The following is a 57671-nucleotide window of genomic DNA, read 5'->3' as shown; positions in this document are numbered from 1 at the left end:
CGCCGAGCGGGATCGGGAAACGGCGCGACGCGTCTGCCAGAGCCACCGCGACCGGGTCCGTGTCGTCCTCGGCGACGGCGCCTTCGCGGATGCGACCGAGGAGTTCGCGGGTCGCCTCGAGACGCGTCTGCTTGACCTCCGGGGCGAGTTCGCCGTCCCCGATGTCGTCGACGCGCCGCGAGAAGGCGTACAGCGCGGACATGGCCAGGCGCTTGTCGGTCGGCAGCAGCCTGATGCCGTACGCGAAGTTGCGGGCCTGCTGCCCGGTCACGGCCTCGCAGTAGGTGTATGCGGCCATTACGGCCCCGGACACCGGCGTTTGTCCCTCCACGGTCCCGCTCACCCCTCTCTACGCGTTCCTCGCAAGACGGCTCCCACTTCGCGCAGCAGTCCGAGCTTGGTTGGCTTGGGCGGTCCGGGGAGTACGTCGAACCCGGCGGCGGCGACCGCCTTGAGGGCGGCACTTCCACCGGCCACGAACCCGGCGAGCAGCAGCTTGAGTCTGCCGTGGACGCTACCCACCAGGGGGGTGCCTTCATTCAGCAGATCGCGGGCGCGTTCGGCTTCGTACGCGACCAGCGCGCGCACCGACGCGCCCGCGGTCGGCGCGGCCAGATCCGCTTCCCGGACATGGAACCGCGACATGTCCTGAGCCGGGAGGTAAATACGGTCGCGGCCGAGGTCCTCGGTGACGTCCTGGAGGTGCTCGACGATCTGCAGCGCGGTGCAGATGGCATCCGAGCGCCTGATCCGCTCGGGGCTCGCGGCGCCGGTGAGCTGGAGCACCAGGCGGCCCACCGGGTTGGCGGAGAGTTCGCAGTAGGCGAGCAGGTCCTCGTAGGTTTCGTACCGCCTGACCTTCTGGTCCTGGCGGTTGGCCTCGATGAGTCCGAGGAACGGCTCGGGGGTGAGTGCGCAGCGGCGGACGGACGGCTGCAGCGCGCGCAGGATGGGGTGGCGCGGCCCCCCGTCGGGTCCCGTCGGGTCCGCGGCGTTTCCGAAGACCCGGTGCAGATCGGCCTCGAAAGCGTCGAGCATCGCGAGGCGGTCGTCCGCCTGTTCCGGGGCCAGGCCCAGGAGCCGGGCATCCGTGGAGCCGGCGGCGAGATCGCCGTCCCCGATGTCGTCGACGAGGCGGGCATAGCCGTACACGGCCATCAGGTCCTCGCGCCAGGCCCGGGGCAGGAAGAAGGGGGCCACCGGGAAGTTCTCGTCGGTGGCCTTGTCGAGCGTCGTGCGCGCATGGAGATCGGTGCCCGCGTCGCCGCCCCCCGTCATCGCATATGTCCAGGCGCGGGAACGGCGGAAGCGTCTCGGAGCTGGGACACGTCCGTTGCCATTGCCGTCACATCTCCCGTTCTACACTGCCAACTCAATGCATCCCTTTTCGGACACGCCGCACGGACCTTCGAGCAGGGCGCCGCCGGTTGGGCGTCGCAGGACTGTCGCCCCGCTCGCCGATCATCAGCACCGGTACAGCTTACGTTGTACAACTACCGACTCGTCGGCGGGGTGTAGCGCGCATTACGAGAACAATGCAATCAGCGCCAACCTTCCCCACTCGGACCTTACTTGACGATCACTTGACTCTTTCGGACCAGCGTGCCGGGATCGGCACCTGTCCCCGGTGCCCAGCCGGCCCCCGGTCAAAACGCGTCGGCCGAAACGCAGCAGCCAAAGGCGGCAGTCAAAGGCGGCAGCCGAAACGCGGCAGCCCCGCCGGACGACTCCGGCGGGGCCACTGCGGTGTGACGCGGCTACTTGCCGGTCTCCTTCTCGTACGCCTTGATGACCTCGTCGGTCGGGCCGTCCATCAGCAGCTCGCCCTTCTCCAGCCACAGAACACGGTCGCAGGTGTCCCTGATCGACTTGTTGCTGTGGCTGACCAGGAAGACCGTGCCCGCCTCCTTGCGGAGCTCCCGGATACGCTGCTCGGAACGGATCTGGAACTTCCGGTCACCGGTGGCCAGCGCCTCGTCGATCATGAGTACGTCGTGGTTCTTGGCCGCCGCGATGGAGAACCGGAGCCTGGCCGCCATGCCGGACGAGTAGGTCCGCATCGGCAGCGTGATGAAATCGCCCTTCTCGTTGATGCCCGAGAAGTCGACGATGCCCTGATAACGCTCGCGGATCTCCTCGCGCGACATGCCCATCGCCAGGCCGCCGAGTATGACATTGCGCTCGCCCGTGAGGTCGTTCATCAGCGCCGCGTTCACGCCGAGCAGCGAGGGCTGGCCGTCGGTGTAGACCTTGCCGCTCTCCGTCGGCAGCAGTCCGGCGATGGCGCGCAGCAGGGTCGACTTGCCCGATCCGTTGGAGCCGATCAGGCCGATGGCCTCGCCCCGGTACGCGGTGAACGTCACACCGCGTACGGCATGGACCTTGCGGACGCCGCGCGAAGCGCTCTTGTCCTTGCCGACGATCCGGCTGAGCGCCGCTGTGGCGCCGCCCTTGCCACCGCCACCGGCGTTGACGCGGTACACGATGTGCACCTCGTCTGCGATGACCGTGGGGACGCGCGCCTGGTTGTTTTCCTCAGCCACGGCCGTACCGCTCCTCAGCCTTCCAGAAGTACACAAAGCCCGCGATGCCCATGAAGACCGCCCAGAACAGTGCGGCGACCCAGACGTGCGGGGGCAGGTTCGACGAACCGTACCCGTCGATCAGGGCGTACCGGATGAGATCCATGTAGATGGCAGCCGGGTTGTACTGCAGGGTCTGCCCGATCCAGGGCGGCTTCCCGGCCAGCATCACCTTGATGCTGAACATGACACCGGACGCGTACATCCAGGTCCGCATGATGAACGGCATCAGTTGGGCCAGGTCCGGGGTCTTGCTGCCCAGCCGCGCCATGACCAGGGCGATCCCGGTGTTGAACAGGAACTGGAGGACCAGCGCGGGGATCACCAGCACCCAGCGGAGCGAGGGGTAGCTGCCGAAGCCCACCGCCACGATCAGCAGCACGATCATGGAGAACAGCAGTTGCTGCAGCTGTTGCATCGCGAACGAGATGGGCAGCGAGGCGCGGGGGAAGTGCAGCGCCCGGACCAGCCCGAGGTTCCCCGAGATCGCCCGGACGCCGGCCATCACCGAACTCTGCGTGAAGGTGAAGACGAAGACGCCGGTGACCAGGAAGGGAATGAAGACGGAATGGGACATCCCCCGGCCGGAATGCAGGATCAGGCCGAAGATCAGGTAGTAGACCGCCGCGTTCAGCAGCGGGGTCGCCACCTGCCACACCTGGCCGAGCTTGGCCTGGCTGTACTGCGCCATCAGCTTGGCCTGGGAGAAGGCCAGGATGAAGTGGCGTCTTCCCCAGAGTTGCCGGGCATAGGCGAGGAGGCCGGGCCGGGCACCGCTCACCGACAGGCCGTACTTGCCGGCCAGCTCGGCCGGGGACAGACCGTCGTCGGGAGACGGGCGGTCGCTCAGCGCGACCGCACCGTCATGGGTTGTGTCACTCACAAGTTGAAACTTTCGTGTTCAAGATGCGCTGTCGGATCGGGGCGCAGGCGGCCGGGGTCAGGAGTACGCCCGATGCTCTCAGACTCGAGCCTCCCGGACCACAGGAGGTCGGTTCGGACGGGTCGGCTCAGATCACCGGCGGCCGGCCCAGCCGGGTCAGCCGCCAGACGGTACGCCATTTCATCGGGCTGCGGCGACCGCACGGCGTCGTCCAGCCTTCCTTGAAGCCGCCGAACCAGGCCTTCAGCGCCGGACCCGAGGGGCGGCGGAGCAGGGTGAGCAGCACCCACACGCCGAGATAGACCGGCACCAGCGGCGCAGGAAGGTTACGGCGCGCGAGCCATACCCGGTTACGGGCGACCATCCGGTGGTAGACCGCGTGCCTGGACGGTGCCGTCGCCGGGTGGTGCAGGACCATGTCGGCCCGGTAGTCGATCATCCAGCCGCCGTCGAGGGCCCGCCAGGCCAGGTCGGTCTCCTCGTGAGCGTAGAAGAACTCGCCGGGGAGCGCGCCGACCTCGGCGATGACCCGGGACCGTACGGCGTTGGCGCCGCCGAGGAAGGTCGTCACCCGCGAGGAGTGCATCGGGTCGGAGGCCCGCAGCCGCGGGACGTGACGGCGCTGGGTGACCCCGGTGTCCGGATCGGCGATCCGGAAGCTGATGATGCCCAGCTCCGGGTCGGCTGCGAAGGCTTGCCGGCAGAGCTCAGCGGTGTCGGTGTTGGGCAGCAGCCCGTCGTCGTCGAGGAAGAGCAGCACATCCACGTCGGTGCCGGAAGGGCCGAAGGCCTCGATACCGACGTTGCGGCCGCCGGGGATGCCGAGATTCTCGGGCAGCTCGACGGTGCGTACGCCCGCCGGTACGTCCGGTACCGGGGCTCCGTTGCCGACCACGACCACCTCGACCGGTGCGCCGTCCTGCTTGGCGACCGAGTCGAGCAGGGCCCGCAGCTCGTCGGGGCGGTTCCCCATGGTGATGATCACCGCGCCGACCTTCAGGGGGGCACTCATTTGAGCCTGCTCGAGGCCAGGATGGACACCAGGTGCAGCAGAGTCTGCAGGAGGGCGATACCGGCCAGCACGGCGACGCCGAGCCGGGAGAAGAACAGGTCGCCCCTGACCGAGTCCACGATCGCCAGGACCAGGATCAGCAGAGACGCCTCGATCCCCAGGACGAGCCGGTGGAACTTCAGCGCCGCGGCCGCCCTGCGGGCCAGCGCCACGCCGGACGAGCGCGGCTCCGACGCGGCCTCCTTGACCGGCGGCAGGCCCTGCTGGTGGCGGGCGACACCGACCAGGTCGGTCTCCGCCTTGATCAGGATGGCGCCGAGGGCGGCGAGAGTGCCGAGGAAGGCCCACAGCCAGTCGATCCGCCCGGAGCCCCACAGATCGGCGGCGCGCAGACCGAAGCCGACCAGCACCGCGGCGTCGCACAGGTAGGCGGCGACGCGGTCCAGGTACACGCCGGCCATCGAGTACTGCTTCTTCCAGCGGGCGAGCTCGCCGTCGACGCAGTCGAAGAGCAGGTAGAGCTGGACCATCACCACGCCGAGTACCGCGCCGGTGATCCCGGGAACCAGGAGGGCGGGGGCGGCGAGGGCGCCGGCGACCGTCATCACGTAGGTCACCTGATTGGGGGTGACCCGCGTGTTCACCAGGTGCCGGTCCATGCGCAGCGAGAGCTCGCGCATGTAGAGGCGGCCTCCCCAGTGCTCGCCGCTCCGCCGGTCCTTGACGCCCGGAGGATGAACGACCGGGCGGAGTTCAGCTACCGATGGCTTTTGCATAGTCGGCGTAAGCGTCCTTGATCTGGTCTGCGGACAGGTTGAGGTGCTCCAGGACGGTGAAGCGTCCCGGGCGGGTCTGCGGGGCATAGGCGACGGCCCGGACGAACTCGTCCACGCTGAAGCCGATCTCTTCCGGCAGTACCGGAAGCGCGTGCCGGCGCAGCACCTCGGCGAAGAGCCCGGACTCCTCCACCGCCCCGCGCAGATGCATCGCGAAGGCAGCGCCGAGTCCCACCTGCTCCCCGTGGCTTGCGGCGCGCTGCGGGAAGAGCAGGTCGAAGGCGTGGCTGATCTCGTGGCAGGCGCCGGACGAGGGCCGGGTGTCCCCGCTGATGGAGATCGCGATGCCGGAGAGCACGAGCCCCTCGGAGAGGACCATCAGGAACTCGTCGTCGCCCACCCCACCGGGGTGTCGCAGCACCGCTTCCCCCGCGGTACGGGCCATCGCGGCGGCCAGTCCGTCGATCTCCTCGCCGTTGACCCGATGGGAGAGTTCCCAGTCGGCGATGGCCGAGAGGTTGGAGATCGCGTCACCGATGCCGGAGCGGATGAAGCGGGCCGGGGCCGCGCGGATCACATCGAGGTCGATGACGATCGCTATCGGCGTGGGGACTCCGTAGGACCCCCGGCCGTTGTCGTTGTCCAGTGTGGACACCGGCGAGCAGATGCCGTCGTGCGAGAGATTGGTCGCGACAGCGACCATCGGCAGGCCCACCCGCGCCGCCGCGTACTTGGCCACGTCGATGATCTTGCCGCCGCCCAGGCCGACCACGGCGTCGTACCGCTTGCCCTTGATGCCGTCGGCCAGGATGACCGCCGAGTCGATGGTGCCGTCGGCGACCGCGTACCAGTCGGCGCCGGGCAGCAGCGGGGCCAGCTTCTCGCGCAGGACCTGGCCCGAGCCGCCGCTGACCGCGAACGCGAGTTTGCCCGACGCGGAGATCCGCTGGTCGGCGAGGAGACCGGCCAGATCATCCAGGGCGCCGCCCCTGATGTCCACGACGACCGGGGAGGGGATGAGCCTCGTCAGTACTGGCACGCGATCTCACGGCCCTTCGCCAGGTCGTCGTGGTTGTCGATCTCGACCCACTTCAGGTCGCCGATCGGGGCCACGTCGACGCGGAAGCCGCGGTTGACCAGTTCCTGGTAGCCGTCCTCGTAGTACAGGTCGGGGTCGCGCTCGAAGGTGGCCCGCAGGGCGTCGGCGAGTTCTTCGGCCGCTTCCGGCTCGATGAGGGTGACCCCGATGTACTCGCCGGTGGCCGACGCCGGGTCCATCAGCTTGGTGATCGTACGGACGGCGTTGGCGTCGTCCGTGATGACCTTCATCTCCTCGTCGGCGAGGTGCTTCACCGTGTCGAGGGCGAGGATGATCCGCTGGCCCTGGCCGCGGACGGCGAGCAGCGTCTTCTCGACGGAGACCGGGTGCACCGTGTCGCCGTTGGCCAGGATGACGCCCTGCTTGATGACATCACGGGCGCACCACAGGGAGTAGGCGTTGTTCCACTCCTCGGCCTTGTCGTTGTCGATCAGCGTGAGCTTGACGCCGTACTTCGCTTCGAGCTCGGCCCGGCGCGCGTACACGGCCTCCTTGCGGTAGCCGACCACGACCGCCACCTCGGTGAGCCCGACCTCGGCGAAGTTGCCCAGCGCGATGTCGAGGACGGTGCGCTCACCGTCCACGGGCACCAGGGCCTTCGGCAGGGTGTCCGTGTAGGGACGCAGACGCCGGCCGGCGCCGGCGGCCAGTACGAGGCCGATCATGCGGTTTCTCCTTCGTCATGTACAGCGGGTGCTCCGGAAGACACCCAGAAGCGGATGCTTTCCGCGACCACCACAAGAGCCACGGCCACGGCGAGCACCGTGAGCGCGACAGTGAAACCCGGGGTGTCGGTGGACTGTGCCGTCAGCAGTGCGGCGAGTACGGCCACCACCAGCGTCCGGCCCTCGTGCCCGCCGACCGTCCGCACCAGCCACCGGGGCGGCGCGCCGGTGCCACCGCGAATGCGGTACACCGTGTCGTAGTGATGGTAGGCGACCGCGGACACCAGTCCGAAAGCCGCGGGCACCGCCTCGTGCCCGTCGGAGCGGGCTGCCAGCACGAGGATCGTGAGGTACTCGGCGGCCCGGAAAACGGGCGGTACCAGCCAGTCGAGCGGGCCCTTGAGCGGGCGGGACACTGCCGTCCCGGCGCAGACGGCGTACACGGCGGCGGCCACCGCCGGCCACCAGCTGCCCACCGGCGCGAGGAGCGAGGTGGTGACCACTGCGGCACCGCCGAGGAAGGCGATCACCGGAAGCGCGCCGCGCGGTCCGCGGACGAGACGGCCGGCGATCCGGGCGATCGGACCCGAGTCGGCGAGGTCCGCCAGTGCCTGGGCCGCCCGGTCGGTACGGGTGGCGCGGCGGGTCAGGGAGCGCAGCACCCGTCCTGCCGTGGTGTAGCAGGCGGCGAGCGCGCAGCCTATGAGCAGCGCGTAGAAGACGATCCGGGGGGTGGTCACCGCGGTCAGTACCGCGATCATCGCCCATCGCTCGCCGATCGGCAGCACGATCATCCGGCGTACCCAGACCGTCCAGCCGACGCTGTCGAGCTTGTCGGAGAGTGCGGCTGTGGGGCTGGTGTTCGACGTCGCGTCGTGGTTGGCCTCGCTGAACGAGAAGTCCACGACATGGCGCCCGGTCTGCAGCACCAGCGCGCCGAGTGCGAGTACCCAGACGTCGTCGCCGCTGCGGGCCGCGCCCAGCGCGAGTCCCGCGTAGTACGCGTACTCCTTGGCCCGGTCGAAGGTCGCGTCGAGCCAGGCGCCGAGCGTCGAGTACTGCAGTGAGTAGCGGGCGAGCTGCCCGTCCGTGCAGTCCAGGACGAAGGAGCACAGCAGCAGCACACCGGCGGCGACATAACCCGCCCGGGTCCCGGTCGCCGCACAGCCGGCCGCGATGAGCGCGGTGAGCAGCGAGGCGGTGGTGACCTGGTTGGGGGTGAGTCCCCGGCGGGCGCACCAGCGCGCGATGTACCGCGAGTAGGGGCTGATGCAGTACGTCGTGAAGAAGCCGTCGCGGGACTTGACCGCAGTACGCAACCGCACCGCCTCGTCGTCGACCGCGGCGACGGCGGCCCTGGCCTCGTGCCTGCTCTGCGGGTCGAAGGGGACTGCGGCGATCAGGCTGCCCAGTTCGGGCCGCTGCACCGCGGTGCCTTCCCGGTCCAGCGCGGCGGCGAGGGCGTCGGGGCCCGGGTCGCTGACGGCCAGTACCCGGTTGAGCGCGGGGCGCGCCTCGGGCTGGACGGCGAGTGCGCCGGGGACCGCGGCGGCGGAGAAGCGGGGGTCGGTCAGCGCGAGCCTGAGCGAGTGCAGGTGTCCGACGAAGCGGGTGTCGACGACGGCGACGCGCTCGTCGGCCGGGGCCGCGACGAGCAGCTTGGTGGTCTCTTCGGCCTCGGCTGCAGTGCATACGTCAAAGCCCAGCGACCGGAGATCGCTTTCGAGCGACGATCCGGGTACCGGCGCACCGGTGAGGATGGCGGTCGACAGACGAACTCACTCCTTGGAGCCGGCGTGGCACACGCTGAGACGGCCCGTCCCAGGCAGGGGCGGGCGACGTGTCGGCAGAGGCTATCGGATGGATGGAAGCTGGAGTTCACGGGCCGTTTACGTCCCGACCACGCCGGGCCCGGCTGTGCTCCACCTGCCGCGGACATCATGATCGATCGATCCCCCGGGCGACAAACCGCGGGACTCGCGCACATCGGCGCTCTATAGGGTGGCCGGTATGACATGGCTGATCACAGGTGGTGCGGGATACATCGGGTCGCACGTGGTGCGGGCGATGGCGGCGGCCGGTGAACGGGTGGTCGTCCTCGATGACCTTTCCAGCGGGGCGGCCGAGCGGCTGCCGGACACCACCGTGCTGGTCCGCGGATCCGTCCTGGACCGCGAGCTGCTCGACGAGACCCTTGCCCGGTACGAGGTCGGCGGTGTGGTGCATCTCGCGGCCCAGAAGCAGGTCGGGGAGTCGGTGGAGCAGCCACTGCGCTACTACCGGGACAATGTCCACGGCCTGACGGTGCTGCTGGAAGCGGTGGTCGCAGCGGGGGTGCGGCGCTTCCTCTTCTCCTCGTCCGCCGCCGTGTACGGCGTTCCCGATGTGGAGTTGATCACCGAGTCGACCCCCTGCCTGCCGATCAACCCGTACGGCGAGACGAAGCTGGCCGGCGAGTGGCTGGTGCGTGCCGCGGGCCGGGCGCACGGGCTCTCCACGGCTTGTCTGCGCTACTTCAATGTGGCGGGCGCGGGGACGCCCGCGTTGGCGGACACCGGGGTGTACAACGTCGTCCCGATGTTCTTCGACCGGCTGACCCGTGGTGAGGCCCCCCGGATCTTCGGTGACGACTACCCCACACCCGACGGCACCTGCATCCGCGACTACATCCATGTCGCCGACCTCGCCGACGCCCATCTCGCGGTCGCCCGCAAGCTCTCCGGCGAGCGGGCTGCCGGTGATCTCACCATCAACATCGGCCGCGGTCAGGGCGTATCGGTGCGGGAACTGGCCGATCTGGTGGGCGAGATCTCCGGACTCCCCCTGCCGCCGGTGATCGAGCCACGCCGGCCCGGAGACGCGGCGAAGGCGGTCGCCTCTGCGGAGCTGATAACCCGGGAACTCGGCTGGAAGGCATCGCGCGGGGTGCGCGAGATGATCGATTCGGCGTGGCAGGGATGGTGCGCGCAACACCCCGAGGCCGGCCGGGACTGACCTCGACACCGCGCCGACCTGCGATCATTTCCGCAGGTCAGCGCAGCTGACAACGGTGTTCAGTCTCGTGTTGCCCGGTACCCCTGCACCGTAGTTAGCTGGCTTCCCGACAGACCTGCTCGCGAACCGGAAGGTGGCCTTCATGGGGGCTGGGCACGATCACGGACATGCGCACGGCGGGCCGCCGCCGACCGGCACCGCTGCGGCGGCCCATCGGGGGCGGCTGCGGATCGCGCTCTGCATCACCCTGAGCGTGATGGTCGTGGAGATCGTCGGCGGTCTGGTCGCGGATTCCCTGGCGCTGATCGCGGACGCCGCGCACATGGCGACGGACGGGCTCGGGCTCGCCATGGCGCTGCTGGCCATCCATTTCGCCAACCGGCCGGCCAGCGGGAACCGCACCTTCGGCTTCGCCAGGGCGGAGATCCTGGCGGCGCTCGCCAACTGTCTGCTGCTGCTGGGCGTGGGTGGCTACGTCCTTTACGAGGCGATCCAGCGGTTCATCAGTCCGGCCGACACCGCGGGCGGCCTCACCATCGTCTTCGGTCTGGTCGGCCTGGTCGCCAACATGATCTCGCTCGCCATTCTGGTGCGGGGGCAGCAGGACAGCATCAACGTCCGCGGCGCCTATCTGGAGGTGCTGGCCGACGCACTCGGCTCGGTCGCCGTGCTGGTCTCTGCCGGGCTGATCCTCGCGACCGGCTGGCAGGTCGCGGACCCCGTCGCGTCCTTGGTGATCGGCCTGATGATCGTTCCTCGTACCGTCAAGCTGCTCCGCGAGACGCTCAATGTGCTGCTGGAGGCGGCACCGAAAAACATCGACATGGGAGACGTACGGGCCCATATCCTGGGCCTGCCCGGTGTGGCGGACGTACACGACCTGCACGCCTGGACCATCACCTCCGGCCTGCCGGTGCTCTCCGCGCATGTGGTGGTGAGCCCCGGCGTCCTCGACTCGGGCGGGCACGAGAAGATACTGCACGACCTGCAGGGCTGCCTCGGGCACCACTTCGATGTGGAGCACTGCACGTTCCAACTCGAGCCCGGGGGCCACGCGGAGCACGAGGCGAAGCTCTGCCACTGACTGCCGGCCGTCGCCGGACACAAGGACGCACCCGCAACACCGGTATGGGTGAACTTCCCCACGCCGACGGGTCGTTCGGACGGGGGCGCCGTGGCCGCCGGGTACCGCGTACTCGGCGTGTACGGGCAGCCGGAGAGCGACTGGGAACTCGCCATGCGGCGTGATCACGGCGGGGAATACGGTTATGCCGGATACGCCTTGCACCCCGAGCACCCGGCCGGTGTCACAGCGGCCGGAGAATTCTGATATTCCGGTCGGTGCCCCCACCACGCAGTGTGCTGGGGGCACCGACACGTCCCGCGCTCCGAAGTGCGGACAAGCCGCTTTTGTACGGCAGACTGAGGAGCCGGTGATGCCCGATGCTAAGGATGGTTATGTCGAACGGCGCAGCAGAAGCGATCATGCTCGAACTGGTCGATGAGAGCGGCACGACCATCGGGACGGCGGAGAAGCTCTCCGCACATCAGGCCCCCGGTCAACTGCACAGGGCCTTCTCGGTGTTTCTCTTCGACGAGTCGGGACGGCTGCTGATCCAGCGTCGGGCGCTCGGCAAGTACCACTCCCCCGGTGTGTGGTCCAACACCTGCTGCGGGCATCCGTATCCGGGCGAATCCCCGTTCGCCGCCGCGGCCCGGCGCACCTACGAGGAGCTGGGCGTCTCCCCCACCCTGCTCGCCGAGGCGGGCACGGTCCGCTACAACCACCCGGACCCCGAATCGGGCCTGGTCGAGCAGGAGTTCAACCATCTCTTCGTGGGGCTGGTGCGGCTGCCCCTGCACCCCGACGCCGAGGAGGTGGACGACACAGCATTCGTCACCGCGGCCGAACTGGCCGAGCGTCACGCATCGGCTCCGTTCTCCGCCTGGTTCATGACGGTGCTCGACGCGGCGCGACCCGCGGTCAAAGAGCTGACGGGGCCACGCGGCGGCTGGTGAGCGCCGGAGCGAGCGGCAGCGCGGCCCAGATGACCTTGCCGCCGCTCGCGGTCTGTTCCACCCCGCAGGTGCCGCCCGCATCGGCGGTCATCTCGCGGACCAGCATCAGCCCGCGGCCGCCGGTCTGCCCGTGGTCGGCCTCCAGCGCCTTGGGCCGGTACGGATGGTTGTCCTCGACGGACACCCGGATCCACGCTGCTCCCACCGCGACCTCGACGGCCACTTCGGGGGAGAGCAGGGCGGCGTGCCGTACCGCGTTGGTGACCAGTTCGGAGACGATCAGCAGCAGGCACTGCACCGTTTCGTCGACCACCGGGACCTGCTGGCGTCTCAACAGATCCCGGACGGCGTGCCGTGCCTGCGGCACCGAGACGTCGACCGCGGGAGCGGTGAACCGCCACACGCCTTCGTACGACGGGGGACGGACCGAAGCCGGCTCGGGCGGGCTGTTGCTCCCGCGGCTCTCCATATCCCGGCCCCCGCCCTCGCGCTCGGTTGTCACCACACGACGAGTGTTGGGAATGAACAGGACGGTACCGGTCAACTGAACAGAAGTCAGCGCCTATCGACGTAATTCGATCGTCAAGGTTCGACTATGCCTCTTCTGCGACCGATTCCGATCTCTTACTCATGCTTTTGCATTCACATTTCCTGCTTACCGGCTCCGCTAGCATCCGAGGCATGGAGCCGCAGCTCGACCACACCATCGCGGACGGAATCGCCACCGTCGTCATCAACCACCCCGCCAAGCGCAACGCGATGACGGCCGGTATGTGGCGGTCGTTCCCGGCACTCCTCGACCGGCTGGCGGGCGACCCCGCCGTGCGTGTCCTGGTGCTCACCGGTGCGGGCAGTACTTTCTGCGCCGGCGCCGACATCTCCACCCTGCACGAGCCCGGCGAGCAGGCACAGGGGCTCGCGGTCCGGGCGGAGGAAGCGCTCGCCGCCTTCGCCAAGCCGACGCTGGCGGCCGTACGCGGCTACTGCGTGGGCGGCGGCTGCCAGCTGGCGGTAGCGTGCGACCTCCGCTTCGCCGAGGAGGGCGCCTCCTTCGGCGTGACGCCGGCGAAGCTCGGCATCGTCTATCCCGCGTCCGCCACGCGCAGGCTGGTGGGCCTGGTGGGTCCGGCCACTGCCAAGTACCTGCTGTTCTCCGCCGAGTTGATCGGCACGGAGCGCGCGCTGCGCTCCGGCCTGGTCGATGAGGTGCTGGCCGCCGGAGAACTGGACAAGCGGGTAGCCGAGTTCAGCCGGATCCTGGTGTCGCGGTCGCAGCTGACGCAGGCCGCAGCCAAGGAGTTCGCCGGGGGCCACCACGACCGCGATGCGTACTGGAGGGACCAGGCCCATGGGGCGGGCGACACCGCAGAGGGGGTCACCGCCTTCCTGGAACGGCGCGAGCCGCGCTTCACCTGGAGCCCTGCTCCGCCGGCTGCGGGCGTCGCCGATACGGGATGACCAGGGGGAGGGCTCCGTCTTCGGTGCGGTCACACAGCCCTTCCCTGACGTACCGACCAGTCGGTAACATGTCCGTCATGACCTCCCTCCCGCCGCGCGCCGGCCGTCGCTGCCACAACTCCGTCAACCCGCTGCACTCGACGCTGTACTTCTCCCCCGATTTCGCCAAGGAGCTCGCGGCGGTGGGCATCGACGATCCGGGAGCGGCCTACTTCGCCGGGCGGGGCGCCGCGATGGGAGCGGTGGGCGCTGGTGCCATCGCCGCCACGTTCTACAACTTCAATCCCGAGCTGATCGCCCGGCACGTGCCCGCCGTCTGGCAGACGGCCTCTCCCGAGGTCGTGCTCGACGCGCGGCTGCGGGCCGTCGATGCCACGCTGCGCCGCCTGCTCGGCGAGGAAAACGTCACCTCTGCCGAGATGGCGGAGGCCGCGGGGCTCGCGCTGCACGCGGCGGAGGGCTGCTCGCGGCACGCCCGGCCGCTGTACTCGGCCCACGCCGATCTGCCGGTGCCCGAGCAGCCGCATCTGGCGCTCTGGCACGCGGCGACGCTGCTGCGCGAGCACCGGGGCGACGGGCACCTCGCGGCGCTGCTCACCGCCGGGCTCGGCCCGCTGGAGGCGCTGGTCAGCCACACCGCGACCGGCAAGGGCATGGCCCCGCGCTGGATCCTCGCCACCCGCGGCTGGCGCCGGGCGGACTGGGACGCGGCCGCGCAGCGACTGCGGGGCCGCGGGCTGCTGGACGACGAGGGCGGACTGACCGAGGCGGGAAAGCAGCTCCGCGAGGACATCGAGACGGACACCGACCGGCTCGACCTCGCACCGTACGAGCACCTGGGCGCGGAGGGGGTGGAGCGGCTCACCGAACTGGGCCGCGGCTTCCTGGCCACCGCAGCGAGCGCGGGGGCGTTCCCGGCGGATCTGGCCGGCTGATTACCACCGTCTGCGGGTTTATCCACGGCAGAGACGGCAACGCGGACTGTACAAGGTTCGCATCGGACGGCAAGTCCGGAGCGCACCGGAGTACACCCGATGCGAGAAGGGAGCCAACGTGTTGCGTGCCATCGCAGATGTGCTGCGCCAGATCGGTGGCGCCATCGCCACCGTCGTCACCCTGCCTTTCCGGGCCCTGGCCCGGCTCTTCGGCGGAGCCTCGAGTTCCGCACGGGGTCGCGGGGTGTGATCCGTCGACTGTCCGTGCCGCCTGCCACAATGCTGGTTCAAGCTCAGCGAGAAGGCGGTACCGGATCGTGACCACGACGACCACTCCAGCTTCCATCGAAGGCAGGATCGCAGAGGAACTCGGCGTCCGGGAGCGGCAGGTGAAGGCCGCCGTCGAGCTGCTCGACGGCGGCTCGACCGTGCCGTTCATCGCGCGCTACCGCAAGGAAGCGACCGAGATGCTCGACGACGCGCAGCTGCGCACGCTCGAGGAGCGGCTGCGTTATCTGCGGGAGCTGGAGGAGCGGCGGACCGCCGTTCTGGAGTCCGTGCGGGAGCAGGGCAAACTCGATGCCGCCCTGGAGGCGCAGATCCGGGCGGCGGAGACCAAGGCGCGACTGGAGGACATCTACCTCCCGTTCAAACCGAAGCGTCGGACCAAGGCACAGATCGCCCGCGAGGCCGGTCTCGAACCCCTTGCCAACGGTCTGCTGGCCGACCCTTCGGCGGAGCCGCTCGCGGCCGCCGCGGCGTTCGCCGACCCGCAGAAGGGCGTCGCCGATCCCGCGGCCGCGCTGGAGGGCGCGCGTTCCATCCTCGCCGAACGGTTCGGCGAGGACGCCGACCTGATCGGTGAGCTGCGCGAGCGCATGTGGTCGCGCGGCCGGCTCACCGCGAAGGTGCGGGACGGCAAAGAGGAGGCGGGCGCCAAGTTCGCCGACTACTTCGACTTCGCCGAGGCGTTCACCGCCCTGCCCTCGCACCGGGTGCTGGCCATGCTCCGGGGCGAGAAGGAGGACGTGCTCGAGCTCGTTCTCGAGCCGGAGGAGCCGTCGGACGCCCCCGGCCCCTCGACGTACGAGAACATGATCGCCCGGCGTTTCGGGGTCGCCGACCGCGGCAGGCCGGGCGACCCGTGGTTGGCCGAGACGGTCCGCTGGTCGTGGCGGACCCGGATCCTGGTGCATCTGGGCATCGATCTGCGGTTGCGGCTGCGCACCGCCGCGGAGGACGAGGCCGTCAAGGTCTTCGCGTCCAATCTGCGTGACCTGCTGCTGGCGGCGCCCGCCGGGACACGCGCCACGCTCGGCCTGGACCCGGGATTTCGTACCGGCGTGAAGGTCGCCGTGGTGGACGCCACCGGCAAGGTGGTGGCGACCGACGTGATCCATCCGCATGTCCCCGCCAACCGCTGGGACGAGGCGCTGGCCAAGCTGGCCCGCCTGGCGAAGGAGCATGCCGTCGATCTGATCGCCATCGGCAACGGCACCGCGTCCCGGGAGACCGACAAACTCGCCGGTGAGCTGTGCGCCCGGCATCCGGAGCTGAAGCTCACCAAGGTGATGGTCTCCGAGGCGGGCGCCTCGGTGTATTCGGCGTCCGCTTTCGCCTCGCAGGAACTGCCCGACATGGACGTCACGCTGCGCGGCGCCGTGTCCATCGCCCGCCGACTGCAGGACCCGCTCGCCGAACTGGTCAAGATCGACCCCAAGTCGATCGGGGTGGGCCAGTATCAGCACGACCTCTCCGAGGTGAAGCTCTCCCGTTCACTCGACGCGGTGGTCGAGGACTGTGTGAACGGTGTCGGCGTGGACGTCAACACGGCTTCGGCACCGCTGCTGTCGCGGGTCTCCGGCATCGGCTCAGGACTCGCCGAGAACATCGTGGCCCACCGGGACGCCAACGGCCCCTTCCGTTCCCGCAAGGCACTCAAGGACGTGGCACGGCTCGGCCCGAAGGCGTACGAACAGTGTGCGGGCTTTCTGCGGATCAGGGACGGCGACGACCCGCTGGACGCGTCGAGCGTGCACCCGGAGGCGTACCCCGTGGTGCGGGCGATGGCGAAGTCGGCGGGCGGCGGTTCGCTGGTCGGCAACGCCCCCCTGCTGCGCTCGCTGAATCCGGCCGACTTCGTCAACGACACCTTCGGGCTGCCCACGGTGACGGACATCCTGCGGGAGCTGGAGAAGCCCGGACGCGACCCGCGGCCCGCCTTCAAGACGGCCACCTTCAAGGAGGGTGTGGAGAAGCTCGGCGATCTGACGCCCGGGATGATCCTGGAGGGCGTGGTCACCAACGTCGCGGCTTTCGGCGCGTTCGTCGACATCGGCGTCCACCAGGACGGGCTCGTTCATGTGTCGGCGCTGTCCAGGACCTTCGTGAAGGATCCGCGCGATGTGGTGAAGTCCGGTGACATCGTCAAGGTGAAGGTCATGGACGTCGACATCCCGCGCAAGCGGATTTCGCTGACGCTGCGGCTGGACGACGAGGCGGCGCCGAAGTCGGCCGGCGGCGGGGAGCGGCCGGAGCGCTCCCGTGGCAGGCAGGGCGGCCAGGGCGGTCGGCCTCCGCAACAGCGGCAGAGCGACGGCCGGGAGCGGCGCAGCGGTGGCGGCAGGCAGTCCTCGGCGCCGGCCCCGGCGAACAGCGCGATGGCGGACGCCCTGCGGCGGGCCGGCCTGACCGACCCGAAATCGGGTGGTGGCCGGCGCGGCTGACCGGGTTGCCGTTGTCCCGGACCGCCGCGAGCGGTCCGGGACAACGGCAGCGTGTCAGAGTTCCGTCACCTTGCCGTCCGCCACCTCGATGCGGCGGGTGGTACGGACCGCGTCCAGCATCCGGCGGTCGTGGGTGACCAGCAGCAGGGTGCCCTCGTAGGAGTCGAGCGCCGACTCCAGCTGCTCGATGGCCTCCAGATCCAGATGGTTGGTGGGCTCGTCCAGAACCAGCAGATTGACACCTCTGCCCTGCAGCAGGGCGAGCGCCGCGCGGGTGCGTTCGCCCGGTGACAGAGTCGTCGCCGGGCGGGTGACATGGGCTGCTTTCAGACCGAACTTCGCCAGCAGTGTGCGGACCTCGGCGGGTTCCGTCTCGGGGACAGCGGCGCAGAAGGCGGCCAGCAGGGTGTCGTCTCCGTAGAAGAGACCGCGCGCCTGGTCGACCTCGCCGACCACCACCCCCGCGCCGAGCGCCGCGTGCCCGGTGTCGAGCGGGACCCGGCCGAGCAGCGCACCCAGCAGGGTCGACTTGCCCGCGCCGTTGGCACCCGTGATGGCGACCCGGTCCGCCCAGTCGATCTGGAGGTGCGCGGGTCCGAAGGTGAAGCCGCCGCGATCGACGGTCGCATCGCGCAGCGTGGCGACGACCGCTCCGGAACGGGCCGCCCTGGCGATCTCCATCCGGAGCTCCCACTCCTTGCGGGGCTCATCCACCACGTCGAGACGCTCGATCATGCGCTGGGTCTGGCGGGCCTTCGCGGCCTGCTTCTCGCTCGCCTCGCTGCGGAATTTGCGGCCGACCTTGTCGTTGTCGGTCGCCTTGCGGCGGGCGTTCTTCACGCCCTTGTCCATCCAGCCCCGCTGCATCTGTGCCCGGCCCTCGAGTGCGGACCGCTTGTCGGCGTACTCCTCGAAGTCCTCCCGGGCGTGCCTGCGGGCCGTTTCGCGTTCCTCCAGATAGGCCGCGTAGCCACCGCCGTAGAGCGTGATCTGCTGCTGGGCGAGGTCGAGTTCCAGGACCTTGGTGACCGTCCGGGTCAGGAACTCCCGGTCGTGGCTGATCACGACGGTGCCCGCGCGCAGCCCGCTGACGAAGCGCTCCAGCCGCTCCAGGCCGTCCAGGTCGAGGTCGTTGGTCGGCTCGTCGAGCAGGAAGACGTCGTAGCGCGAGAGCAGGAGCGAGGCGAGGCCGGCCCGGGCCGCCTGGCCGCCGGAGAGCGAGGTCATCGGTTGATCGAGGCCCACCGTCAGGCCGAGGGATCCGGCCACCTCGTCGGCCCGCTCGTCCAGGTCGGCCCCGCCGAGATCCAGCCACCGCTCCAGGGTGGTGGCATAGGCGTCGTCGGCGCCCGGGGTTCCGTCGACCAGGCCCTGGGTGGCCGCGTCCATCGCGGCCTGCGCGGCGTCCACCCCCGTACGCCGGGCGAGGAAGTCGCGAACCGTCTCACCCTCGCGCCGTTCGGGTTCCTGCGGGAGGTGGCCGACGGTCGCGGTGGGCGGCGACAGTCTCAGCTCGCCCTCCTCGGGACTGTCCAGGCCGGCGAGGAGGCGCAGCAGAGTGGATTTACCCGCGCCGTTGACGCCGACGAGACCGATCACGTCACCCGGCGCGACGACGAGATCGAGGCCGGAGAAGAGCGAACGGTCGCCGTGGCCTGCGGCGAGATCTTTGGCGACGAGGGTTGCAGTCATGAGGGGACTGATTCTAAGCAGTCGGCGGAGGGCCGGCCCGCCGTCAGCGGGTAACCGGCGCGCGCGTCCAGCAGCAGCGGTACGAGCGCCCGCTCCGGCTGGCGCAGGGGCACGAAGGCGCCCCCGGGCGTGCGGTGCACCGTGATCCCGTGCAGATCGAGCCGGGCCCGCACGGCCGTGTACTGCGCCGTGGTGAGCCGGTATCCGCAGGGCGGGTCCGCGAGGGTCTGCGCCGGAGTGGCCGGATCGTTGTCCGCCCCGCCGAGGTAGATCGGCCCGCGGTCCGCCGGCCCTGCCGCGCGGGCGGCCCGGGTGGCCGCTACGAGCCGGCCGCGCCGCCGTTCGACGTAGCTGAACGCGCCCTCGAGCGCCGCGAGTTGTGTGGCGACCCGACGTCTGTACCCGAGCGCGGGATGCGCCTTCTCGGTGTCGCCGATCGGGTCGGCCCTGGATTCCACCAGCAGCCCCACGGCGTTCTTGATGCCTGCCATATTGCGCAGAATGCGCTCCTGGCCGTCGCCCGCGACCTGCCGGAGGGGACGTCCGGTCACCTGGTCGGTCCAGATGCCGTAGTGGCCGCTGCCGAAACCGGCGGCCGCCGCGGCAGGTCTGACGTAGTCGTCGGAGAGGAGGCGTGCCTCCCGGTGGACAGCGGCGAAGGTGTTGGGGTTGCGCGGCCAGAGCGTCATCAGGTCGTCGTCGTAGCCGGGCACCGTGGCGTCGTATTCGTGCATGTCGTAGATGACATCGGGGTGCCGGTCGCGGATCACCGCGGCCATGGCGCCGGCCTCGGCGGACCGCAGCGCGAGATGGTCACGGTTAATGTCCGTCCCTTCGGAATTCGTACGGGTGTCGGCGGCCCGTCCGTCCGGGTTGGCGGTCGGGATGACGAGGACCGTGGTGTGCACCAGGAGGGCCCGGGTCGCCCGGGACTCGTCCCGGGCGAGAGCGCGGATGGTGAGCAGACAGGCTTCGCGGGGGGCCGGCTCGTTGCCGTGCTGGCCGCAGACCAGCAGGATGACGTCGGTTCCGTGGTGCGCCCCGATCCGTACGAGTTGCAAGGGACGGCCGCGCGCGGTCGAGCCGATCCTGCGGACCTCCATCCGGTCACTCGAGCGGTCCACCGCGGCCAGGAAGCGCTGCTCGTCCGGTGCGGAGGTCCAGTGCGCGCCGCGGCTGGTCTCGAACCCGGTGCGCGGCACGTCCGCCGTGGCGCGGGCGGGCGCGGTGACCAGCGGCAGGGTGAGAGCCACCGCGACGACACCCACGACGAACGGGCGGACACGAGGCGGCATCGGGCATCTCCAGGGATGGGGGCAGGCTCGGTCGAGACCCTGCGTGTCGTCGTCAGGCGGAAGTTACCCCGGGCTTCATCGCGGCAACAGGGGTCGGCGGGCTCCATGTTGGCGCCCGGCCAGGGCACGGGCGGCGGAGCGCATGACGGCCGGATGACGGTGGTGTGACAGCAGTGACCGTGGACATGACCAACGGATCGTGCGCTGAATAGGGTCGAAGAGATCCATGACCCCCACGACTTGGAGCTTCCGTGCACCGCAGACTCATCGTCCCGGGCGTGCTCGCGGCCTCGCTCATGCTGGCGATCCCGGCATCGGCAGCCGACTTCACTCCCGGGGCCCCGGGCATCGGCGACCCCTACTATCCGGCCTACGGCAACGGCGGATATGACGTCTCGCACTACGACCTCAAGATCGGGTACGAGCCGTCCACCGACCTCCTGAAGGGCACGGCGACGATCCTCGCCACCACCACGCAGGACCTCTCGCGCTTCGATCTGGACTTTCTGCTCGATGTGAGCGACGTACGGGTCAACGGTGCCGAGGCGTCCTTCGCCACATCGGGACAGCACGAGCTGCAGATCACCCCGGCCGTTCCGCTGGCCAAAGGCGCGCCCGTCACCGTGGTCGTCCGGTACAGCGGTGTTCCGTCGAGCAAGTCGGCGTACGGGTTCTCCACCTGGCACCGGACCCCGGACGGGGCGGTCGCCGCGGACGAGCCCGAGTCCGCCTGGTGGTGGTACCCGAGCAACGACCACCCGCTGGACAAGGCCACCTACGACGTCTCGGTGAGCGTGCCCGACGGCACCCAGGCGCTCAGCAACGGTGTTCTGCAGTCGCAGAGTTCGAAGCTCGGCCGGACCACCTTCAACTGGCGGGAGAACAAGCCGCAGGCGACCTATCTGACCACGCTCGCGGTCGGCAGATTCGACATCACCACCGCAACCACCGCCGCCGGTGTGCCCATCGTCAACGCGTACAGCAAGGACCTGGCTGACAACTACGGCGCCGCGCGCGCGAGCGTGGAGCGCACCGGCGAGGTCGCCGACTGGCTCAGTGGATACTTCGGCAGATATCCCTTCAGCGCACTCGGCGGCTACGTGCCGAACACCACCACCGGCTACGCGCTGGAGACCCAGACCCGGCCGTTCTACAGCCCGAAACAGTTTGCGAACGGGTCCAACGTATCGGTGATCGTCCACGAACTGGCGCACCAGTGGTACGGCGACAGTGTGTCCGTCAAGGGCTGGAAGGACATCTGGCTCAACGAGGGCTTCGCCAGCTACGCCCAGTGGCTCTGGTCGGACAGCGAGGGCGACGGCAGCACCCAGCAGCTGGCGGACTACGTGTACGCGTCGCACCCGGCCGACGACGCCTTCTGGACGGTGAAGCCGGGCGACCCCGGGCCGGACCATCAGTTCGACGACGCCGTCTACGACCGGGGCGCGCTCGCCCTGCAGGCGCTGCGGAACAAGATCGGTGACACGGCCTTCTTCAGGATCCTCAAGGGTTGGCCGGCCGCACACGCCTACGGCAATGCGGCGGTCTCCGACTTCGAGAAGTACGCGGAGCAGGTCTCGGGGACACCGCTGGCCGCGTTCTTCGACACCTGGCTGTTCACGGCTGCCAAGCCGGCCACCCCGGCAGCGGCACAGCTGCGGATCGCCGCAGCCGGCGGCGCGAAGCACGCGCGGCCTGCCCGGCCCCGGTCCTGGGCGCAGATCGAGCAGACCCACACAGTCCACAAGCACACCGTCCACAAGCACACCATCCACAAGCACACCGTCCACGGGCACTGACCGACAGCCGCGCCGCCCCGTCCGGGTGCGGCGCGGCTTTCCGCGTGGAGGGCTGCTGGTTACGCTGGCCCGGGGCCGCAACGGCTCCGCAGACCGGTGACGACCAGCGGACCGGCAGCCACGCGGACGAGGAGCCTCCGTTGCCCGTTTCGATACCCGGCTCGCGGCCCACCCTGGAGGCCGTGGCGGCTCGTGCGGGCGTGTCCCGCGCGACGGCTTCGCGGGTGGTCAACGGTGGCGACGGCGTGCGCCGGCCACTGGTCGAGCGGGTCCGGCAGGCCGTCGATGAACTCGGATACGTGCCGAACCATGCGGCCAGGACGCTGGTCACCCGGCGCAACGGCGCGGTCGCCGTGATCATCGCCGAACCGGAGATCCGGATCTTCTCGGATCCGTTCTTCTCCCTGCAGCTCCGTGGGATCAGCCGGGAACTGACCGCCCACGACTCGCAGCTGGTGCTGCTTCTGGTGGAGGGCAGCGGGGACTACGACCGGATCGCGCGGTACCTGGCCGGTGGCCACGTGGACGGGGCCCTGGCGTTCTCGCTGCACACCGAGGACCCGCTGCCCGCTGTCACCCACAAGGTCGGCATCCCGACCGTCTTCGGCGGCCGCCCGGTGTGGGCGGGACCGGAGTCCGGCCTGGCCGTGCCCTATGTGGACTGCGACAACCGGGGCGGAGCCAGGGAAGCCGTTCAGCACCTGGTGTCGCTGGGCCGCCAGCACATCGCTCATATCGCCGGCCCGCAGGACCAGACCTCGGCCATCGACCGGCTCGACGGTTACCGGGACGTGCTGCTCGACGCCGATCCGGGCCTGACCGTGCAGGGGGACTTCACGGCCGGGAGCGGGGCCGTGGCGATGACCGGACTGCTGGCGCGCCACCCGGAGGTGGACGGTGTGTTCGCCGCCAACGATCTGATGGCGTCCGGCGCGCTGGCGGTACTGCGCGAGCACGGCAGGCGGGTGCCCGATGACGTGGCGGTGGTCGGCTTCGACAATATGGTCAATGTCGCGGAATCCACCGACCCTCCGCTCACCACGGTCAGTCAGGACATCGAAGGCATGGGCCGACTGATGGTTCAGGTACTGGTCCGGGGCCTCGACCGGGACGGTGTCACCCCGCCGGGCTCCGTGGTCACGCCGACCGAGCTGGTGCGGCGGGTCAGCGCCTGAGGCCCGACCGCGCCGCACCGGTCCGCGCCGCACGCGCCCGCGCCTCGCGGGCCAGGGGCAGATAGCGCAGCCGCCCGGGCAGCACGGGAACCACGGCGCGGACGACCAGCCCGAAGCGGCGCAGTGCCCGCTCCTGGGACGGCGTCCACGGCAGACCTAGCGCCTCCCGTGCGTCCGGCGGCATCAGGCCGATGGTGACGAACCGGCGGAAACGTGCCAGGGGCGGCAGCAGTACCGGCCACAACGCCCGCAGCAGCAGCCGGACCGGCCGCGGGCCACGGTCCGGCGGCGGCACCGGCGTGTGGACGCCGACCAACTCCCTGACCACGGTGGTGGCCTCGATCTCGTCGGCCAGCATCTTCCGGTAGTACGGCCAGAACTCCTCGATGGTCTGCGGCATGTCCCGGTCGTTGATGCCGAGGATCCGCCCGACCTGGAGCCATTCCGCGTACAGCTGACGTTCCTGCGCCTCGGTGTAGGGGCGGCCGAGATACCTCCGGCCGTGCACGAACACCGGGAAACCGGTGGCATGCACCCATGCGTAGGTCGGGCCGGCCAGGGCGTGGTAGTGGCGGCCGCGGGTGTCGGTGCCCTGTATGGTCCGGTGCAGCCGCCGCAGTCGGCGCCCCTCTTCGGCTGCTGCCTCGCCGCCGTACACCCACAGCTGCACCGAACGCAGCGAGCGTTCGCCGCGGCCCCAGGGATCCGTGCGGAAGACCGAGTACTGGTCGACGCCCGCACCGACGGCCGGGTGCGCCACCTGCATGGTCAGTGCGGCAGGCAGCGTGAGCAGCATCCGGATGTCGCCGGCCTCGCTCCACAGCACCCCGCCGGGCGGCGGCGGGGCGGGCGGGGTGCCGTGGCTGCTCATGCGGGTGCTCCCAGTGGGTTACGGGCGTCCGGCAAGGATCTGTCTCGTATGTGACCCAGTATGCGACTGCCGCATTCTGATCACCGATCCTTTTCACACTGCTGGTGAGACAGCAATACTGTTGCACCGGACCGACCGGGGCCGTACACCGGTAGCGCACACCGCCGAACACGGAACGAGGCACCGCCATGGCGACGGAGACCGAGGAGACGGCCTTCACGGTCGACGAACTGGCCGCGCGCGCCGGGGTCACCGTGCGCACCGTCCGCTTCTACAGCTCCCGCGGTCTGCTGCATCCGCCGGTGATCGGTCCGCGGCGGGTCGGCCTCTACGGGGCGGCGCACCTGTCCCGGCTGGCCCTCATCGAGGAGTTGCAGCACCACGGGATGACGCTGGCCGCGATCGAGCGCTATCTGCAGCAGCTGCCGGAGGATCTCAGCGCACACGATCTGGCGATCCACCGCGCGGTGGTGGCCTCCTGGGCGCCCGAGGGTGCCGATGAGGTGAGCCGTGCCGAGCTGGAGCGGCGGGCGGGCCGTGCGCTGTCCGACGGGGACATCGACCGGCTGGCCGCGATGAACGTACTGGAGCGGGCGGGCGGCGATCTCGACGTCTTCCGGCTGGACACCGGGCTGCTCGCGCTCGGCGTTCAGTTGCTGGACGTACCCATCGCGCACGAGACCATCCTGGCTGCCCGCACCGTGGTGCTCGAACACACCCGGGCCGCGGCGAAGGAGCTGACCAGGCTCTTCCAGGACCAGGTGTGGGGGCCGTACCGCGAGCGTGAGCACGACCCCGAGGCGGTGGAGGCGATGAAGTCGCTCTCCGCCCATATGCAGCCGATGGTGGTACAGGCTCTGGTGACCGCCTTCCAGCGGTCGCTGAAGGAGGAGCTGCGCGCCCGGTACACCGACGGATGAACCGCCGGGCCACGCAGCTCCGTCCCTGCCCGCGACGGGCTCAGCCGAACTGCTCGCCGTCCGCCGCCTTCTCCAGCAGCAGCGCGGGCGGCTCGAAGCGCGAGCCGTAGCGTGCGGCCAGCTCCTGGGCGCGGGACACGAATCCGGCAGGCCCGCCCCGGTAGCCGTTGATGTACTGGATCACCCCACCCGTCCAGCCGGGGAAGCCGATACCGAGGATGGAGCCGATGTTGGCGTCGGCGACCGAGGTGAGGACGCCTTCCTCCAGGCAGCGGACGCTGTCCAGTGCCTCGGAGAAGAGCATCCGCTCCTGCATGTCGGCGAACGGGACGTCCGCGCCCGTCCGGGTGAAGTGCTCGCGCAGCCCCGGCCAGAGACCGGCCCGCTTGCCGTCCACGTACTCGTAGAAGCCCGCTCCCCCGCTGCGCCCGGTGCGGCCGAACTCGTCGACCATCCGGTCGATGACCGCGTCGGACGGGTGCCCGGCCCAGGTGCCGCCGGCCTCCTCGACCGCGCGCTTGGCCTCGTTGCGGATCTTGCGGGGCAGGGTGAGCGTCAGTTCGTCCATCAGGGAGAGCACCTTGGCCGGGTACCCGGCCTGCGCTGCCGCCTGTTCGACCGACGCGGGGTCGACGCCCTCGCCGATCATCGCGACGCCCTCGTTGATGAACTGGCCGATGACCCGGGAGGTGAAGAAGCCCCGCGAGTCGTTGACGACGATCGGCGTCTTCTTGATCTGCCGCACCAGGTCGAAGGCGCGCGCCAGGGCCTCGTCGCCGGTCCGATCGCCCTTGATGATCTCGACCAGCGGCATCTTGTCGACGGGTGAGAAGAAGTGCAGCCCGATGAAGTCGGCCTGCCGTGAGACACCTTCGGAAAGCAGCGTGATGGGCAGCGTGGAGGTGTTGGAGCAGAGCAGCGCGTCGGGCTCGACGACGCCTTCGATCTCCTGGAACACCTTGTGCTTGAGGGCCGCGTCCTCGAAGACCGCCTCGATCACCGCGTCGCAGCCGGCCAGATCCGCCGGATCACCGGTCGGGGTGATGAGGGCGAGCAGCGCGTCGCGCTTCGCCTCGGTGGTACGGCCGCGGGAGAGCGCCCTGGCCAGCAGCTTCTCCGAGTACGCCTTGCCCTTCTGCGCGGCCTCCGCCGAGACGTCCTTGAGCACCACCTCGATGCCCGCGCGAGCACAGGAGTACGCGATGCCCGCGCCCATCATCCCGGCGCCGAGCACCGCGACCTTGCGGACCGGGCGCGGCTCGATGCCCTGCGGGCGGCTGGCTCCGGAGTTGACGGCCTGCAGGTCGAAGAAGAACGCCTGGATCATGTTCTTCGCGGTCTGTCCGGTGACCAGCTCGGTGAAGTACCGCGCCTCGATGGTCTGTGCCGTCTCGAAGTCGACCTGTGAGCCCTCGACGGCCGCCGCGAGGATGTTGCGCGGCGCCGGGTAGGGGGCGCCCTGCAGCTGCTTCCTCAGGTTGGCGGGGAAGGCCGGCAGGTTCGCCGCGAACCGGGGGTTCGACGGGGTGCCGCCCGGGATCTTGTAGCCCTTGACGTCCCAGGGCTGCTGCGAATCGGGGTGGGCTTCGATGAAGGCGCGCGCCTTGGCGAGCATCTCCTCGCGGGTGGCGGCGACCTCGTGGACCAGCCCGTTCTCCAGCGCACGCTGCGGGGTGTACTGGGTGCCCTGCAGGAGCACCTTGAGCAGCGCGTCGGCGATGCCCATCAGCCGTACGGTCCGGGTGACGCCGCCGCCGGCGGGCAGCAGGCCGAGGGTGACCTCGGGCAGGCCGATCCTGGAGCCGGGCGCGTCGAGGGCGACGCGGTGGTGGCTGGCGAGCGCGATCTCGTAACCGCCGCCGAGCGCGGCGCCGTTGATGGCGGCGACGACCGGCTTGCCCAGGGTCTCGATGCGGCGCAGGGAGTTCTTGATGGCCATGCCGGTGTCGAAGGCCTGCTGGGCCTCGCGCGGCCCGATCTTGATCATTTCCTTGAGGTCGCCGCCTGCGAAGAAGGTCTTCTTGGCGGAGGTGTAGATGATGCCGCGGATGCTGTCCTGCTCGGCCACGGCGCGGTCGGCGACGGCCGCGATCGAGTCCTTGAAGGCCTGGTTCATGGTGTTGGCGGACTGGTTGGGGTCGTCGAGTACCAGGGTGACCACGCCGGTCTCGTCCTGTTCCCAGCGGATGGTGGTGTTCTCGCTCATGGTGTGGCAGCTCCGTGCGGGCCGTAAGGGAAGGGACATGGTCAGAGACGCTCGATGACGGTGGCGACGCCCATGCCGCCGCCGACGCAGAGCGTGACCAGGCCGTAGCGCTGGTCGCGGCGCTCCAGTTCGTCGATGAGGGTGCCGAGGATCATCGCGCCGGTGGCGCCGAGCGGGTGGCCGAGGGCGATGGCACCGCCGTTGACGTTGATCTTGTCGAGCGGGACCTCCATGTCCCTGGCGAAGCGCAGCACCACGCCCGCGAAGGCCTCGTTCATCTCGATCAGGTCGATGTCGCCGATGGTCAGACCGGCCTTCGCGAGCGCCTTGCGGGTGGCGGGCGCGGGACCGGTGAGCATGATGGTCGGCTCGGATCCGGAGACGGCCGCCGAGACGATCCGGGCCCGGGGGACGAGGCCGTAGCGCTCGCCGACCTGGCCGGAGCCGATGGCGACGAGCGACGCGCCGTCCACGATGCCGGAGGAGTTGCCCGCGTGGTGGACGTGGTCGATCTTCTCGACCCAGTGGTACTTCTGCAGCGCCACCGCGTCGAAGCCGCCCATCTCGCCGATGGTGGCGAAGGAGGGCTTCAGAGCCGCGAGTGACTCCGCCGTGGTGCCGGGGCGCATGTGCTCGTCGTGGTCGAGGACGACGAGGCCGTTGCGGTCGATGACGGGCACGACGGAACGCTTGAAGCGACCGTCCTTCCACGCCTCGGCCGCCCGCTCCTGGGACAGCGCGGCGTAGGAGTCGACATCGTGACGGGTGAAGCCCTCGATGGTGGCGATCAGGTCGGCGCCGACGCCCTGGGGCGCGAAGCCGGTGTCCCAGTTGGTCATCGGGTCCATGGCCCAGGCGCCGCCGTCGGAGCCCATCGCGACCCGGGACATCGACTCGACGCCACCGGCCAGGATCAGGTCCTCCCAGCCCGAACGGATCTTCGCGGCCGCCAGGTTGACGGCTTCCAGTCCGGAGGCGCAGAACCTGTTCTCCTGCACGCCGGCGACGCTGTCCGGCAGCCCGGCGGCGATGGCCGCCGTACGGGCGATGTCGGAGCCCTGGTCGCCCACCGGGCTGACCACGCCGAGCACGATGTCGTCGATGGCGGCCGGATCCAGGCCGGGGAATCGGCGGCGCATCTCCCGGATCAGCCCGACGACCAGGTCGATCGGCTTGGTGCCGTGCAGGGCGCCATTGGCCTTGCCGCGCCCGCGCGGGGTGCGGATCGCGTCGTAGACAAACGCTTCGGTACTCAAGACAACAGCCTTTCGGATGACGGAACGGAGGGGCGGGTGACGGGCGGGGCGCGTGTCGGCTAGCCGAGGAGCGAACGGCCGATGATCTCCTTCATGATCTCGGTGGTGCCGCCGTAGATGGTCTGGATACGGCCGTCGGTGAATGCCTTGGCGACCCGGTACTCGGTCATGTACCCATAGCCGCCGTGCAGTTGCAGGCAGCGGTCGGCGACCCGTTTCTGCAGCTCGGTGGCCCACCACTTGGCCATCGAAGCGTGTACGGCGTCGAGCTCCCCGTCCGAGTGGTCCACGATGCAGCGGTCGAGGAAGCTGCGGGTGACGGCGCACTCGGTGGCCATCTCGGCTATCTCGAAGCGGATGTGCTGCAGTTTCGACAGCGGACGCCCGAAGGCTTCGCGCTCCTTGACGTACTCCATGGTGATCTCGAGCAGGTGCTCGGCCGCCGCGATGCCGGCGACGGCGATCCCCATCCGCTCCTGGGCGAGGTTGGTCATCAGGTGGATGAAGGCACCGTTGAGTTCGCCGAGCAGGTTCTCCTTGGGCACGCGTACGTCGTTGAAGAACAGCTCTGCGGTGTCCTGGGACTTCTGGCCGATCTTGTCGAGGTTGCGGCCACGCTCGAAGCCGGCCGTGCCACGCTCGACGACCACCAGTGACAGCCCCTTCGCACCGCCGTCGGGCGAGGTCCTGGCGACCACGATCACCAGATCGGCGAGGATCCCGTTGGAGATGAAGGTCTTGGAACCGTTGAGGAGCCAGTGATCGCCGCGGTCCTCGGCGTTCGTACGGATTCCCTGGAGGTCGGAGCCCGCGCCCGGTTCGGTCATCGCTATCGCGGTGATGGTCTCGCCGCTGCAGAAGCCGGGGAGCCAGCGCCGCTTCTGCTCGTCGGTGGCGAGGCCGGTCAGATACGGGCCGATGATGTCGTTGTGCAGGCCGAGCGCCAGTCCGGCCACGCCGGCTCGGGTGAACTCCTCGGCGATGACCACGCTGTAGCGGAAGTCGGTGTTCCCTCCTCCGCCGTACTCCTCGGGCACCGCGAGTCCGAGCAGGCCCTGTCGGCCGGCCGCCCGCCAGGCTTCCCGGGAGACGATGCCGTCCCGCTCCCACTGTTCGTAGTGCGGCAGGACCTCCTTGGCGAGGAAGGTGCGGACGGTCTCGCGGAACGCGTCGTGGTCGGCGGTGAAGATCTGGCGCTTCAACGGTTCTCCTTCTCCGGCTTCTCCGGCGCTGCGACGATGCCGGGCACGTCCCAGTCCCGGGCCACTTCGGCGGTGTCCGCGCCGGGCCCGGCCGGGCCCCGGCGGATGGAACCCGGCGTCGCGGAGAAGCGTGGCGCGGGTGCGGGTTGCGTCATTCCGCTGTGTTCGACGAAGGTTCCGCGGGCAGCGATGTGCGGATGCTCCGGGGCCTCGCGCAGCGAGAGCACCGGCGCCACACAGGCGTCGGAGCCCTGGAACACCGTGGTCCACTCCGCACGCGTCCTGGTCGCGAAACGGTCGGCGACGACGGTACGAAGCTCTGCCCAGCGCGCCGGGTCGTTGCGGGCCGGCACGTCACCGGTGACCCCGAGCAGACCGGTGAACTCGTCGTAGAACTGCTCCTCCAGGGCGCCGACCGCCATGTAGGCGCCGTCCGACGTCCGGTACGTGCCGTAGAAGGGGCAACCGCCATCGAGCAGGTTCGCCCCACGTCTGTCCTGCCAGACGCCGGCCGCCAGCATGCCGTGGATCATCGTGCCCAGATGTGCCGCCCCGTCCACGATCGCGGCGTCCACCACCTGCCCGTTGCCGCCGTCCGCGCGCGCGTGCTGCAGTGCGGCGAGCACACCGACGACCAGGTAGAGCGAACCTCCCGCGTAGTCCCCGAGCAGGTTGGCCGGGATCGCGGGCGGTCCTTCAGCGCTGCCGATCATGCCGAGGGTGCCAGTGACGGCGATGTACGCGATGTCGTGCCCGGCCCGATCGGCGAGCGGCCCCTGCTGCCCCCAGCCCGTCATCCGTCCGTACACGAGTTTCGGGTTACGGGCGTGGCAGGGCGCCGGTCCCACGCCGAGCCGCTCGGCCACGCCCGGCCGGTACCCCTCGATCAGGATGTCGGCGCGGTCCACCAGCTCGAGCACCCGGGCCGCGCCGTCCGCCGCCTTGAGGTCGATGACGACCGAGCGCTTGTTGCGGTTGGTGAGATCGCATGCCGGGTCGATGGCGAGCCCGGCGCCGCCGGGCCGGTCGATCCGGACGACATCGGCGCCGAGGTCCGCGAGGAGCATCGCGGCGAACGGGCCCGGCCCGATACCCGCGAGCTCGACCACGCGCACCCCGGCCAGTGGACCGCTTGCTGTCGCTGCCATCAAGCCCCCAGCGCTGTGACACAACTGATGTGACACCGAAGATGTTAAGAACTGATATTAAGAACGTGTTTCACTTCGCACAAGCCTTTTGACTGAGCGATTGCTTAGCAGTCGTCCGTGGGCCCGCTGTCGTCCGGCCGCGCCGGTCAGCAGCTCTCACGCTAACCTCGGCCCCGTCCACCCGCCCGCAGGCGGCCGTGCCGACCTTCCGGGTGGCGCACAGTTCGCAGGAGGCCGCGCATCCCCGGCAGGGCTACGGGCATAGGCTCATCGACGATATGAAGAACAACCTCACGCCGCTCGGGCCCAAGGCCGACAAGGACACCGTTCGGCGGCACAACCTCAGCCTGGTGCTGCGCGCCGTCCGTGACGCGGGCGAGGCGACCCGGGCCGGCGTCGCGGGGCGGGTGGGACTGACCAGGGCGGCCGTCTCCTCGCTGGTCGAGCAGCTACTGGAGAGCGGCTTCCTCGCCGAGTCGGGCAAGACGTTCAGCGGACACGCGGGCCGCCCCGGCACCGTACTGAAACCTGCCCGTACCGGGCCGGCCGGCATCGGCGTCGAGATCAACATCGACTACGTGTCGGTGTGTGTGGTCGACCTGGCGGGCACCGACCGGGTCAGACTCACCGAGCACCTCGACAACCGCGGCGCGCCGCCGGCCGACGTACTGGCCCGTGCCGCCCGGGTCGCGGCACGGGCTCTGGAGTCCGCCCGCGAGCAGGAGCTGCGCCCCGTCGGCGTGCAGTTGGCACTGCCCGGCCTGGTGGCCGGAGGCACGGTCCGCCAGGCGCCCAACCTCGGCTGGAACCGGGTCGCGGCCGAGGGGATCTTCGCCCAGGCGCTGTCGATCGTCCGCCCGGCCCACCGCGCGCTGCCGGTGAGCTCGGAGAACGAGGCCAACCTCGCCGCACTGGCCGAGCTGTGGTTCGGCGACCTCGGCAAGGTCCGCAGCTTCCTCTATCTGTCGGGCGAGATCGGCGTCGGCGGCGCACTGGTGCTCGACGGTGAACTGCTGCGCGGCGCCCACGGCTTCGCCGGCGAGATCGGCCATGTGATGGTGGACGCGGCGGGCCCCGCGTGCCGCTGCGGCTCACGCGGCTGCCTCGAGCAGTACGCGGGACAGTCCGCGCTGCTACGGGCCGCAGGGATCGACGAGACCGCCGGGGTCACCGGCGTCTCGGAACTCGAGCGGCGGGCGCAGAGCGGCGACGGGCGGGCGGTGGCCGCCGTCGAGGAGGCCGGCCTGATGCTCGGGCGGGTGCTGTCCGGTGCGGTGAACCTCTTCGATCCCGACGCGGTGGTGCTCGGCGGCATCTACCGCTGCCTGATGCCCTGGCTGTCGCCCAGCGCCGACCGGGAGCTCACCGGGCGGGTCGTCTCCGGGCTCTGGCCGCGCGACAGCGGCCGGCTCCGCGCCTCGTCCGTGGCGGGCGACGCGGCCCGCGGTGCTGCGGCGCTGATCGTCCAGGAAGTGCTGGCCGATCCGGTGGCCCACACGGAGCGCCCGGCGGGCTGACGCTGTCCACGCACCCACCGCGGGGACCGGGCGGGGACCCGCCCGCGCGAAAGGCCGTCAGCGCCCGCTCCACATCCCGCTGCCCGGCGTACAGTTCCTGTCCAGCCGCTTCGTAGGAACGGCGGGCGTCGTACACACCGTCGTTCCCGGTGTAGTCGGCGACGGTGAACAGCGCCGGCTTCGAGGCATCCGACTGGATCAGGGGGTTGGCAATGATCCCGGCGAGCTGCTCCGCCAGGTCCTTCTCCCGTCCGTTGAACGGGCCGAGCAGCAGCCGGTCGTTTCCACCTGCTCGCGTGCTACCCGCCCACAATGCAGCTTTCCAAGCTGGTCAACTCCCTCAAGGACGCCATCTCACATACGCTCCGCCTGGGAGCACCTCCCGGCCGAAGGCTGGGGGAAGTACGACACCCACGTCCGCCGACACCTGTGCGGCATCGAAAACCAGCAGCGTCCCGTCTGACCGTCACGCCGCAGGCGTAGAGCACTCCGGCGCTCCGCGCCTCCGGGCCAAGGATGGCCTTCGCTCCGCCTGAAGGCCAGAGCACTGGCCAAGGTCCGAGGCAGAAACGCGCACGGGGAGCGCCGCTCACCGGAACGCCGGAGCTCACACGGGGCACGAAAGCCTATCGAAGCGCTTCGACATCGCGTAATTTGTTTTGCGCACATCCGGTTCTGCGCACATCCAGGAGTGCGGGGGAAGAGCGCTGCCGTCCCCTGGTGAGAACCGGTCTCTTCCGGCCCGGCTCCTGTGACCGATTCGCTTCTGCACCACGCAAGGAAACGTCTATGAAGTTCACCAACGGCTTCTGGCTCATGCGCGAGGGCGTGCACGCCTCGTACGCGACCGAAGTGCGAGATCTCCAGGTCGGCGCCGACCGGGTCACCGCGTATGCCGCCGTGAAACGGGTAGCGGCCCGCGGTGACACGCTCAACACGCCGCTGATCACCGTGGAGTGCTTCTCCCCGGCCGAGGGCGTCATCGGCGTACGCGCCACGCACCATGCCGGAAAGAGCCGCCGCGGGCCGGATTTCGAACTGGTCGGCGCCGACACCACGGCTGCTGCCGGCACCCGCCGGGACGGCTCCGTCACCGAGTTGACCAGCGGCCCGCTGACCATGCGGCTCGACACCGAGGGACCGTGGGGCCTGCAGTTCCTCGATGCCGACGGCCGCCGGCTCACCGCCGTGGAATCCCGCGGTACCGCCTTCGCGACCGTCGAGGACGGCACCCATCACATGGCCGCGCAGCTCGCGCTGGGCGTCGGCGAGAGCATCTACGGACTCGGTGAGCGCTTCACCCCGTACGTCAAGAACGGCCAGTCCGTCGACATCTGGCAGGCCGACGGAGGCACCAGCAGCGAACAGGCCTACAAGAACATCCCCTTCTACCTGTCCTCGCGCGGTTACGGCGTCTTCGTCAACCACCCCGGCAAGGTCTCCTTCGAGGTCGGCTCGGAGTCCGTCGGCCAGGTGCAGTTCAGCGTCGAGGACCAGTCCCTGGAGTATTACGTCGTCGCAGGTCCGACCCCCAAGGACGTGCTGCGCCGGTACACCGCGCTGACCGGGCGGCCGGCGCTGCCGCCCGCCTGGTCGTTCGGGCTGTGGCTGACCACCTCCTTCTGCACGTCCTATGACGAGGCGACCGTCGCCGCCTTCGTCGACGGCATGGAGGAGCGCGGGATCCCGCTGTCCGTCTTCCACTTCGACTGCTTCTGGATGCGCGAATACCAGTGGTCGGACTTCGCCTGGGACCCGGAGGTCTTCCCGGACCCGGAGGGCATGCTGGCGCGGCTCAAGGAGCGCGGGCTCAAGATCAGCATGTGGATCAACCCCTACATCGCGCAGAAGTCCGCGCTCTTCGCGGAGGTGGCAGAGCGGGGTTATCTGGTCAAGCGCCCCAACGGCGACATCTGGCAGTGGGACCTGTGGCAGCCCGGCATGGCGCTGGTCGACTTCACCAACCCCGCGGCCCGCGAGTGGTTCGCCGGCAAACTGCGCGTCCTGCTCGACCAGGGTGTGGACTGCTTCAAGACGGACTTCGGCGAACGCATCCCCACCGACGTGGTCTGGCACGACGGCTCCGATCCCGAGCGGATGCACAACTACTACGCGCAGCTCTACAACCGGACGGTCTTCGACCTGCTGGAGAAGGAGCGCGGGGACGGTGAGGCGCTCGTCTTCGCCCGCTCGGCGACCGCGGGCGGCCAGCAGTTCCCCGTGCACTGGGGCGGCGACTGCTTCGCGTCGTTCAACGCGATGGCCGAGTCGCTGCGCGGCGGGCTGTCCCTCTCGCTGTCCGGCTTCGGCTTCTGGAGCCACGACATCGGCGGTTTCGAGGGGACTCCGGACCCTGCCGTGTTCAAGCGCTGGCTGGCCTTCGGGCTGCTCTCCTCGCACAGCAGACTGCACGGCAACGTCTCGTACCGGGTGCCGTGGGAGTTCGGTACCGAAGCCGTCGACGTGGCCCGGCAGTTCACCCTGCTCAAGCACCGGCTGATGCCGTATCTGTACGGAGCCGCCGCCGAGGCGCACCGCACCGGGGTGCCGGTGATGCGCCCGATGCTGCTGGAATTTCCCGGCGACCCGAGCGCGGTGCCGCTGGACCGCCAGTACATGCTCGGGCCCGACCTGCTGGTGGCCCCCGTCTTCACCACGGAGGGCGATGTCGACTACTACCTCCCGGAGGGCACCTGGACCCATCTGCTGACCGGCGAGCAGGTCACCGGCCCGGTGTGGCGTCACGAGAGGCACGGCTTCGACAGCCTGCCGCTGTATGTGCGCCCCGGCGCGGTGCTGCCCTGGGGAGCGGACGACCAGCGGCCGGACGGCGACTGGCTGGCCGAACTGACCCTGCGGGTCTTCCAGCCGTCCGGCCCGGTCGAGGTGACTGTGCCGGACCACGCGGGAGCGCCCGCCGCGCGGTTCCGGGTGGCGCGGGAGGGGGACGTGCTGCGGGTCTCGGCCGAGGGGACGGACCGGCCCTTCCGGGTGGAGTGCGCAGGTGCCTCGGCGGAGGGGGCCGGGGTCGTGAGCGTGCCGCTGGGGTGACCGCCGGGGTCCCGGGGCGCTGACGAGCAGGCCCCGGGTGGCACAACGGCACAACGCAGAGGCCCGACACCGGGACGGGAAGTTCGGTGTCGGGCCTCCGTGGTTTCTCCGGACCCTCAGCCGGAGAAACCGATATGCGCGAGCCGCACCGGCCCGCGCAGCTTCAGACGTACGTCGCACACGCCGGAGGCCTCGAATCCGGCCTCGACCGTCGTGTACTCGTACAACCCACCGGTCGGCGGGATCCGGAACGTGACCGTGCTGCCCGGCAGCGAGAGCTCCACGGTGCCCTCGCCGGCCGCCACGACGCCGGCCCGGGTCGCGGCCGGCCCGAAGTCGCAGCGACGGTAGAGCAGTTCACCGGTGGCCCCGGTGACCGGTGTCACCGCGTCGCCCGCCGTCTTGGTCCGGTCCACGATCTCGGTGGCGTGCTGTTCGTCGTAGTCGGCGGCCGCCAGGCCGCGGGTCAGTACCGGGCGCGGACCTGCGGGTTCACCGTCGATGGCCAGTTTCGCCACCGCGCGGATGTCCGTACTGGACGCGCCGGCCAGCAGTTCGTAGGTGCCCGGCTCGACCGACCAGCGGCCGTGGGCGACATCCCAGTGTCCGAGCGCGGAGACCGGAACGGTGAACGACAGCCGCTGCGACGCTCCGGGCGCCAGGTGCACCCTGCGGTGCGCGACGAGCTCACGGGACGGGCGCTCCACCGACGGGTGCACGGCCCGCGCGTAGAGCTGAGCCACCTCGTCCGCCGCCACGTCGCCGGTGTTGGTCACCGTGAACTCGGCCTGCACGGCCTCGCCCTCACGTTCGGCCGTCAGGTCCGCGTAGCCGAAGGACGCGTAGGACAGGCCGTGCCCGAACGGGTAGAGCGGTGTGCCCCGGTAGTAGAGATACGTCTGGCGCGAGCCGATGATGTCGTAGTCCAGCAGTCCGGGGAGCTCCGCGTCCGAGGTGTACCAGGTCTGCGGCAGCCGGCCCGCCGGGGAGACGTCGCCGGCCAGCACCCGGGCCAGTGCGGTGCCTGCCGCCTGCCCGCCGTGTGCGGTCCACAGCAGTGCGGGCAGCCGGTCGTCCGCTTCGGGCACGGCGTACGGGTAGGCGGAGCAGAGCACCAGTGCGGTCCGTGGATTCGCGGCGTGGGCGGCGCGCAAGAGGCTGTCCTGGTGCGCGGGGAGGGCCAGCGTCGTACGGTCCTCGGTCTCGCGTCCGTTGATGTGCGGGTCGTTTCCGGCGACCACGATCACCACGTCCGCGTCGGCTGCCGCCCGGGCCACCGCATCCGCGCCGCGTTCGATCGTCTCGATCTCGAAAACATCGCCGTGCTCGGCAACCTTTGCGCCGTCGGCGGCGACAGACACGTACCGACCGGTCCCGGTGTGCTTGAGGAGGTGCCCGCCCGCATGCTCCTCCCGGCTGAACGTCTCCTGCACGACCCAGCCGCCCGGCTGGTCGGCGGAGGCCCTGACGAACCCGTCGTCGGCCACCGAGAGATAGCGTCCGTCGGCCGCCCGCAGGGTGAGCACTCCGCCGCCCCAGTCGATGAGCGCCAGCTCGGACGGGGTGTCGCCGCAGGTCAGCGGGGGCAGATCGGTGCGGCCGGCGAGCAGCGCCGGATCGAGCGCCGCCTCGGTCGAACCGCCGGCCTGCCCGGGCTCACCGGATTCGGGCACCTGGAGCCACCCGGCCGCGGTCCGCAGCCGGACCCGGTCGGCGCCCTCGGCATGCATCACCAGGCCCGCGCCGAAGCGGGCCCGCAGGCCGTCGAGCGGGGTGGAGCGGTGCATGAGGGTGCCGCTGTACCAGTCGAGCTTGCACTCGTCGGCGAGCAGGCCGACGAGCGCGATCCGCTGCCCGCCGGGCAACGGCAGCAGGCCGTCGTTCTTCAGCAGGACGACGCACTGCTCGGCTGCCTCCTGGGCGAGCGCCCGGTGCTCGGGCGTGTCGAAACCCTGATCCGGTGTGATCCCCGCATACGGGTCGGACTCGGGGTCGAACTCCCCGAGCGAGAAGCGCACCGCGAGCTGTCTGCGCACGGCGGCGTCGATGTCCGACTCGTCGATCAGGGCCTGCTCCAGGGCTCCGCGGAGCCGGCCGACCATGATCGAGGAGTCCGTGCCGTGATCGGTGAAGCTGTCCACGCCGGCCTTGAGTGCGGCCGCGGAGGCTTCCTCGTGGGTGTCGAAGTAGTGCTCGGAGTCGACCAGGTTGGAAGGGGCTCCGGCGTCCGAGCAGACCATCAGCGGCTGGTCGGTCCAGGAGCGCAACTGGGCGCGGAGGTACGGCGACAGATGGTTGGGCCGACCGTTGACCAGGTTGTACGCGGGCATGACGCCCGCCACCGAACCGGCCTGCACCGTGTCGCGGAACGCCCGGAGGTCGTACTCGTGGAGCACCCGGGGGCGCACCGAGGCCGATGCGGTGGATCGGTCCGTCTCGTTGTTGTGCGCGAGCCAGTGCTTGAGCACCGGCGCCGTGCGCCAGTAGCGCGGATCGTCGCCGCGCAGCCCGCGCGTGTAGGCGACGGCGATGGCCGAGGTGAGGGCGGGGTCCTCGGAGTAGCCCTCCTCGCCCCTGCCCCAGAGCGGGTTCCGCAGCAGATTCACGGTCGGCGCCCATACGTTGAGCCCGACCCGGTCGTCCCGGGTGCGCATCGCCCGTGCCTCGGTGCCCACCGCTTCGCCGACCCGGCGTACCAAATCCTCGTTCCAGCTCGCACCGAGCCCCACTGCCTGTGGGAAGACCGTCGCCGGCCCCATCCAGGCCACTCCGTGCAGGGCCTCCTGCCCGGTACGGAAGGCGGCCACCCCGAGCCGTTCCACGGCGGGCGCGAACTGGTGCAGCATCGCGATCCGCTCATCGAGCGTCAGCCTGGCCAGCAGATCGTCGATGCGCTTGCCGCGCGGCAGCGCTGGGTCGCGGAAGGGCGGCTGTTGCTCGGTCACGGGCGATTCCCCTTGGAAGGTGGGACGTTGAGCTTTCGAAGCGCTTCGATGCTGAGTCGCGATACGGCCGGGTGTCAAGACGTGCTGGGGTCACAACTGGTGCACGAGGTGACCTCCCCGGTGAACGGACCGGGGAATACGTCCGAGGTTTCTTGAAACCAACTCTTGTGCGCCCGGACCCCTTCACTTAATGTCACAGCAACATCGAAGCGCTTCGACGCTCAGCCGTCCGCGTCCTAGCGATGATTCACACCCTCTCCTCAGACACGCTCCCGCTTCAGACACACGAGCCGAACGACCCGCCTCCGCCGCGTGTCGTCCTGGTGCGCCACGAAGGGTCCACGCCATGACGCAGATTTCCTCCCCCGCTCCGAGCCGGAGAAGCTTCCTCGCCTCCACCGCGGTCGCCGCCGCGGCGGTGGCGGGCGGGATGCCGCTGCTCACCGCCTGCGGCGGCGGACAGGAGGGCCGCAAGGAAGGCACCACCTCGGGCAAGGCGGCACAGAAGATCCTCCCGACGTTCGTGGCCTCCAGCGTCGTCGCCCCGGACATCCCGGCGAAGAACGGCTCACCGGCCGGCTTCACCAAGGCGATCCCGACGGCCGAGCTGAAGACCTCGGTGGCGAAGCAGCTGGGCAGCGGGGGCAAGCTGAAGATCATGGCCCCGTTCTGGGGCAGCCCGCCGAAGGGTGACAACCCGTATTACACGGCCATGAACAAGGCCGTCGGCGTCGACGTCACCTGGCAGAACCAGGACGGCGTCACCTACGACCAGAAGCTCGGCGCGATCCTCGCCTCCAGCGACATCCCCGACGCCGTGGTGGTGCCCGACTGGAACCTGACGGGCCGGATACCCACCGCGATCAACGCCAAGTTCGCCGACCTCGGACCGTACCTGTCAGGCGACAAGATCAAGGACTACCCCAACCTCGCGGCCGTGCCCACCGAGGCGTGGCAGCGTGGCATCTTCGGCGGCCAGCTCCGCGCAGTCCCGATGCCGTCCTCCTACGTCGTCGGCATCGCCCCCATGTACCGCGAGGACCTCTTCAAGAAGAAGGGCTACACCGTCCCGAAGAGCCCCGACGAGTTCCTGTCCTGGGCCAAGGAGGCGAACCAGCCCAAGTCGAAGGTCTGGGCCTGCGACGACATGAAGTGGACGGCCTTCAACATCTTCGGTGTTCTGCCGGGCAGCGACCGGGCGCTGTGGTGGAACATGGAGGGCGGCAAGCTCGTCAACCGCATCGAGACCGAGCAGTACCTGGCAGGCCTGGAGTGGACGCGCAAGCTCTACGCGGCGGGGGTGGTCCACCCGGACGCGGTCTCGGGCAAGGCCGGAGGCAGCGCGGCCAACCGCTTCACCGCCGGACAGGTTCTTGTCTACAACAACAACATCTCCGACTGGTGGGGCAAGACGGCCGAACAGCGGACCCAGAATCCCGACTTCGAGATGGGTGTATTCGACATCTTCGGCCCCGACGGCGGCGATCCCACGCTGTGGGCGGGTCAGCCGGGCGGCATGTTCAACTTCGTCAGCAAGAAGGCGAGCAAGCAGCAGATCAAGGACTTCCTCGCGCTCTGCAACTACTGCGCCGCTCCTTACGGCACCAAGGAGTTCATGCTCACCGCCTACGGCGTCGAAGGACCCGACTACACGGTGAAGCGCGGCCTGCCGGTCAAGACGCAGCAGGGCATCAACGAGGTCAGCGGCGCCTACGACCTCACGGGCAACCCCGCACCCTACGTCGCCTACCCCGACTTCCCCGACATCACCCGGGGCATCGTCGAGTGGCAGCAACGCATGGGCGCGTTCACCAAGAAGTCCTCCTTCTTCGGGCTGACCGTCACGGAGCCCACCCGCTGGGCCAACCTCGCCGACGACTTCGAGCAGCTCGAGGACGACTGCGTGCGAGGACGCAAGAAGATCAGCGATGTGCAGCAGGCCGTGTCCGACTGGAAGAAGAAGGGCGGCGACGACCTGCGCGACTGGTACAAGAAGCTGCTCGACGAAAACGGCTCGGCGAACTGATCCGGGGCTCAAGCAAGGAGACGCCCGTGTCCCACAGCACGGTGCCTCGGAGCACGACCGAGGCGAAAACCCCCCCGAAGACTCCGGTGGCGTCAGGCGGCGCCGCCGTCGGACCCCCGGCCCACGGACCGAAGAACTCGGGCAAGCTGAGCCTGAAGATCAGATTCAAGCGTGACCGCGTACTGATCCTCATGACGGTGCCGGTGGTCCTGCTCCTCCTGGTCTTCAGCTACATACCGATCCTCGGCAATGTGGTCGCCTTCCAGGACTACGACCCGTACCTCAGCGACAACGGCTTCGTCGCCATGTTCCAGAGTCCCTGGATCGGCTTCGAGCAGTTCCAGCGGATCTTCGCCGACTCGGCCTTCTGGCACGCCGTGCAGAACACCCTGGTGCTGTTCTCCCTGCAGCTGGCGCTCTACTTCCCGGTCCCGATCCTGCTCGCGCTGCTCATCAACAGCGTGGTCAGGCCCCGGGTGCGGGCGGTCGCCCAGGCGGTCATGTACCTGCCGCACTTCTTCTCCTGGGTCCTCGTCGTCACCGTCTTCATGCAGATCTTCGGCGGCGCCGGCATCATCGCGCAGACCCTTCGCCAGCACGGCTATGAGGGCTTCGACCTGATGACCAACCCGGAGGTCTTCAAGTACCTGGTCACGGCCCAGAGCGTCTGGAAGGACGCGGGCTGGGGCGTCATCGTATTCCTTGCCGCGCTCTCCTCGGTCTCCACCGACCTGTACGAGGCGTCCGCCATGGACGGCGCCGGACGCTGGCGGCGCATGTGGCACATCACGCTGCCTGCCCTGCGACCGGTGATCGCCCTCCTGCTGGTGCTGCGCGTCGGCGACGCCCTCACCGTCGGATTCGAACAACTGCTCCTCCAACGACAATCCGTCGGTGTCCACGCTTCCGAGGTCCTCGACACCTACGTGTGGTGGAACGGCATCCGGAACCAGGACTTCAGCTATGCCGCCGCCGCCGGGCTCATCAAGGGCGTGGTCGGCCTGGCGCTCGTACTGATCGCCAACAAGGTGGCCCATCTCATGGGCGAGCAGGGGGTGTACAAGAAGTGACCGCCGTTCTCGACACACCGTCCGACGACGCGCCACGCGTCAGGCAGCCGAGCGCCTGGGCGGCCCCGCCCCGCCCGGTCTGGGAGGAACCGCCCTCCAAGGCCGGACTGGCGGGTAAGGGGACGGCCCTGACCCTGGCCTGCCTGGCCATCCTCTTCCCGCTGTGGATCGTCATCGTCACCAGCCTCCAGTCGAAGAAGACCATCGACGAGGCCGGCGGCCTGGTGATGATCCCCAAAGGCATCACGTTCGTCGCCTATGAGTCACTTCTCAGCGGCGGCCAGGTACAGAAGGCCGCCCTGGTGAGCATCGGCGTGACCCTGGTCGGCACACTGTTCAGCATGACGGTGTCGGTCCTGTGTGCGTACGGCCTGTCGCGCAGCGGTTCCCTCGGCCACCGCTGGATCCTGATGACCCTGCTGACGACGATGTTCTTCGGGGCCGGACTCATCCCCACCTACCTGCTGGTGCAGGCCCTCGGTCTGATGGACACCTACCTGGCGCTGATCCTGCCCAGCGCCGTGAGCGTCTTCAACATCCTGGTGCTGCGCGCGTTCTTCATGGGCATCTCCCAGGAACTCATCGACAGCGCCCGCATCGACGGCGCCGGTGACTGGCGGATCCTGTGGAAGATCGTGATGCCGCTCTCCCGGGCGGTCCTCGCGGTGATCGCCCTCTTCTACGCCGTGGGCTACTGGAGTGCCTGGTTCAACGCGTCGATCTATCTGACCGACCAGGACATGATGCCGCTGCAGAACGTGATGATCCAACTGGTGCAGATGCAGCAACGCCCGGTGGGTCTCCAGGCACAGATCAACACCGGTCAGCTCTCGCCGCTCGCGATCCAGATGGCGGTGATGGTGATGGCGCTGCTACCGGTGGCCGTCCTCTCCCCCTTCGTCCAGAAGCACTTCAAGAAGGGCATGCTCACCGGCGCCGTCAAGGGCTGACCCGAGCTCGAACCCCCGAAATCTCCGCCCCCGAGCCGCACAGAACGAGGTATGTCATGCACGCGTCCCGCCCGAGCAGACGAGCCGTTCTCGCCGGGACCGCGGCCGCCGCCGCGCTCACCGCCGTACCGTTTCTCCCCGGCCGCGCGCACGCTGCCGAGGCTGGTGCCGACAGCCCGAACTACCGCTGGCGCAACGCTGTGATGGGCGGCACCGGCTTCATCACCGGCGTCCTCTTCCACCCCTCCGTGCGCGGCCTCGCCTACACCCGTACCGACATCGGCGGTGCCTACCGCTGGGACGACCGGATCGGCCGCTGGATCCCGCTGACCGACCGGATCGGCTGGGACGACTGGAACCTCCTCGGCGTCGAGGCCATGGCCGTCGACCCCGCCCACCCGGACCGGCTGTACCTGGCCTGCGGCACCTACTCCCAGTCCTGGGCGACCAACGGCGCCGTCCTGCGCTCCGACGACCGCGGGACCACCTGGAAGCGCACCGACCTCTCCGTCAAGCTCGGCGCCAACGAGGACGGCCGCGGATGCGGTGAGCGGCTGCTCGTCGACCCGCGGGACAGCGACACCCTGTGGCTGGGCACCCGGCACGACGGGCTGCTCAAGTCGACGGACCGGGGCGCCACGTGGAAGGCGGTGAGCTTCCCGGCCACCCCCAGCGCCACCGGTCAGGGCGTCACCTTCCTCGTCGCCGCGGGCCGTACCGTCTACGCCGGCTGGGGCGACTCCGACGGCACGGCCGCCGAGCCCAACCTGTACCGCACGTCCGACGGCGTGACCTGGGAACCCGCCCCCGGGCAGCCCACCGGCGCCGCCGCCAAGGTCCCGGTCCGGGCCGCGTACGACCGGCACACCCGCGAGCTGTATGTGACGTACGCGAACGCCCCCGGCCCCAACGGCCAGTCCGACGGCAGCGTGCACAAGGTGCGCACCACCAACGGGAAGTGGACCGAGGTCACGCCGGTGCGGCCGGGCGGGACCACCGCCGACGGTGGCACCGACAGCTTCGGCTACGGCGGTGTCGCCGTCGACGCCCGCCACCCCGGCACCGTCGTCGTCTCCACCAACAACCGCTGGTCGCTGATCGACACGCTGTACCGAACCACCGACGGCGGCCGCACCTGGAAGTCCCTCAAGGACAGGGCCGTCCTCGATGTATCCGAGACCCCCTACCTCACGTTCGGCTCCGACAAGCCCAAGTTCGGCTGGTGGGTCCAGGCGGTCGGTATCGACCCGTACGACGCGAAGCATGTCGTCTACGGCACCGGCGCGACCCTCTACGGCACCCGCGACCTCAAGCACTGGGCCCCGCAGATCCGCGGCCTGGAGGAGGCGTCCGTGGTGCAGATGATCTCGCCCCCGACCGGGCAGGCCCACCTGATCAGCGGTTCCCGGGACATCGGCGTGCTGTACCACGACCGGCTCACTGCGTCCCCGTCGCGCGGCATGGCCTCGAACCCCGTGTTCGGGTCGGCCACGGGACTCGCGCAGGCCGCGGCCAAGCCGTCGTACGTGGTCCGCACCGGCTCGGGCGACAACGGCAACGGCGCCTACTCGAACGACGGCGGGAAGACCTGGGCACCCTTCTCGTCCCAGCCCGACATGGCCAAGAGCTCGCCGGGGCTGATCGCCGCCAACGCTGACGGCAGCGTGCTGCTGTGGTCCCCCGGCTCGACGTACCCGGGCTACCGCTCGGCGGACAACGGCGCCACCTGGTCCGAGGCGGCCTCGTTCCCGAAGGGCGCCAACCCGCTGGCGGACCCGGTCGACCCGACCCGCTTCTACGCCTTCGACACGGCCACCGGCACGCTGTTCGCCAGCACCGACAGCGCCCGGACCTTCACCGCCCGGGCCTCCGGCCTGAGCGCGGGAGACAGTGAATTCCAGCTGGCCGTGGCACCGGGGCGTTCCGGCGACCTCTGGCTGAGCCTCAAGTGGAACGGGCTGTACCGCTCCACGGACGGCGGCGCGACCTTCACCAAGGTCGGCAGCTGCTGGGCCTCGTACACCCTCGGCTTCGGCAAGGCCGCCGAAGGCGCCTCCTACCCGGCGATCTACCTGGTCGGCTCCACCGAGAGCAGCACCGCCGTGTACCGCTCCGACGACGAGGCGAAAACCTGGGTGCGGGTCAACGACGACCGGCACCAGTGGGGCTGGATCGGCGCGGCCATCACCGGCGACCCGCGCGTCCACGGCCGGGTCTTCATCGCCACCAACGGACGCGGCGTGCAGTACGGAGAGTCTGCCTGATGCCCGAGCTGAACGATGCCACCCGTGGCCGCCTCCTCTATGGCGGCGACTACAACCCGGAGCAGTGGCCGGAGGAGATCTGGCACGAGGACCTTCGCCTGATGAAGTCGGCCGGCGTCAACTCGGTCACCCTCGGCGTCTTCTCCTGGTCGATGCTGGAACCCGAGCCGGGCGCACGGGAGTTCGGCCGGCTGGACACGCTGATGGACCTGATGCACGACAACGGCATCGGCGTCGTCCTGGCCACGCCGACCTCCGCGCCACCGCCCTGGATGGGGCGGCTGCACCCCGACACGCTGCCCGTCACCGAGGAGGGCCGCACCGAGTGGTGGGGCGGCCGCCAGCACTTCTCGCACTCCAGCGCCACCTACCGCCGCTACGCCGCCGCCATCACCGAGGATCTGGCCGCCCGGTACGGCGGCCACCCGGCCCTCACCATGTGGCACATCAACAACGAGTACTGCACCTTCGACTACGGCGACGAGGCGGCGGCCGCCTTCCGCCGCTGGCTGCGGGAGAAGTACGGCACGCTCGACGCCCTCAACGAGGCCTGGGGCACCGCCTTCTGGAGCCAGGGCTATGACACCTGGGACGGCATCCTGCCGGCTCGCCGACCCCATTACATGCGCAACCCCACCCAGGTACTGGACTTCCGGCGCTTCACCTCCGACATGCTCCTGGAGTGCTACGTCGCCGAACGCGACATCGTCCGCCGCCACACCCCGCGCCTCCCGGTCACCACCAACTTCATGCCGTTCTGGACGGGCCAGGACGCCTGGAAGTGGGCCGAACAGGAGGATGTCGTCTCGGTCGACATCTATCCGGATCCGGCGGACCCGTGGGGCGCCCAGTACAACGCGATGATCGGGGACATGACCCGCTCGCAGGCCCGCGGCCCGTGGATGCTGATGGAACAGGCAGCGGGCCCGGTGAACTGGCGGGGCGTCAACCACCCCAAGCCGCGCGGCCTCAACCGTCTCTGGTCGCTGCAGTCGGTGGCGCACGGGGCGGACGCCATCTGTTACTTCCAGTGGCGGCAGTCCCGGCAGGGCGCCGAGAAGTTCCACTCCGGCATGGTCAGTCACGCGGGTGAGCAGGGCCGCACCTTTCAGGAGACCAAGCAGCTCGGCGCCGACCTCACCGTGCTCTCCGATGCCGCCACCGGATCGGCCGTTCCGGCCGAGGTCGCCGTGGTGCACGACTGGGAATCCTGGTGGGCGGATCAGCAGGACGGCCGGATCTCGTCCGAGGTCGACTATCCGGCTGTGGTACGCGCCTGGCACCGGGCGCTCTGGGAGTCCGGCCACACCACCGACTTCGCCCGTCCGGAGCAGGAGTTGAGCCGGTACAAGCTGGTCGTGGTCCCGCATCTTTATCTGCTCACCGACGCCGCCGTGGACAATCTGGTCACGTACGTACGCGGCGGCGGCACCCTGGTCAGCGGGTTCCACACCGGGGCTGCCGACGAGGACGACCGGATCAGAGCGGGCGGCATGGACGCCCGGCTGCGCGACCTCTTCGGCATCGCCACGCTCCAGGAGTGGTGGCCGCTGGACGCGGGGACCACCGTGCAGTGCGACGGCTTCGTCGGCACCCTCTGGTCGGAGGAGCTCGAGGCGGGCAGCGCGGAAACGGTCGCCAGCTACCGCAGCGGCGAGCTGGACGGACTTCCCGCCGTCCTGCGCAACGGCTCTGCCTGGTACCTCTCGACGCTGCCCGAGCCCGGCGCGCTCCGCGAGCTGCTGGCGCGGGTGGCCGACCGGGCGGGGGCGCGACCGGTGCTGACCGGGCTGCCGGCCGGGGTGGAGGCGGTACGCCGGGGTGACCTGCTCTTTCTGCTCCAGCACGGCCGGGACCAGGTCACCGTGTCGGTGCCGGGCCGCCACCACGATCTGCTGTCCGGCGCCACCGTGGACGGCGTCGTGGAGCTCGACCGCTACGGCGTCGCGGTGCTCCGGAAGGCCCCCTGATGACCGACGGCCGCACACCCGCGGAAGGCACCTGGGAAGCCCGGCCGGCGACCCGCTGGGAGGACGCCTTCCTCAGTGGCAACGGCCGGCACGGCGCGATGGTGTACGGCGACCCGGCCGACGACCGGGTCATCATCAGCCACCACACGCTGGTGCGTCCCAACGGCAGCGAGGCGCTGCAGCCGCCGGAGCTCGCCAACGGCCTGGGGCGGCTCCAGGACGCCCTGCTCAGCGGGGACACGACCGCGGCGGAGCGCTTCGGAGCGGGGTATCCGCTGCGGTGGGTGCAGCCTTTCCACCCGGCCTTCCAGGTGCGCGTCCGTCAGGACGTGTCGCTCGCCGCCGACTATCGCAGGCGGGTCGACTTCGCCACCGGGGTGGTCAGCGCGGAGTGCGGTCAGCGGCTGAGCCGGGTGTTCGTGTCACGCGCCGACGACGTGGTCGTCCAGTACCTCAGCGGCGCCATGCTGTCGGCCGACCTCGCGCTGGACCACCGGTTGCCGGGCGCACCCTCGCGGCTCGCGGTGGGCCGCAGCGCGGCCCTGACCCGGGACGGCGCGCAGCTCACGCTGCGCATCGGCTACCCGGACAGCCACCGCTCGTACACCGGGGTCACCGTCGCGGTGGCGGAGGGGGGGACAGCCGTCTTCGCGGGTGAGGGCATCCGTTTCGACGGCGCGCGCGGTCTGCTGCTGCTCACCCGGGTGCGGCGCCGCACTCCCGGCGAGGTGGCCGGCCCGGCCGACGACCCGGCAGTCGGCCTCGCGTCGCTGCGGGCGCTGATCAGCGCGGCCGGGGCCGGCCGTGAAGGAGCGCCGACGACCCCGGCGGAGCTGTACACGTGGCTGCTCGGCCGTCATACGGAGCTGCACACGACCGCGTACCGCCGTGTCAGGCTCTCCCTCGGGTCGGCTCCGGCCGAGCGGCGGCTGCCCGGCTCGGAGCTGCTGCGACGCCCGGCGAGTCCCGCGCTTCTCGAGCGGCTCTTCGCGGCCGGCCGCTACCACCTGCTCTCCGCCAGCGGTCTCCTGCCGCCCCGGCTGACCGGGCTGTGGAGCGGCGACTGGGACACCGCGTGGGCGGGCGCGTTCACCACCAACGCCAATCTCAATCTGCAGACGGCGTCCGCCGCTCCGGGGGCGCTGCCCGAGGTCTCGAACGCCCACGCTGCATTCGTCTACGGCCAGTTGGCCGACTGGCGCGACAACGCGCGGGCGCTCTTCGGGGCGCGGGGCATCGTCGCCCCTACGCACACGGACGGCGAGTCGGGACACGTCCGGCACTTCCAGCGTGCTTATCCGCTGCACCTGTGGACGGCGGGCGCCGACTGGCTGCTGGCACCGCTGCTCGAGCAGGCGCAGACCAGCGGGGTCACCGATCCCCGGCTCGTCGACGCTCTCACCGAAGTGGCCGTGTTCTACGAGGACTTCCTCAGCCGGACCGGCCGGGACGGCCGGATCGTCATCGTGCCGTCCTACTCGCCGGAGAACCGCCCGGCGAACGCGAGCTGGGGCACCCTCAATGCCACCATGGACATCGCGGCGGCCAAGCACGCGCTGACCACGGCCGCGGCCCAGGCCCCCGGACATTTGGGTGCGGAGCGGTGGCGCGCACTGGCCGGGCGGCTCCCCGACTACCGGGTGAACGAGGACGGCGCACTCGCCGAATGGGCCTGGCCGGGCCTCGCGGAGAACTACGACCACCGGCACCTGAGCCACCTGTACCCCGTCTGGCCGCTGGACGAGATCAATCCGTACGACACACCGTCGCTGGCCGCCGCCGCGCGGCGGGCACTCGAACGGCGCGGCTCCGAGAACGACTCGGCCCACGGCCATCTGCATCATGCGCTGATCGCCGCCCGGCTCCGGGACGGCGAAGGAGCCGGGAACGCCCTGGACTCCGTGCTCGGCGGGAATTTCTTTCATGACTCGCTGATGAGCTCGCACTACCCGGCGCGCGATGTCTACAACGCCGACGCCGCGCACGCGCTGCCTGCCGCGCTCATCGAGATGCTGGTGCAGTCCACACCGTCCCGGCTGGTCCTGCTGCCCGCGCTCCCCTCCGCCCACCCCACCGGCGAACTGCGGGGTGTCCGCACCAGGTTCGGCGCATCGGTCGAGCTCAGCTGGGGCGACGGCCGGGCCACGGCCGTGCTGCGCCCCACCCGCACCGTCCGCGTGGACCTGCGACTCGGCGCGGGCCTGGCTCTCGCAGACCCGCCTGGCAACGGGCCGCACCTCAACGGCCGCTCTCCCGCTGAACGGCCCCCCACCGAACTCCCGGCGGGCACCGATGAGGTCCTGCTGGACCTGACGGCCGGCGTGGACTGCCTCCTCACCCTGAGGCCGCAGTAGTTCATCCCGCCCATGGAAGGAAGCCACCCCCATGGCACGTCGCACCTTCGGCACACTCCTGGTGTGCCGACGGGTCAGCCGGCCGCAGCGGCCGGACCGGAACTGGCGCGGACCGTCAGCTCCGGTTTCAGCAGCTCGACCTGGTCCCCGGCCCGGCCCTGCAGCTTGGCGACGATGTGCTCGACGGCGCGCCTGCCCATCTCCTGCGCCGGAATCGCCACCGACGTGACGCTCACCGACGCCTGGACGGCGACCTGTTCGGGACAGACCGCCACCACGGACACGTCCTCCGGGAGGGCCCTGCCCTGCTGCCTGAGCAGATTGAGCAGCGGCTCCACCGCGAACTCGTTCTGCACGATGAACCCGGTGGTCCCCGGGCGTTCGTCGAAGATCCGGGCGAGCGTCCCGGCCATCGCTGCGAAGCCGCCCTCGCACGGCCGGTGCAGCACCCGCACGCCGAGTTCGCGGGCGCGCGAGCGGATGCCTTCCACGGTCCGTTCCGCGAAGCCGGTGTGTCGTTCGTACACTGCGGCCGCCTCGCCGATCACAGCGAGCTCCCGGTGTCCGAGGCCGGCGAGGTGCTCCACACAGAGCGCTCCGGTGGCGACGAAATCGAGGTCCACGCAGGTGAGTCCGACCGGGTCGGCGGGCAGTCCGATCAGCACACCGGGGCGTTCGGAGTCACGGAGCAGCGGCAGCCGCTCGTCGTGCAACTGCACATCCATCAGGATCATGGCGTCCGCGAGCGAGCTCCCCGCGATCCGCCGCACCGCTTCCGGGCCTTCCTCGCCGGTCAGCAGCAGGACGTCGTAGCCGTGCGCGCGGGCGGTGGTGGCCACGGCGATGGCGATCTCCATCATCACCGGCACGTACATGTCGGTACGCAACGGCACCATCAGCGCGATGATGTTGGAACGGCTGCTGGCCAGCGCGCGGGCGCCCGCGTTGGGGTGGTAGCCCAGCTCCTGAATGCTCCGTTCGACGCGCTCACGGGTGGCGGTGGAGATGGACCGCTTCCCACTGAGGACGTAGCTCACCGTGCTGGCGGAGACTCCGGCGTGCCGGGCGACCTCGGCGAGGGTGGTCATTCAGCTCTCCATGACAGATTGCGCGAAGCGCTTCGACGCGCGTGATACGTGCGCGACATGCGAGGAAACACCGACAGTAGACGTCGCCGCAGTCGCTGTCCAGAGAAAAGTCGAAGCGCTTCGACGCATCTCGGTGCCGCGCAGGTGATGGACATCACCGTCCCCGGGTGCACGGATGCGCCCCTCCGTACGTCCTTCCTTTCGACACACCGTCGTCAGCCGAACCGCGAGGAGGGAGCGGGGCCTTGTCGTACGTCGTCCAACAAGCCGTCCAGGCTCGCCTGGTCGCATCCGCGCCCCGGATGGAGACCGTCCCGACCACCCTGCGCTACGACCGCGAAGATCCCTTCGCGGTCAGTGTGGACTTTCCGCCGCAGGCCACGCTGGAGGGCGTCGAGGTCTCCTGGGCCTTCGCCCGCGAGTTGCTGGCCGCCGGCGTCTCGGCCCCGGCCGGCGCGGGCGATGTGCGGATCAGACCCTACGGGTACGACCGGACCGTGCTGGAGTTCCATGCCCGCGAGGGCGTCGCGATGGTGCATATGCACACCTCCGAGCTGCGTATCTTCCTCGAGCGGACCGAGGCACTCGTCCCGTCCGGTGACGAGCAGAGTTTCCTGGACGTCGATGGGGGCGTCGCCGAGCTGTTGCGCGACACCTGCTGAAATTCGCTTGGCGAGGGCCTGGGTCCGGTCGTACTGTTCTTGGTGGCCCTGTTGTCGTCGATCGGAGTAGGACGTTGCGTTACTGAGGTCTTGAGACACCGTGCCGTGCAGTGCTGACGCCTGCGCGCACCGCGTGTGACCTCGGTATACGAGCTGTCCTCCCGGACCAGGGCCTTTCCCGTGCCTGGCGGTGTCTCCACCTGTTGCCCCCTTCCTTTCAGCGCTCACCGCGCTCGCCGCAACCGGGAGACCCGTATGTCCACCCAGCCCTCCACCCCGCACATCTCGTGCACCGCGCTCGCCTTCTCCTGGCCGGACGGAACACCGGTGTTCGACGGGTTCCAACTGGCCGTCGGCCCCGGGAGAACGGGCCTCATCGGCGTCAACGGCGCCGGCAAGTCCACGCTGCTGAAACTGATCGCCGGTGAGCTCGCGCCGTCCGACGGCGTGGTGCGCAGCACCGGCGAGATCGGCTACCTTCCGCAGAACCTGGTGCTCGACACCGGACTCCGGGTGGACCAGGTCCTGGGTATCGCCACCACCCGCGCCGCGTTGCACGCCATCGAGGCGGGCGATGTGCGTGAGGAGCACTTCACCGCGGTCGGCGACGACTGGGACGTGGAGGAACGCGCCCATGCTGTCCTCGGACAGCTCGGACTGGGCTCGATCGGACTCGACCGTACCGTCGGCGAGGTGTCGGGCGGTGAGTCCGTGCTGCTGAGGCTCGCCGCTCTGCTGCTCGCCGGACCCGACGTCCTGCTGCTCGACGAGCCGACCAACAACCTGGACCGCGTCGCCCGCGGCCGGCTGTACGCGGCGGTCGACGCCTGGCCCGGCGTCATGGTGGTGGTCAGTCACGACCGTGAACTCCTGGAGCGTGTCGACCAGATCGCCGATCTCCGCGCCGGGGAGGTCCGCTGGTACGGCGGGACACTTTCGGCGTACGAGGAGGCGCTCGCGGTGGAACAGGAGGCGGCCGAGCGCATGGTGCGGTCCGCCGAGGCCGATGTGCAGAAGCAGAAGCGGGACTTGGCGGATGCCCAGATCAAACTGGCCCGGCGCAAACGCTACGGGCAGAAGATGTCGGACAACAAGCGCGAACCGAAGATCGTGATGGGCGCACGCAAACGCGCCGCGCAGGAGTCGGCCGGCAAGCACCGCATCATGCACGCCGAGCGGCTGGACGACGCCAAGGAGCGCCTCAGCCGGGCGGTGGAGGAGGTGCGGGACGACGACGAGATCAGGATCGAACTGCCGCACACCGAGGTGCACCCCGGGCGGAGCGTGCTGACCCTGCGCGATCTGCGCTTGCCGTACGGAAACGGGATCGACGGTGAGTTCACCGTGCACGGCCCGGAGCGCATCGCCCTCGTCGGCCGCAACGGAGCGGGCAAGACGACGCTGCTGCGGACCGTCGCGGGTCTGCTCGAACCGGTGTCCGGTGAGGCGACGGTCCATGTCCCGCTGCGCTTTCTGCCGCAGCGCCTCGATGTGCTCGACAACGGGCTGACCGTCGTGGAGAACGTCGCCCGCAACGCACCGGAGGCCGGAAACAACCAGATCCGGGCGCGGCTCGCCCGCTTCCTGTTCAAGGGGGCACGCGCCGACCAGCGGGCCGGAACGCTCTCCGGCGGTGAGCGGTTCCGTGCCGCGCTGGCCGCTCTGCTGCTGGCGGAACCGGCGCCACAGCTGCTGATGCTCGACGAGCCGACCAACAATCTCGACCTGGCGAGCGTGCGGCAGCTGACGGCGGCCCTGGACTCGTACCGGGGGGCGCTGATCGTCGCGGGCCACGATCTGCCGTTCCTGGAGTCGATCGGGATCACCCGGTGGCTCGAGCTCGGAGGCGACCGGGAATGAGCCGAGCGGGAGCAGAACGGGGATTCCGCTCGGGAGAGATGCGGGCCATGATGGGCGCCACCGTCATGGCCCGACTCGCACCCGCGACCTGGAGAACCGTTCGTGCCCAGCAGAAAAGCCCTGATCCGCCGGCCGAGCCCGCGCCTCGCCGAAGGTCTTGTCACCCATATTGAGCGCACCCCCGTCGATTACGCGCTGGCTCTGGAGCAGTGGGGCCGGTATGCGGAGACGTTCCGCTCGCACGGTTGGGAGACGGTCGAGACCGCGCCCGCCCAGGACTGTCCGGACGGGGTGTTCGTCGAGGACACCGTGGTGATGTTCCGCAATGTGGCGCTGATCGCCCGCTCGGGTGCCGAGTCCCGCAGGGCGGAGACCGTGGCGGTCGAGCAGACGCTGGCCGGGCTCGGCTGCTCGGTGAACTGGGTGTGGGAACCCGGCACCCTGGACGGCGGCGACGTGCTCAAGATCGGCGACACCCTCTATGTGGGGCGCGGCGGCCGGACGAACGCGGCAGGTGTCCAGCAGCTGCGCGCCGCCTTCGAGCCGCTCGGGGCCAGGGTCGTCGCCGTCCCGACGGCGAAGGTGCTGCATCTGAAGTCGGCGGTCACCGCACTGCCCGACTCGACGGTCATCGGGTACGAACCGCTCGTCGACACTCCGTCCGTCTTCCCGGGTTTTCTGCCGGTTCCGGAGGAGTCCGGGGCCCATGTGGTGCTGCTGGGCGGCGCCGCGCTGCTGATGGCGGCCAGTGCGCCGAGGACCGCGGAACTGTTCGCCGAGCTGGGTTATGAGCCGGTTGCGGTGGACATCAGCGAGTACGAGAAGCTTGAAGGCTGCGTGACATGTCTCTCCGTGCGCCTACGGGGACTGTACTCATAACCTCAGGTAGTCGTACATTTCGGACCAGGGGGTTGGCGCACGCTTACTGCCCCCTTAACCTACGGATACGTAACCTACGAGTCCGTAGGTAACACACTCCCGTCCCCAGGAGCACCCGTGACAATCACCTCTCCCCACCTCGGCAGTTCGGCAGCGTGGACAGACGCCCGACTGCTGTACGCGCTGGAAGAGGTGGTGGAGAAGGAACTCAACCGCCATCTCAAGGTCGCCAAGGACTGGATGCCGCACGAGTACGTGCCATTCAGCGACGGCCGCAATTTCCCCGGCCTCTTCGAGGACGGAAAGGCCTGGGAGCCCGAGCAGTCCAAGGTCACCGACATCGGCAAGACGGCGCTGGTGGTCAACCTGCTCACCGAGGACAACCTCCCCAGCTACCACCACGAGATCGCCTCGCTCTTCGGCCGTGACGGCGCCTGGGGCACCTGGGTGCACCGGTGGACCGCCGAGGAGGGCCGGCACGGCATCGTGATGCGCGACTATCTGCTGACCTCGCGGGCCGTCGATCCGGACAAGCTGGAGCAGTTCCGGATGGCGCACATGGCGGAGGGCTTCGAGTCCGACAACCGGCACTCGATGCTGCACTCCGTGGCGTATGTCGCCTTCCAGGAGCTCGCCACCCGCGTCTCGCACCGCAACACCGGCCACCAGTCGGGGGACCCGGTCTGCGACCGGATGCTGGCGCGGATCGCGACCGACGAGAATCTGCACATGGTCTTCTACCGGAACCTGCTGGGCGCGGCCTTCGAGCTGGCGCCTGATCTGACCATGCAGGCGGTCCGTGACGTGGTCGTCGACTTCCGGATGCCCGGACACGGGATGCCCGGTTTCGAGAGGGCCGCCGCGCAGATGGCCATCGGCGAGATCTACAACATGCGGATCCACCACGACGACGTGCTGCAGCCGGTGCTGCGTTATCTGAAGGTCCTGGACATCGACGGGCTCGGCCCGGGGGGACTGAAGGCGCAGGAGGAGCTGGGCCTGTACATGGGCGGCCTGGACTCGGAGGCCGCCAAATTCGACGAGAAGCTCGCGGCCCGCAAGGCCCGGATGGCGGCGCGCGCCGCCGCCACGGCTTCGTAGATCAGCCCTGCTCGCGTCTGAGGTGGAGCCTCTCCTTCTCGGAGAGTCCGCCCCAGACGCCGAATCGCTCGTCATGGTCGAGCGCGTACTCCAGGCAGGTCACTCGTTCCTCGCAGATCCCGCAGAGCCTCTTGGCCTCGCGGGTGGAGCTGCCGGGGTCGGGGAAGAAGAACTCCGGCCCCGTCTGAGCGCACAACGCCCGCTCCTGCCACGCGAGCTCAGGGGCGTTACTGATGGTGGTCGACATGCCGGACACACTGCCCGCCGTCGATCAATGTCCGTTCAACGAACGATGAACGCGCGCGCGGCGAGCACTCACGCGGCGGCCATGGCGCTCTTGATGAGGGAGAAGGGGGCACCGGACGGGTCGGCCGCCCTGGCGATCCGGCCCACCCCCGCCAGATCCGCCGGCTCCATGACGACCGTGCCGCCGAGCTGCCGCACCTTGGCCACGGCCGCGTCGGCGTCGTCGACCTCGAAGTACGGCAGCCAGTACTTCGCGGCGTCCGCCCCGACCTGGACGAAGCCCGCGAAGTTGGCCTCGTGGCCGGCGCCTGCCGGGGCGGCCATGGTGTAGGTGCCGCCGGGGTAGGGCGCGGAGTTGATCTCCCAGCCGAACACCTTGCGGTAGAAGCCGGCGGCCGCCGGCACATCGCTGGTGCAGAGCTCGGCCCAGCAGAACGCGTTGGGTTCGTTGATCGCGTCCAGGCCGGGGTGGTCCCGGGGCTCCCAGGTCGCGAAGCGCGCGCCCATCGGGTCGCGGAACCCGGTCATCCGGCCGAGCGTGCCGACGTCTTGCGGTCCGAACTCCAGCGTTCCACCGGCCTGCTCGACCGTCTCCACGGTGACTTCTGAGTCAGGGACCTGGAAATAGACCCCCCAGGCTGCCTGCGCCTGCTCGACCTGCATCACCGCGCCGGTCTTCTTCCCGTCCAGCGCGTAGGTGCCGTATCCACCGAACTCTTCGCCGGCCGACTCGAATTCCCAGTCGAACAGTCCCCGGTAGAAGGCGTTCGCCCCGTCGCGGTCCGGGGTGCCCAGGTCGATCCAGTTCGGCGAGCCTGCGGCAAACGGGGTGCTGAGCATGGCGTGCTCCTCTGTTCGGTATCCCGTGTCTGTTCGGTGTCCCGTCGACGTGTGACCCGAGTCTTGCACCGAGCACTGACAATCCGGCCCGGCGCCGACGGAGCCGTACGACCGACCGGGTACAACGGCGCCCCCAATGGCGCAGTGCGCGCGGCGCAGACAGGCGGGGACAGGTCTTTGCCCGGAGCTGTTCGGGCCCCTAATCTGGCTCAGCGGCAGGCGACGCTCAGGTAAGGATTCATCCATGGCGGAGAACGTCAGCGACATGCTCGCGGAACTGGACTTCTCGTCCGTCTCTCCGCAGGAGTTCGCGCGAATGATCAAGGGCTTCTCCGCCCGTCAGCTCGGCGAGATCGCGCGCGGCGACCAGCGCCGACGGGTGCTCGCGGAGGTCTTCGGGCGCATGGCGCGGCAGTTCCGCCCGGAGAACGCCGGTTCACTCAGTGCTCTCATCCGCTGGAGGATCACCGGCGAGACCGAGGTGGTGTACGAGGCCTCCATCGCCGACGGCGTGTGCAGCGTCGCCGAGGGCCGTACCGAGGCCGCCCCGCGACTCACGCTGATGCTCGGCGACGCCGACTTCCTCAGGCTGGTGTCCGGCAATGTCGGCCCGGTCACGCTGTTGATGCGGCGCAAGGTCAAGCTCACCGGCGACGTGGGCCTGGCTGCCTGCCTGAGCCGGTATTTCGACATTCCCAGAGCCTGAGAAGTACCCGAACAAGAGGGAACGTTTGTGACATCCCCGGGCAGCGGTCTACATTTCTGGGAACGAGATTTCCGGGAGGAACGTTTCCCATGCCCGAGGTGACCCCCGAACGACGGCCGGCCGGCGAGCTCGAGGCGAGCGTGCTGGCGGCGCTGTGGGCTGCCGACGGGCACCTGACCCCCGCCGAGGTCCAGCGAGCTCTCGGCACCCGGCTGGCCCGGACCACCGTGACGACGATCCTCAGCCGGCTCTACGACAAGGGCTGGGTGAGCCGGACCCGCTCCGGCCGGGGTTTCGCCTACACGCCGACCGAGGACTCCCCCGGTCTCACCGCCCGCCGGATGCACACGGAGCTGGAGAAGGAGGAGGACCGCTCCACCGTCCTCGCCCGCTTCGTGTCCCAGCTGAGCACGGACGACGAACAGCTGCTGCGGGCCCTGCTGGGGGACCAGGAGAAGTGATCTACGCAGTCTGGGTGCCCCTGCTGATGCCGTTCCTGGCGGTGCCCGCCGCCCGTCGGCTGGCCGAGCTGATGGCCCCGCGGCAGGCCGTCCGGCTGCTGGCGGCCGCCGCGGTCATCCTCGGTTGCTGCTCCACGGTGGCCCTGGGGCTGCTGGTGGTGGCGGGCGCACTACGGCTGCCGGCGGTGGCCGCGCTGGGCCGGCTGATCCACCCGCCCACCGGCGACGGTCCGGTCGGGGCCGTCGCGGCGGTGGCGGCCGCTTCGCTGATCGGTGTCTGTGCCACTGCCCTGGTGCGCACCGTACTGCGGCAGTGCGCCGAGCTCCGCGCCGCCCGGCGGCTGGTCGGCGGGACCGCTCGCACCGGTGAGCTGGCCGTGCTGCGGGACGCCGGCCCTGCCGCGTACGCCCTGCCGGGGCGCCCGGGCCGGATCGTGGTGACGACGGGCATGCTCAAGGCTCTCGACCCGGGTGAACGCGAGGCGCTGTTCGCGCACGAGCGGGCCCATCTCGCGGGCCGCCACCATCTCTTTCTCGGCGCTGCGGAGCTGGCCGCTCTCTGCCACCCGTCGCTGCGCGGGCTGCGCGCCCCGCTGGGTTACGCCCTGGAGCGGTGCGCCGACGAGGCAGCCGCCGGGGCCGTGGGCGACCGCTCACTGGCGGCGCGCGCCATCGGCCGCGCGGCGCTGGCCGCCCACCGAGCGCCCGCCGTCCGGCCGAGCGTCGTGCTTGCCGTCGACGCCGGGCCGGTTCCGCGCCGGGTCGCCGCGCTGCTCTCGCACCGGCCCGCCGGCGCGGTGGCGAACCGACGGGAGGGTCGCACCGCACGCGCCATAGCCGGCGCACTGCTGGTCTGCGTAGCGCTGTCGGCCGCGGGAGCGCTGGAAGCCGCGACGGATCTGCACGCCGGCATCGAAGTGGCGCAGGGCGAGACCGGACCGCGCTGACAGCCGCCGGTCGGGGCGCCG

The 57671-nt window shown here is 70.0% G+C and carries 47 protein-coding genes and 1 pseudogene (1 of these 48 cut by a window edge); 26 read left to right on the top strand and 22 right to left on the bottom strand.

The window, feature by feature from the left end:
* From hpnD to AB0436_RS05455, 9 genes are all read right to left on the bottom strand, one after another.
* Window positions 1-343, bottom strand: partial view of a presqualene diphosphate synthase HpnD gene (gene hpnD, locus AB0436_RS05495; protein ID WP_366466400.1) — the beginning only. Its footprint begins 608 nt before the window's first position; only the first 343 of its 951 coding nucleotides appear in the window; it begins with the start codon at window positions 341-343; its stop codon lies off the left edge, out of view.
* A complete protein-coding gene (hpnC, locus tag AB0436_RS05490) occupies window positions 340-1278 on the bottom strand; it encodes a squalene synthase HpnC (protein WP_366466399.1) in 939 nt (312 codons plus the stop codon). Before hpnC ends, hpnD begins: the two co-directional genes overlap by 4 nt.
* 479 nt (window positions 1279-1757) lie before the next feature.
* Window positions 1758-2543, bottom strand: coding sequence for an ABC transporter ATP-binding protein (locus AB0436_RS05485; protein WP_366466398.1), 786 nt, complete (start codon window positions 2541-2543; stop codon window positions 1758-1760).
* A complete protein-coding gene (locus AB0436_RS05480) occupies window positions 2536-3465 on the bottom strand; it encodes an ABC transporter permease (protein WP_366466397.1) in 930 nt (309 codons plus the stop codon). Before AB0436_RS05480 ends, AB0436_RS05485 begins: the two co-directional genes overlap by 8 nt.
* A gap of 127 nt (window positions 3466-3592) precedes the next feature.
* Entirely contained in the window at window positions 3593-4477 is an 885-nt protein-coding gene (locus AB0436_RS05475) for a glycosyltransferase (RefSeq protein ID WP_366466396.1), read from the bottom strand.
* Window positions 4474-5253 carry a CDP-alcohol phosphatidyltransferase family protein gene (locus AB0436_RS05470; RefSeq protein ID WP_366466395.1) on the bottom strand — a complete coding sequence of 260 codons (780 nt, stop codon included), beginning with the start codon at window positions 5251-5253 and terminating at the stop codon, window positions 4474-4476. The genes AB0436_RS05475 and AB0436_RS05470 overlap by 4 nt, the downstream gene beginning before the upstream one ends.
* Window positions 5231-6292: an iron-containing alcohol dehydrogenase family protein gene (locus tag AB0436_RS05465; RefSeq protein WP_366466394.1), complete on the bottom strand. Its 1062-nt coding sequence runs from the start codon at window positions 6290-6292 to the stop codon at window positions 5231-5233. Before AB0436_RS05465 ends, AB0436_RS05470 begins: the two co-directional genes overlap by 23 nt.
* Window positions 6280-7017 carry a phosphocholine cytidylyltransferase family protein gene (locus AB0436_RS05460; RefSeq protein WP_366466393.1) on the bottom strand — a complete coding sequence of 246 codons (738 nt, stop codon included), beginning with the start codon at window positions 7015-7017 and terminating at the stop codon, window positions 6280-6282. The genes AB0436_RS05465 and AB0436_RS05460 overlap by 13 nt, the downstream gene beginning before the upstream one ends.
* Window positions 7014-8789, bottom strand: coding sequence for a DUF5941 domain-containing protein (locus AB0436_RS05455; protein ID WP_366466876.1), 1776 nt, complete (start codon window positions 8787-8789; stop codon window positions 7014-7016). Before AB0436_RS05455 ends, AB0436_RS05460 begins: the two co-directional genes overlap by 4 nt.
* 238 nt (window positions 8790-9027) lie before the next feature.
* On the opposite strand from AB0436_RS05455, the gene galE reads away from it, so the two are divergent.
* From galE to idi, 4 genes are all read left to right on the top strand, one after another.
* On the top strand, window positions 9028-10011 hold the full coding sequence (galE, locus tag AB0436_RS05450; protein ID WP_366466392.1) for a UDP-glucose 4-epimerase GalE: 984 nt from the start codon (window positions 9028-9030) through the stop codon (window positions 10009-10011).
* A gap of 142 nt (window positions 10012-10153) precedes the next feature.
* A complete protein-coding gene (locus AB0436_RS05445) occupies window positions 10154-11095 on the top strand; it encodes a cation diffusion facilitator family transporter (RefSeq protein WP_366466391.1) in 942 nt (313 codons plus the stop codon).
* 48 nt (window positions 11096-11143) lie between these two features.
* The gene (locus AB0436_RS05440; protein WP_366466390.1) at window positions 11144-11341 is read left to right on the top strand and encodes a hypothetical protein; all 198 of its coding nucleotides are present in this window, start codon (window positions 11144-11146) and stop codon (window positions 11339-11341) included.
* A 128-nt stretch (window positions 11342-11469) separates the two neighbouring features.
* On the top strand, window positions 11470-12030 hold the full coding sequence (gene idi / locus AB0436_RS05435) for an isopentenyl-diphosphate Delta-isomerase (RefSeq protein WP_366466389.1): 561 nt from the start codon (window positions 11470-11472) through the stop codon (window positions 12028-12030).
* On the opposite strand, the gene AB0436_RS05430 is transcribed toward idi, so the two are convergent.
* A complete protein-coding gene (locus AB0436_RS05430; protein ID WP_366466875.1) occupies window positions 11996-12499 on the bottom strand; it encodes an ATP-binding protein in 504 nt (167 codons plus the stop codon). The genes idi and AB0436_RS05430 overlap by 35 nt on opposite strands.
* A 212-nt stretch (window positions 12500-12711) precedes the next feature.
* Here AB0436_RS05430 and AB0436_RS05425 point away from each other — a divergent pair, with 212 nt between their 5' ends.
* From AB0436_RS05425 to AB0436_RS05410, 4 genes are all read left to right on the top strand, one after another.
* Complete coding sequence (locus tag AB0436_RS05425; protein ID WP_366466388.1) at window positions 12712-13488, top strand: enoyl-CoA hydratase/isomerase family protein; 777 nt, start codon at window positions 12712-12714, stop codon at window positions 13486-13488.
* A 77-nt stretch (window positions 13489-13565) separates the two neighbouring features.
* Window positions 13566-14423, top strand: coding sequence for a hypothetical protein (locus tag AB0436_RS05420; RefSeq protein WP_366466387.1), 858 nt, complete (start codon window positions 13566-13568; stop codon window positions 14421-14423).
* Window positions 14424-14541: 118 nt separating this feature from the next.
* Window positions 14542-14673: an LPFR motif small protein gene (locus AB0436_RS05415; RefSeq protein ID WP_366466386.1), complete on the top strand. Its 132-nt coding sequence runs from the start codon at window positions 14542-14544 to the stop codon at window positions 14671-14673.
* A gap of 67 nt (window positions 14674-14740) precedes the next feature.
* Window positions 14741-17149 carry a Tex family protein gene (locus AB0436_RS05410; protein ID WP_366466385.1) on the top strand — a complete coding sequence of 803 codons (2409 nt, stop codon included), beginning with the start codon at window positions 14741-14743 and terminating at the stop codon, window positions 17147-17149.
* A gap of 54 nt (window positions 17150-17203) precedes the next feature.
* On the opposite strand, the gene AB0436_RS05405 is transcribed toward AB0436_RS05410, so the two are convergent.
* Both AB0436_RS05405 and AB0436_RS05400 read right to left on the bottom strand, forming a co-directional pair.
* The gene (locus AB0436_RS05405; protein WP_366466384.1) at window positions 17204-18841 is read right to left on the bottom strand and encodes an ABC-F family ATP-binding cassette domain-containing protein; all 1638 of its coding nucleotides are present in this window, start codon (window positions 18839-18841) and stop codon (window positions 17204-17206) included.
* Window positions 18838-20136 carry a M14 family metallocarboxypeptidase gene (locus AB0436_RS05400; RefSeq protein WP_366466383.1) on the bottom strand — a complete coding sequence of 433 codons (1299 nt, stop codon included), beginning with the start codon at window positions 20134-20136 and terminating at the stop codon, window positions 18838-18840. The genes AB0436_RS05405 and AB0436_RS05400 overlap by 4 nt, the downstream gene beginning before the upstream one ends.
* A gap of 251 nt (window positions 20137-20387) precedes the next feature.
* On the opposite strand from AB0436_RS05400, the gene AB0436_RS05395 reads away from it, so the two are divergent.
* Together AB0436_RS05395 and AB0436_RS05390 are read left to right on the top strand one after the other, a co-directional pair.
* Window positions 20388-21935 carry a M1 family metallopeptidase gene (locus AB0436_RS05395; protein WP_366466382.1) on the top strand — a complete coding sequence of 516 codons (1548 nt, stop codon included), beginning with the start codon at window positions 20388-20390 and terminating at the stop codon, window positions 21933-21935.
* Between the two features lie 140 nt (window positions 21936-22075).
* Window positions 22076-23110 (top strand): LacI family DNA-binding transcriptional regulator, encoded by a 1035-nt coding sequence (locus AB0436_RS05390; protein WP_366466381.1) that lies wholly within the window; start codon window positions 22076-22078, stop codon window positions 23108-23110.
* Here AB0436_RS05390 and AB0436_RS05385 read toward each other — a convergent pair.
* Entirely contained in the window at window positions 23100-23981 is an 882-nt protein-coding gene (locus tag AB0436_RS05385; RefSeq protein WP_366466380.1) for an oxygenase MpaB family protein, read from the bottom strand. The two genes, AB0436_RS05390 and AB0436_RS05385, sit on opposite strands and share 11 nt — an antisense overlap.
* Window positions 23982-24169: 188 nt before the next feature.
* Between AB0436_RS05385 and AB0436_RS05380 the strand changes: the two genes are divergently transcribed.
* Window positions 24170-24901, top strand: a complete 732-nt coding sequence (locus tag AB0436_RS05380) for a MerR family transcriptional regulator (protein ID WP_366466379.1) — start codon at window positions 24170-24172, stop codon at window positions 24899-24901.
* 40 nt (window positions 24902-24941) lie between these two features.
* On the opposite strand, the gene AB0436_RS05375 is transcribed toward AB0436_RS05380, so the two are convergent.
* From AB0436_RS05375 to AB0436_RS05360, 4 genes are read right to left on the bottom strand one after another with little or no spacing between them, the layout of a single operon-like run.
* A complete protein-coding gene (locus AB0436_RS05375; protein ID WP_366466378.1) occupies window positions 24942-27107 on the bottom strand; it encodes a 3-hydroxyacyl-CoA dehydrogenase NAD-binding domain-containing protein in 2166 nt (721 codons plus the stop codon).
* Window positions 27108-27148: 41 nt separating this feature from the next.
* Complete coding sequence (locus tag AB0436_RS05370) at window positions 27149-28363, bottom strand: acetyl-CoA C-acetyltransferase (protein ID WP_366466377.1); 1215 nt, start codon at window positions 28361-28363, stop codon at window positions 27149-27151.
* Window positions 28364-28422: 59 nt separating this feature from the next.
* Window positions 28423-29565 (bottom strand): acyl-CoA dehydrogenase family protein, encoded by a 1143-nt coding sequence (locus AB0436_RS05365; protein ID WP_366466376.1) that lies wholly within the window; start codon window positions 29563-29565, stop codon window positions 28423-28425.
* On the bottom strand, window positions 29562-30713 hold the full coding sequence (locus AB0436_RS05360) for a CaiB/BaiF CoA-transferase family protein (protein WP_366466375.1): 1152 nt from the start codon (window positions 30711-30713) through the stop codon (window positions 29562-29564). Before AB0436_RS05360 ends, AB0436_RS05365 begins: the two co-directional genes overlap by 4 nt.
* A 278-nt stretch (window positions 30714-30991) precedes the next feature.
* Here AB0436_RS05360 and AB0436_RS05355 point away from each other — a divergent pair, with 278 nt between their 5' ends.
* Window positions 30992-32230, top strand: coding sequence for an ROK family protein (locus AB0436_RS05355; RefSeq protein WP_366466374.1), 1239 nt, complete (start codon window positions 30992-30994; stop codon window positions 32228-32230).
* A 49-nt stretch (window positions 32231-32279) separates the two neighbouring features.
* Here the strand turns inward: AB0436_RS05355 and AB0436_RS05350 are convergent.
* Window positions 32280-32510, bottom strand: a pseudogene (locus tag AB0436_RS05350) (beta-N-acetylglucosaminidase domain-containing protein); the annotation flags it as partial.
* A gap of 509 nt (window positions 32511-33019) precedes the next feature.
* Here AB0436_RS05350 and yicI point away from each other — a divergent pair.
* On the top strand, window positions 33020-35281 hold the full coding sequence (gene yicI / locus AB0436_RS05345) for an alpha-xylosidase (protein WP_366466373.1): 2262 nt from the start codon (window positions 33020-33022) through the stop codon (window positions 35279-35281).
* Between the two features lie 116 nt (window positions 35282-35397).
* Here yicI and AB0436_RS05340 read toward each other — a convergent pair whose 3' ends face one another.
* Window positions 35398-38226, bottom strand: a complete 2829-nt coding sequence (locus tag AB0436_RS05340) for a glycoside hydrolase family 3 C-terminal domain-containing protein (RefSeq protein ID WP_366466372.1) — start codon at window positions 38224-38226, stop codon at window positions 35398-35400.
* A 346-nt stretch (window positions 38227-38572) separates the two neighbouring features.
* Between AB0436_RS05340 and AB0436_RS05335 the strand changes: the two genes are divergently transcribed.
* Genes AB0436_RS05335 through AB0436_RS05310 form a run of 6 tightly spaced genes read left to right on the top strand, consistent with a single transcriptional unit; the run spans window position 38573 to window position 48860 of the window.
* A complete protein-coding gene (locus AB0436_RS05335; protein ID WP_366466371.1) occupies window positions 38573-40252 on the top strand; it encodes an extracellular solute-binding protein in 1680 nt (559 codons plus the stop codon).
* Window positions 40253-40278: 26 nt separating this feature from the next.
* A complete protein-coding gene (locus tag AB0436_RS05330) occupies window positions 40279-41322 on the top strand; it encodes an ABC transporter permease subunit (RefSeq protein ID WP_366466370.1) in 1044 nt (347 codons plus the stop codon).
* Window positions 41319-42272 (top strand): carbohydrate ABC transporter permease, encoded by a 954-nt coding sequence (locus AB0436_RS05325; protein WP_366466369.1) that lies wholly within the window; start codon window positions 41319-41321, stop codon window positions 42270-42272. Before AB0436_RS05330 ends, AB0436_RS05325 begins: the two co-directional genes overlap by 4 nt.
* 56 nt (window positions 42273-42328) lie before the next feature.
* The gene (locus AB0436_RS05320; protein ID WP_366466368.1) at window positions 42329-44536 is read left to right on the top strand and encodes a 1,4-beta-glucanase; all 2208 of its coding nucleotides are present in this window, start codon (window positions 42329-42331) and stop codon (window positions 44534-44536) included.
* Window positions 44536-46506: a beta-galactosidase gene (locus AB0436_RS05315; protein ID WP_366466367.1), complete on the top strand. Its 1971-nt coding sequence runs from the start codon at window positions 44536-44538 to the stop codon at window positions 46504-46506. Before AB0436_RS05320 ends, AB0436_RS05315 begins: the two co-directional genes overlap by 1 nt.
* On the top strand, window positions 46506-48860 hold the full coding sequence (locus AB0436_RS05310; RefSeq protein ID WP_366466366.1) for a glycoside hydrolase N-terminal domain-containing protein: 2355 nt from the start codon (window positions 46506-46508) through the stop codon (window positions 48858-48860). Before AB0436_RS05315 ends, AB0436_RS05310 begins: the two co-directional genes overlap by 1 nt.
* Before the next feature lie 74 nt (window positions 48861-48934).
* On the opposite strand, the gene AB0436_RS05305 is transcribed toward AB0436_RS05310, so the two are convergent.
* Entirely contained in the window at window positions 48935-49948 is a 1014-nt protein-coding gene (locus AB0436_RS05305; RefSeq protein ID WP_366466365.1) for a LacI family DNA-binding transcriptional regulator, read from the bottom strand.
* Between the two features lie 245 nt (window positions 49949-50193).
* Between AB0436_RS05305 and AB0436_RS05300 the strand changes: the two genes are divergently transcribed.
* The 4 genes from AB0436_RS05300 to AB0436_RS05285 all read left to right on the top strand — a co-directional run bounded on the left by AB0436_RS05300 (window position 50194) and on the right by AB0436_RS05285 (window position 54450).
* Window positions 50194-50610: an SsgA family sporulation/cell division regulator gene (locus tag AB0436_RS05300; RefSeq protein ID WP_366466364.1), complete on the top strand. Its 417-nt coding sequence runs from the start codon at window positions 50194-50196 to the stop codon at window positions 50608-50610.
* Window positions 50611-50865: 255 nt separating this feature from the next.
* Window positions 50866-52470 (top strand): ABC-F family ATP-binding cassette domain-containing protein, encoded by a 1605-nt coding sequence (locus tag AB0436_RS05295; RefSeq protein ID WP_366466363.1) that lies wholly within the window; start codon window positions 50866-50868, stop codon window positions 52468-52470.
* A 102-nt stretch (window positions 52471-52572) separates the two neighbouring features.
* On the top strand, window positions 52573-53349 hold the full coding sequence (ddaH, locus tag AB0436_RS05290) for a dimethylargininase (RefSeq protein WP_366466362.1): 777 nt from the start codon (window positions 52573-52575) through the stop codon (window positions 53347-53349).
* 117 nt (window positions 53350-53466) lie between these two features.
* Complete coding sequence (locus tag AB0436_RS05285) at window positions 53467-54450, top strand: acyl-ACP desaturase (protein ID WP_366466361.1); 984 nt, start codon at window positions 53467-53469, stop codon at window positions 54448-54450.
* A 1-nt stretch (window position 54451) separates the two neighbouring features.
* On the opposite strand, the gene AB0436_RS05280 is transcribed toward AB0436_RS05285, so the two are convergent.
* Window positions 54452-54697 (bottom strand): WhiB family transcriptional regulator, encoded by a 246-nt coding sequence (locus AB0436_RS05280; RefSeq protein WP_366466360.1) that lies wholly within the window; start codon window positions 54695-54697, stop codon window positions 54452-54454.
* Window positions 54698-54765: 68 nt separating this feature from the next.
* Complete coding sequence (locus AB0436_RS05275) at window positions 54766-55536, bottom strand: VOC family protein (RefSeq protein WP_366466359.1); 771 nt, start codon at window positions 55534-55536, stop codon at window positions 54766-54768.
* Window positions 55537-55780: 244 nt separating this feature from the next.
* Between AB0436_RS05275 and AB0436_RS05270 the strand changes: the two genes are divergently transcribed.
* The 3 genes from AB0436_RS05270 to AB0436_RS05260 all read left to right on the top strand — a co-directional run bounded on the left by AB0436_RS05270 (window position 55781) and on the right by AB0436_RS05260 (window position 57650).
* The gene (locus AB0436_RS05270; RefSeq protein WP_366466358.1) at window positions 55781-56242 is read left to right on the top strand and encodes an SCP2 sterol-binding domain-containing protein; all 462 of its coding nucleotides are present in this window, start codon (window positions 55781-55783) and stop codon (window positions 56240-56242) included.
* 89 nt (window positions 56243-56331) lie between these two features.
* Window positions 56332-56703 carry a BlaI/MecI/CopY family transcriptional regulator gene (locus AB0436_RS05265; protein WP_365855203.1) on the top strand — a complete coding sequence of 124 codons (372 nt, stop codon included), beginning with the start codon at window positions 56332-56334 and terminating at the stop codon, window positions 56701-56703.
* Window positions 56700-57650 carry a M56 family metallopeptidase gene (locus AB0436_RS05260; protein WP_366466357.1) on the top strand — a complete coding sequence of 317 codons (951 nt, stop codon included), beginning with the start codon at window positions 56700-56702 and terminating at the stop codon, window positions 57648-57650. Before AB0436_RS05265 ends, AB0436_RS05260 begins: the two co-directional genes overlap by 4 nt.
* The last annotated feature ends 21 nt before the right edge of the window (window positions 57651-57671 follow it).

Source organism: Streptomyces sp. NPDC051322, assembly GCF_040689485.1.
GTDB lineage: Bacteria > Actinomycetota > Actinomycetes > Streptomycetales > Streptomycetaceae > Streptomyces.
Note: the sequence above shows the minus strand (reverse complement) of the source record. Positions and strands in the feature narration are given on the sequence as shown.

Bases quoted from the DNA above. Each gene is read 5' to 3' on its own strand.
- hpnC (WP_366466399.1), bottom strand. From the start codon at position 1,278: ATGACGGGGGGCGGCGACGCGGGCACCGATCTCCATGCGCGCACGACG.
- AB0436_RS05475 (WP_366466396.1), bottom strand. From the start codon at position 4,477: ATGAGTGCCCCCCTGAAGGTCGGCGCGGTGATCATCACCATGGGGAAC.
- AB0436_RS05470 (WP_366466395.1), bottom strand. From the start codon at position 5,253: ATGCAAAAGCCATCGGTAGCTGAACTCCGCCCGGTCGTTCATCCTCCG.
- AB0436_RS05460 (WP_366466393.1), bottom strand. From the start codon at position 7,017: ATGATCGGCCTCGTACTGGCCGCCGGCGCCGGCCGGCGTCTGCGTCCC.
- galE (WP_366466392.1), top strand. From the start codon at position 9,028: ATGACATGGCTGATCACAGGTGGTGCGGGATACATCGGGTCGCACGTG.
- AB0436_RS05445 (WP_366466391.1), top strand. From the start codon at position 10,154: ATGGGGGCTGGGCACGATCACGGACATGCGCACGGCGGGCCGCCGCCG.
- idi (WP_366466389.1), top strand. From the start codon at position 11,470: ATGTCGAACGGCGCAGCAGAAGCGATCATGCTCGAACTGGTCGATGAG.
- AB0436_RS05430 (WP_366466875.1), bottom strand. From the start codon at position 12,499: ATGGAGAGCCGCGGGAGCAACAGCCCGCCCGAGCCGGCTTCGGTCCGT.
- AB0436_RS05425 (WP_366466388.1), top strand. From the start codon at position 12,712: ATGGAGCCGCAGCTCGACCACACCATCGCGGACGGAATCGCCACCGTC.
- AB0436_RS05420 (WP_366466387.1), top strand. From the start codon at position 13,566: ATGACCTCCCTCCCGCCGCGCGCCGGCCGTCGCTGCCACAACTCCGTC.
- AB0436_RS05405 (WP_366466384.1), bottom strand. From the start codon at position 18,841: ATGACTGCAACCCTCGTCGCCAAAGATCTCGCCGCAGGCCACGGCGAC.
- AB0436_RS05400 (WP_366466383.1), bottom strand. From the start codon at position 20,136: ATGCCGCCTCGTGTCCGCCCGTTCGTCGTGGGTGTCGTCGCGGTGGCT.
- AB0436_RS05385 (WP_366466380.1), bottom strand. From the start codon at position 23,981: ATGAGCAGCCACGGCACCCCGCCCGCCCCGCCGCCGCCCGGCGGGGTG.
- AB0436_RS05380 (WP_366466379.1), top strand. From the start codon at position 24,170: ATGGCGACGGAGACCGAGGAGACGGCCTTCACGGTCGACGAACTGGCC.
- AB0436_RS05375 (WP_366466378.1), bottom strand. From the start codon at position 27,107: ATGAGCGAGAACACCACCATCCGCTGGGAACAGGACGAGACCGGCGTG.
- AB0436_RS05360 (WP_366466375.1), bottom strand. From the start codon at position 30,713: ATGGCAGCGACAGCAAGCGGTCCACTGGCCGGGGTGCGCGTGGTCGAG.
- AB0436_RS05355 (WP_366466374.1), top strand. From the start codon at position 30,992: ATGAAGAACAACCTCACGCCGCTCGGGCCCAAGGCCGACAAGGACACC.
- yicI (WP_366466373.1), top strand. From the start codon at position 33,020: ATGAAGTTCACCAACGGCTTCTGGCTCATGCGCGAGGGCGTGCACGCC.
- AB0436_RS05335 (WP_366466371.1), top strand. From the start codon at position 38,573: ATGACGCAGATTTCCTCCCCCGCTCCGAGCCGGAGAAGCTTCCTCGCC.
- AB0436_RS05320 (WP_366466368.1), top strand. From the start codon at position 42,329: ATGCACGCGTCCCGCCCGAGCAGACGAGCCGTTCTCGCCGGGACCGCG.
- AB0436_RS05315 (WP_366466367.1), top strand. From the start codon at position 44,536: ATGCCCGAGCTGAACGATGCCACCCGTGGCCGCCTCCTCTATGGCGGC.
- AB0436_RS05310 (WP_366466366.1), top strand. From the start codon at position 46,506: ATGACCGACGGCCGCACACCCGCGGAAGGCACCTGGGAAGCCCGGCCG.
- AB0436_RS05305 (WP_366466365.1), bottom strand. From the start codon at position 49,948: ATGACCACCCTCGCCGAGGTCGCCCGGCACGCCGGAGTCTCCGCCAGC.
- AB0436_RS05295 (WP_366466363.1), top strand. From the start codon at position 50,866: ATGTCCACCCAGCCCTCCACCCCGCACATCTCGTGCACCGCGCTCGCC.
- AB0436_RS05280 (WP_366466360.1), bottom strand. From the start codon at position 54,697: ATGTCGACCACCATCAGTAACGCCCCTGAGCTCGCGTGGCAGGAGCGG.
- AB0436_RS05275 (WP_366466359.1), bottom strand. From the start codon at position 55,536: ATGCTCAGCACCCCGTTTGCCGCAGGCTCGCCGAACTGGATCGACCTG.
- AB0436_RS05270 (WP_366466358.1), top strand. From the start codon at position 55,781: ATGGCGGAGAACGTCAGCGACATGCTCGCGGAACTGGACTTCTCGTCC.
- AB0436_RS05265 (WP_365855203.1), top strand. From the start codon at position 56,332: ATGCCCGAGGTGACCCCCGAACGACGGCCGGCCGGCGAGCTCGAGGCG.